This is a genomic window from Geodermatophilus sp. SYSU D00703 (assembly GCF_054050155.1).
In genome coordinates this window covers 115344-172847 of sequence record NZ_JBJGYU010000006.1, presented here as the reverse complement: position 1 = coordinate 172847, position 57504 = coordinate 115344, and the positions used below count along the sequence as shown (strand labels likewise).

Genomic DNA, 57504 nt, shown 5'->3' with positions numbered 1-57504 from the left:
CACGGCGTCATCGTGGCGCTGTCCTCGGTGGCGGGGGAGCGGGCCCGCCGGTCCAACTTCGTCTACGGCTCCACGAAGGCCGGCATGGACGCGTTCTTCTCCGGCCTGGCCGACTCGCTCGTCGGCACGGGGGTCTCGGTCCTCGTGGTCCGTCCCGGCTTCGTCCGCTCGAAGATGACCGAGGGCCTGGCCGACGCGCCGCTGGCCACGACGCCGGACGCGGTGGCGGAGGCGATCGTCGACGGCGTGCGCCGCGGCCGGCACACCGTCTGGGTGCCGGGCGTCATGCGCTGGGTCATGAGCGGGCTGCGCCACACGCCGCGGTCGCTGTTCCGCCGCCTGCCGATCTGACCCGTCCGCCTCCACGACGGACGGCCGGGCGACACCCGACGACGGGTGCCGGGTCGCTGCCACCCGGGCGGGTCCTCCGCGCGAGGAGGGCTGTTCGCCTGCCGGGTGACCGTGCCGGCCGGGACCTCCTCGGCTGCGACGGCGGGACGATGGTGGACGTCGCTCACGACGTCCTCGCCGGACGGGAGTCCTGGTGACCCCGGACGTCGCCCGAGCGGACATCCCGCCAGCGTCGCGGGTCGATCGCGACAGACCTCCTGGCCCCGCCGGTGGTCCTCCCGGTCCCCGGGGGGCTGCTCGACGTGCCCGGCCCTGGACGCGAGGAGGGGGGCCACCCCGACGGGCGGCCCCCTCCTCGCGATCGGCGGGACGGTCAGTTGATGCAGTCGGTGTCCGCGGCCGTCCGAGGAGGCTCGGTCTCGGCGGCGGGCTCCTGCTCCGGCGCGGTGACCGCCTGCCCGATGCCGTTGAAGTCCGAGCCCAGCACGAGCTGGAGGGTCCCCGTGGCGGCGTCCTCGCTCTTCGTCGTCTTGGCCCCCGGGATGACGGCCGCCACGGCTCGGGCCAGGGCCTCGTCACCGGCCGCGTAGCGGATCTCGGTGGTCTCGTAGTCGGAGGAGTCGGCGTTGCCGGTAGCGGCGACGGTGAAGCCCGCACCGCCCAGGGCCGCGGCGGCGCTCGCGGCCAGGCCGGCCGTCCCGGACCCGTTGTAGACGTCGAGGGTGACCTCGGAGGGGTCAGCGGTCGCGGGCGCGGCCTCGCTGGTCGGGGCCGCCTCCTGCTCCTGCGGGTCCGCGGAGAGCTGGGCGAAGAAGTCGTACAGCGTCTCCTGGTCCTCGAGCTGGATGATGGAGCGGTCCTGCTCGTCCCGGGCGGTCCCGACGTAGGGGATGGTCTGGAACTCGATGCTGCCCGCCGTCACCGACTGCATCTGTGCAGCCAGGTCGAACAGGTCCAGGGAGTCGTCGACGGTCAGCGACCCGGCCGCCGCCTCGACGAGCCGACGCTGCTTGCCCGGGTCGAGCAGCACGTTTTCGGACAGCATCTTGCGGACCATGCCGGCGATGAACGTCTGCTGCCGGACGATCCGGTCGAAGTCGCCCCGCGGCAGGCCATGGCGCTGGCGGACGAAGGCCAGGGCCTGCTCGCCGCTGATGGTCTGCTGGCCGGCCGGCAGGTCCACGCCGGAGAACTTGTCCTTCGCCGGCTCGCAGAGGTTGACCTCCACGCCGCCGACCACGTTGGACAGGTTGAAGAAGCCGAGCAGGTCCACCTCGGCGTAGTGGTCGATCTGCAGCCCGCTGAGCTGGCTGATCGTCTGGATGAGCAGGCGGGCGCCTGCGGCCTGGCGGTCGGCCTCGGGCGCGTCGGCCGGGGCCTCGTTGTTGTACCCGTAGGCGTACGCGGCGTTGAGCTTGTCCTTGCCGTAGCCGGGGATGTCCACGTAGGAGTCGCGGGGGAAGGACACGAAGGAGGCGCGCGACCCGTCCGCCGGGATGTGGACCAGGATCATCGTGTCGGTGTTGAGGCCGCTGTCGTCCCCGGTGTTGAGCTGCTCGCGCTGCTCGGCCGACGCGCTGGCCCGGCTGTCGTTGCCGACGAGGAGCACGTTCGTCGCCGACTGACCGGAGGCGCCCTCGTTGCCCTCGGTGGGGATCGCGGCGGTCCGGTTGACGCTGGCGTCGGCGACCTGCCCCAGGTACCAGCCCCAGCCGGAGCCCGCGAGCAGGACGACGGAGAGGACCGCGCCGATCACGCGGAAGGCCGTCGCCGCGCGGCTCCGCCCGCGGCCGGACGGCGGAGCGGCCTCGGCGGTGCGGGAGGAGCGGGGCTCGTGCCCACGGCCCGGACGACCCGCGCGCGGGTCCAGGCGTGCCGGCAGCGGCCGGTTCTCGTCCGCCCGGGCGTCGGGCTTTCTCGGGCTCACGTGGGACGTCCTTCCCTCTGCACTGGTCCGCACGGGCGGCGGCGACGTGCCGCGCGCGGCGGCAGGCCCCCGTCGACTGCCGTCGAGCGGCTGTGGACCGCGCGGGAGGCTGACGGCGATGTTAGGTGCCGGGACGGGCCGGCGGGGTGCACGCGGCGGAGACACGGGACGCCTGGGACGAACGGTGCGAGGTGGCCGGACGGGACGGTCCGGACGGCCCCGTCACGACACGCCTCACCCCGCAGGAGGATGCCCGGCCGGTCTCTCCCCGGGAGGATCGGGCTCATGCGCGTACTGGTCACCGGAGGAGCCGGCTTCATCGGCTCCCACTACGTCCGCACCCTGCTGACCGGTGGGTACCCCGGCTTCGAGGACGCCGAGGTGACCGTCTTCGACGCGCTGACCTACGCCGGAAACCTCGCCAATCTGGCGCCGGTGGCCGAGAGCCCGCGCTACCGGTTCGTGCGGGGGGACATCTGCAGCGCGGCCGACCTCGACGCGGCCCTGCCCGGGCACGACGTCGTGGTCAACTTCGCCGCCGAGTCGCACGTGGACCGCTCCATCTCCGGTGCCTCGCAGTTCGTGCTCACCAACGTGCTCGGCGCCCAGCAGGTCTTCGAGGCCGCGCTGCGGCACGGCGTCGGCCGGGTGGTGCACGTCTCCACCGACGAGGTGTACGGCTCGATCGACGAGGGCTCGTGGACCGAGGACCACGTCCTCGAGCCGAACTCGCCGTACTCCGCGGCCAAGGCCGGCGGCGACCTCATCGCCCGCGCCTACGCCCGGACCTACGGGTTGGACATCTCGATCACCCGGTGCAGCAACAACTACGGCCCGTACCACTTCCCGGAGAAGGTCATCCCGCTGTTCGTCACCAACCTGCTCGACGGGGAGAAGGTGCCGCTCTACGGCGAGGGCGCCAACGTCCGCGACTGGCTGTTCGTCGACGACCACTGCCGCGGCATCCAGCTGGTGCTGGAGAAGGGCCGCCCGGGCGAGTTCTACAACATCGGCGGCGGCCGGGAGCTGTCCAACCGGGAGCTCACCGAGAAGCTGCTGGAGGCCACCGGCCGCGACTGGAGCTCCGTGGAGAACGTCGTCGACCCCCGCGGCGGTGGACACGACCTGCGCTACTCGGTCGACTACTCCAAGACCGCCGCGCTGGGCTACGCCCCGCGGATGTCCTTCGAGGAGGGCCTGGCGCTGACCGTGCAGTGGTACCGCGACAACCGGTCGTGGTGGGAGCCGCTGAAGGCCGCCGCCGCGACCGCACGGGCGTGAGCACCGCCTGGCTGGTCACCGGCGCACACGGCCAGCTCGGCGCCGACCTGGTCGCGCTGCTGGCGGGCCGAGCGGGGGACACGGTCACGGCCGTGGGCCGGGCGGAGATGGACCTCACCGACGAGGAGCAGGTGCGGGGCGTCGTCCGCGGCTGGCTGGCCGGGGCGCGGGCCCGCGGCCGGCGCCCCGTGGTGCTCAACGCTGCCGCGTACACCGCCGTCGACGCGGCGGAGGACGACGAGGCGACCGCGCTGCTGGTCAACGGGCGGGCCCCCGGCTGGCTCGCCGAGGAGCTGGCCGGGCACGGGCGGCTGGTGCACGTCTCCACCGACTACGTCTTCGACGGGGCGGCCACCGAGCCCTATCCGGTGGACGCCGCGGTCGCCCCGCGCAGCGCCTACGGCCGGACGAAGGCGCAGGGGGAGCGCGCCGTGGCCGCGGTCGGGGGCGACGCCACGGTCGTCCGGACGGCGTGGGTGTACGGCGCGCACGGGCCCAACTTCGTGCGCACGATGCTGCGCCTGGCGGCCGAACGCGACACCGTCGACGTCGTCGACGACCAGACCGGCTCGCCCACCTGGTCGGCGGACCTGGCAGCCGGGCTGGTGGCCGTGGGCGCCCGCCCGCAGCCCGCCCCGCCGCTGCTGCACTGCACCAACGCCGGGGCGGTGACCTGGTGCGGCCTGGCGCGGGCGGTCTTCGAGGAGATCGGCGCCGACCCCGCCCGGGTGCGCGCGACGACCACCGACCGGTTTCCCCGGCCGGCCCCGCGGCCGGCCTACTCGGTCCTGGACGGCAGCGCCTGGACCGCGGCCGGGCTCCCCGCCCCCCGCCCCTGGCGGGCGGCCCTGCGGACGGCGCTGCGGGAGGGGTTGCGCGCCTGACCGGAGGACCTCGGCACGGTTCCGGACGGGCAACTGGCCTCAAGGTGTCCGGTCTGCCTTCCGAAGGTGGAGGGAGGGGCGGTCTCCGACCGCCGCGGACCGACGCAACCGGAGGACCCCCACTCGATGCGCCGCCTTCTCGCGGGCTCCACCGCCTTCTTGTCCTTCACCGGGACGATCCTCGTCCTGCCCGTGTACGCCGCACCCGCGCCCGAGCCCGAGCCGGTGGCGACCTCCACCGAGGAGGTGCCCATGGGGTCGGTCGACGACCCGGCCCCCGAGGCCGACGTGCAGGAAGGCACCACCGACCCCGTGTCGGGTGTGTCCGGGAACGCTCCCACGCTCACCGTGAGCGCCACCGACGTCGACGACTTCTCCCTGGTCGGTGTCACCTGGGCGTTCGACCCCGCGGTCACCGACACGGTGGTGCAGGTGCGGGTCAGGGACGCCTCCGGCGCCTGGGGCGAGTGGACGGAGGTCGGCAGCGAGGACGCCGAGCAAGCGCCCGACGCGGACACCGAGGGCAGGGTCCGCGGCGGGACGGCCCCGCTGTGGACCGGTCCGGCGACCGCGGTGGAGGCCGAGCTGGTGACCCGCTCCGGGGCGCAGCCGACCGACGTGCAGCTGGACCTCGTGGACCCCGGCGACAGCGCGGCCGATGCCTCCCTCGGCACCCCGGACATCCAGGACACCGCCGACGCGGCGATGGCCATGCCGCCGGTCTACTCACGGGCCCAGTGGGGGGCCGACGAGTCGATCATGGGCTGGACCCCGCAGTACGCCGGCACGATCAGGGCCGCGACCCTGCACCACACCGCGGACACCAACAACTACACGGCCGATCAGGTGCCGGCCATGATGCGCTCGATCTACCGCTACCACGCGGTCAGCCGTGGCTGGGGCGACATCGGCTACAACGCGATCGTCGACAAGTTCGGCCGGCTCTGGGAGGGCCGCTACGGCGGGCTCTCCCGTCCGGTCGTCGGCGCGCACGCCGGTGGGTTCAACACCGGGACCTTCGGCGTCTCGATGCTCGGCACCTACGAGACGGTCGCCGTGCCGCAGGCGGTGGTCGAGTCGGTCTCCGCGATCACCGCCTGGAAGTTCTCCCTGCACGGCGTCGACCCGCGCGGCACCACCGTGCTCACCTCCGGCGGCGGGGGCACGGCCAGGTACGCCGCGGGCACCCGCGTCACCCTGCCGACCGTCTTCGGGCACCGGGACGTCGGCACCACCTCCTGCCCGGGTGCCCAGGGCTACGCCCGCCTCGGTGACATCCGGAACCGGGTGGCGGCACTGATGGTCGACGATCCGTACGAGAAGATCACCGAGCGGTACGCCGACCCCGCCGTCCGCGCGGCTCTCGGTGCCCCCGTCGGTGGGCGGCAGCAGGCCGCCGGGGTCACCTGGCAGGTCTACGAGCGCGGCCGCCTGTACACCTCGGCGGACACCGGCGCCTTCCTGGTCTACGGCTCGATCCTGGAGCGCTACCTCGCCGCGGGCGGCCCCGCGGTGCTCGGGGCGCCGACCACCGACGAGCTCGGCACCCCCGACGGCGTCGGCCGCTACAACCACTTCACCCGGGGCGCCTCGGTCTACTGGTCGCCGTCCACGGGCGCGCAGGCCGTCTGGGGCGGGATCCGCGAGAGCTGGGCCGCCCGGCGCTGGGAGGCCGGCCCGCTCGGCTACCCCGTCGGACCGGAGAAGCAGGTGGCCGGCGGCGCGCACCAGCAGTTCCAGGGCGGGACCCTGGTGTACTCGGCCGCCGGCGGTGTGCACGCGCTCACGGGGGAGATCCGGAACCGCTGGCGGGCCGCCGGGGCGGCCGCGGCCGGGCTGTTCCCCTCGACGGAGGAGACGACGACCCCCGACGGCGTCGGCAGCTACGTGCACTTCACGATCGGCGCGTCCATCTACCGCTCGAACCGGACCAGCGCCCAGCTCGTGTGGGGCGGGATCCGCCAGTCCTGGGCCGCCCACCGCTGGGAGGCCGGCCCGCTCGGCTACCCCGTCTCGGGGGAGACCGCCGCGAAGGGCGGGGTCGTGCAGGAGTTCGAGAACGGCGTCGTCGCGTGGTCGGCGGCCGGTGGGGGACACCCGATCACCGGGCGGATGCTCACGCGGTGGGAGGCCCTGGGCGGCCCCTCGTCCGGCCTGATGCCGCGCGGCGGCAAGGTCAACGGCCGCGACGGGTCGGGCATGCACCAGGTCTTCACCGGGGAGAGGGCTCTCGTGTGGTCGACGGCCGGGGGGAACCAGCAGGTGGTCGGCGGCAACCTGGCCGAGTGGCTGCGCACCGGGGCCGGCGACGGGCCGCTGGGCTACCCCCTCGGCGGGGAGACCTACGGCCGCACCGCGTCGGTCCAGGAGTTCCAGGACGGCACCATCGTCTGGTCGCCGGCGGGCGGCTCGCACGGGCTGCACGGCCCGATCCGGGAGCGTTGGCTGTCCGCGGGCGGCATCGGCGCCGGGCTGCTGCCGAAGACCAGCGAGCAGGCCACCCCCGGCGCGAGCGGCCGCTACACCACGTTCACCAACGGCTCGGCCATCTACTGGAGCCAGGCGTCCGGCGCCCAGCTCCTGTGGGGCGGCATCCTCGAGAAGTGGAGGGCGCTGGGTGCGCAGCGCAGCGCCCTCGGGTTCCCGACCACCGGCGAGTACCGGCTCGCCGGGGGGCGCGGCAACGGCGTGTCCTTCCAGGGCGGCGTCGTCTACTGGTCGGCCGAGACGGGCGCGCACGAGGTGCGGGGCAGCATCAACGTCGCCTACCAGCAGGCCGGCGGCGCCACGTCGCGGCTCGGGCTGCCGACCAGCGACGAGTACGACGTCCCCGGGGGTCGGCGCAGCGACTTCCAGGGCGGGTACATCAGCTGGACCGCCACCGGAGGCGCGGAGACCCACCTCCGCTGAGCACCGCGGGCGGCCCCGTCAGCCGCCCGCGGTGAGCAGGACCGTGGTCGGGCCCTCGGGGCCCGCCACGGTCCCCAGCTCGCAGGTGCCCGCGGCCACCAGCTGCCCGAGCGCCGGGTCGTCCGGCGCGGCCACCGTCACCACGGCGTCCTCGCCGCCGTCGCTGACGCGGGCCGCGCCGAAGAGGTCGGCCGAGCCGGCGGAGACGGTGACGGTGACGTCCTCGGCGGCCAGGTTCTCGACCAGGCCGGCCGCGACCGGCCAGCGGTCGTGGGTGGCGATGTCCACCCGCACCACGTCGCCCGGCCCGGCGGCCAGCTGGCCGTCGAGGAGGCGCTGCGCGGCCGTGACCGCCTCGGAGGCGGGCAGGGCCGCGAGGCCTCGGCTCAGCGACACCGCGACCAGCGCCGCCAGCGCCGCCAGGACGGCGAGCGCGGCGGGCGCTGCGGCACGGGCCAGGCGGACCGCCCGCGACCGCAGCGCCCCGGGGACCGGCAGGCGGTCGGCCAGCCCGAGCAGGCCCAGCACCGTGACGGCGGGCAGCACGCTCACCCAGGTCAGCAGGTACCAGTAGAGGATCCCCGAGACGGTCTTCGCGGAGGCGATGGCGGCGAGCAGGGCGACCAGCGTGACGACGCCGGACCACCACGCACCCGGACGCCGCCAGAGGCGACCGGCCACGAGCAGGAGCACGGACGCGGCGGCCTGCGCGACCAGCCCGACGAGGACGGCCGCGGGCAGCGTGGAGACGTCCATCTCCCAGGGCCCGGGCCCCCACCCGTAGGGGGTCATGGCCAGCACCCGGCCGACGGCGATGAGCGCCTCGAGCAGCGTCGGGTGGACCGCGTCCGGAGGCGGGTCGAGCAGGAAGAAGTCCAGCAGCAGGCGCAGGTTGCCCTGGCCCGGCGCGGCAGTGACCTGCTGCTGGACCACCGGACACCACAGCGCCACCACCAGGGCTCCCGCGGCCGCGGTCGCGAGCCCGCTGCGCCGGGAGGCAGGGGCCGCCGGCACCCCCTCCGCGGGCGGGCGGCGTCGCCGGCCCACGACGAAGGCCACCAGGCCGGCCAGCCCGACGGCGGCGACCAGGGGAGCGGTGCCGATGTGGGTCTGCACGAGGTAGCTGCCGGCGGCCACGAGCAGCAGCAGCCCGGTCCAGCGGCCCTCCCGGCAGCGCACGGCGAGCACGAGGAACAGGGCGGTGCCCAGCAGCAGCGCGTACGGGTTCCAGACGTCCACGAAGAACGCGCCCGGCATGCGCAGCACGTAGAGCAGCACGACGCCGGCGGCAAGCACGCCGACGACCGCCCGGGCCCGGCGGGGGACCGCCGCCACCAGCAACACGGCGAGCAGGCCGTGCACCACGAGGCTCGCGGCGACCAGGGCGGCGTCGTCGTCGCCGAACAGGCGCATCCACGGGGCCATCAGGTAGAACCACGCGGGCCCCGGGTGCGCCCAGCCGTACCGGGAGTACGGGCCCAGCTGCTGGTCGCCGTCGCCGGCCTCGTGCGTCGCCAGGCCGATGATCGCCTGGTCCCCGGCGAACTGGAAGGACGCGTCGCGGGTCAGGAGCACGCGGACGGCGGCGACCACGAACGGGACCGCGGTGAGCAGCAGCGCCGCCGGGACCAGCCACCGTGGACCCCCGCGAGGGGCGACGGAGGGCTGGTCGGCGAACGGGGGGGCGACGTCCGACGTCGTCCGTGCCAAGGGAGCTCCTCCCCGGGAGCCGCGGGCGCGGCTCACCCGGTGGTCGGTCCGGTCAGCCCTCGGCGGCGGGGGCCGTGGTGGCGACGACGGCGTAGTCCTGGGGGCCGAAGAGCACCTCGTTCAACCGGGCGAAGCCCTCGTCGACGGCGGTCCGGACCTCCGCGGCCCACGGGGGCAGGTCGTCCTGGGACTCGAGCGGGATCCGGGGCAGGTGGTATCCGGTCGCCGGCGAGAAGAACTGGAGCCGGACGTCCCGGAAGCCCGCCTTCTCGCAGAGGAAGGCGAGCAGGCTCGGGTGCAGCGGCCGCACGTGGGTGGGGTCGAGCAGGTAGGAGTTGCCGAGCACGATGAGGGACGCCGGGTTGGGGGTCTCGCTGATGAAGACCCCACCCGGACGCAGCTTCACCGCGGACAGCTCGAGCAGCTCGATGAGGTCGTCCAGCTCGAGGTGCTCCAGCACGTGCGTGGTGATGATCGAGCCGAGCGAGCCGTCCGGCACCGACCGCAGCCAGTCGCCGGCCAGCGCCTCGTGGACGGTGATCCCGCGGGAACGCGCCTCCGCCGCCATCCCGGGATCCGGCTCGATCCCGACGACCTCCACGCCGCGCTCGGCCAGCCGGCCCAGCAGCTCGGCCCGGCCACAGCCGAGGTCCACCACGGGCTGGTGGTCGGCGAGCTGGTCGCCGTAGCGGTCGACCAGCGTGGCCAGGATCTCCTCGGGGTCTCCGCGGAAGCGCCGCTCGAAGCCGACGTAGTCGAACAGCGTGGACGAGAGGACCTCGGGGCGCCGACCGTCCGCCGGGGCCGGCACCGGCGGCGCCCCGCCGTCCGCGCTCCCCGCCGGGGGACCGGACGGGAGGCTGCTGTTGCGCAGCCGCCGCTCGAGGGCGTGGACGGCCTCGCGCAACTCGGCGAACCGGGCTCCCGCGCCGGCCAGCCCGGTCGCCGGCGCGAAGGCCATGCCCAGCTCGTCGAGGACCCCCTGGATGTGCCGCAACTCGCCCTTGAGCAGCTCGAGGTTCACCTGCGTGGCGCGCACCGACTCGTCCTGGTGCCGGATCCGGTGCTCGTCGAGCATGCCGTGGCTGGACAGCTCCCGGAGCTGGCCCACCGTCGGGTCGGCGGCGACCTCCTCGCGCACCATGTCCTTGAGCCTGGTGTTCACCCGCTCGGCCACCCGCCGGTACGCGCGGTCGGCGATGCGGCGGGTGGCCGTCCTGGCCGCCCGCCGCGCCGGGCCGGCGAGCCGGCGGGCCAGCTCCCTCGCCGGCGGCGGGGCGTCCCTCGTCGCGGCCGGCTCGCCCGCCGCGCGCAACTGCTCGACCGCCTCGGCGCTGGTCGGGTCAGGGCTGGACATCGTCGTTCCTCTCGTTCGGTCGCCATCCCTGCGTGACGGCACCGGGAAGGTCGGCTGTGGCCTCGCGAGCGCGGCGTCGCACGAGCGCGTCACGGGGGGTGTCCAGCGCGTCCAGGGCCTCGGTCAGCCCGGACGGCGCGGTGAGGTCACGACGACGGGTGAGACCCAGCCGGGAGCTGAGCAGCGCAGCGACGCCCTCGGGGCGGCGGTCGCGGACCGCCGTCCAGCCGTGCCGGCCCAGGCGGGCGGCCCGGACCGAGTCGCCGGCGAGGGACGCGGCCAGCGACCGGCGCTCGCCCGGGTCGTCCCCGGTGAGGACGTGCTCTCCGGGGACCAGGTCCAGGCGCCGGGCCGTGGCCGGGGCGGTCACTGCCGGTGCCCCCCAGGCCAGCGCCGACCACAGCGCCACCTCGTCCAGGGCCACGACCGCTCCGGCCAGGGCAGCGAGGGTCGGCCAGTCCTCCGGCCGGGCGGGGGCGGGGGTGCCGTCGGCGGCGCCCCACGCAGGGCCGGTCCCCTCGTCGACGGCCACCAGGTCCCCGGGCAGGCCGCGCAGCCGCCGGTAGCACTCCCGCGTGAACGGCAGCAGGAGGCGCGCGCGATCCGGCGGGGGCAGCAGGCAGGCGAGCAGGTGGGCGCCCGCGGCGACGCCGGTGCCCACCTCGCCGACGACCAGCGCGCCCGGGGCCGCGGCCGGCGCGCCGCCGGGCAGCTGCCAGACCGCGAAGGGGGCCGCCGGGCGCCGGGGGAGGACGTCACTGGTGTAGAGGTGCGCGAGGACACCGGGCGGAGCCGGTTCCCGTTCCGCGACGGCGACCGGCTCGCACCACGGCGTGGCGGCGACCAGCACCGGGGCCAGGGCGTTCGGGATCTGCCGTCCCACGTGGACGGCCAGCCGCGGGGGCGGGGTCATGCCGAGGTGAGCCGGGCGACCACGTCGGACCAGGACAGGGCGGCGACCCGCTCGCGGCCGGCCTGACCCATGCGGGCCGCGAGGTCGCGGTCCTCGTGCAGCCGGCGGACCGCGGCCGCCAGCCCGGCGGGCGTCCCGTCGGTCACCAGCCCGGTCACGCCGTCCTCGACCCAGTCGAGCACCCCGCCGGAGTCGGCCGCGCAGATCACCGGCTTGCCGGCGTAGAAGGCCTGCAGCGTCGCGTAGCCGTAGTCCTCGTCCTCGGGGACGTAGACCACGGCGAGCGCTCCGGCGTACAGCTCGACCAGGCGCTCGTCGGCGACGAAGCCGGGCAGGTCCACGCGACCGCCGAGGCCGCGGTCGGTGACCCGCTGCCGCAGGTCGTCGAGCAGCTCCCCGCGGCCGGCCATCACCGCGCGGACCCCGGCGGGGACGTCGGCCATGGCGTCCACGAGGAGGTGCGGCCGCTTGTTGGCCTCCTGGCGTTGCACGGAGAGCACGTAGTCGCCGGAGGGGCCGGGGTGCAGGCGGTCGTGCAGGGGCGGGGGGTGCGCCAGCGGTTCGCTGTCCAACCCGTTGAAGCGGGTCAGTCGGTCGGTCACGACCTGGGAGTTGCTGAAGACCCGCCGGGCCTCGCGCAGGGCGACGACGTCCCACTCGGTCATCAGCCGCTGCTCCTCGAGGCTGACGTCGTCCAGGCCGAAGTCCGACCACGACGCCCCGGCGGCGAACCCGTCGTAGGCGCCGCGGTGCTGGTGGAGCAGCCACACGACCTTGTTCGGGTGCTGCACGAAGTAGGACGGGAAGTTCGTGGCGATCACCAGGTCGGCGTCGACGGGCACCATCCGCCAGGCCAGGGGGGAGTCGAACAGCCGGCCCTTCTCCCACGCCACGGGCAGGCGGACCAGGTCGGCCCGGTGCCCCGCCGCGACGAGCGCGGCCACGAGGTTCTCCTGGTGCTGCTCGGCCCCGCCGCGCACGAAGGGCTTCTGCGCCCCGCAGACGACGATGTCCAGCTCGGCACCTCCTCACAGGGGGACCCGTGCGTCCCTGCTCCGCATCTGCGACCGACCATAGCCGCGGTGCGATGGGCCGGTGAGGCGCGAGGGGGAGATGTGCCGCGGGTGGCCCGCGGGGGCCGACCGAGGGGGACCGTTCCGCTTCCGGACCGGGGGTGGGCGACTCCGCTACGTACGATCGCCTCCATGCCACGACACGAACCGGCGCTGACGGCTGAGCGCCGGGTGGGCCCCGCGGCCGGCGCCCACGAGGCCCCTCCGCTGGCGGACCAGCCGTTCGAGCGCGTCAACGAGGCCACGTCGTTCTGGCGCGGGTTCTGGCCGACCGCCCGCGACGTCTGGGCCTACCGCGAGCTGCTCGGCCAGCTGATCCGCAAGGAACTGAAGGTCAAGTACAAGGACAGCGTCCTCGGGTTCCTCTGGACGCTGCTCCGGCCGCTGCTCTACCTGCTGGTCTACGCGGTGGCGATCGGGGTCTTCCTCGGGTCCGGGCGGGTGATCCCGCAGTTCGGCATCTACCTGTTCACCGGCCTGCTGGCCTGGACGCTGTTCACCGACGTCATCGGTGGGTGCACGGGGTCGATCGTCGGCAACGCCGGGCTGGTCAAGAAGGTCTACTTCCCGCGGGAGCTGTTCCCGTTGGCCGTCGTCGGGGCCAGCGTGGTCAACTTCCTGCTGCAGGCGGTGATCCTCGTCGCGGCCTACGTCGTGACGTGGCAGTTCCCGGCGCCGGGCGACCTGCTGCTGGTGCCGCTGGCGCTCGTCGCACTCGTGCTGTTCGCCACCGGCCTGGGCCTGGTCCTCGCCGCCGGCAACGTGTTCCTCCGCGACATCACCTACCTCGTCGAGGTGGGCCTGCTGCTGTGGTTCTGGATGACGCCGATCGTCTACGACTGGACCAAGGTCCAGACGACGCTCGTCGAGGACAACTCGCTGGACGTCCTCTTCCAGGTGTACATGGCCAACCCCATGGCCAACGTCGTGCTGGCCTTCCAGCGCGCCCTGTGGCCCGGCGGGCTCACCGAGCAGGGGCAGGCCTTCTACTACGACGGCAACCTGTACCTGCGCCTCGGGGTGCTGATCGCCGCCGGCCTCGTCTTTGTGTGGTTCGCCCAGCGGGTCTTCGCCCGCGCGCAGGGCAACTTCGCCCAGGAGCTCTGAGTCCATGACCGACGTCATCCGGGTGCACGACGTCTCCAAGCAGTTCGCCCTCCGCAAGGACAAGTCGCTCAAGGAGCGGCTGGTCAACGCCCGGCGGTCCAAGGAGCACGCCGAGGAGTTCTGGGCGCTGCGGGACATCGACCTGAGCTTCAGCTCCGGCAGCACCACGGGGCTCATCGGGCACAACGGGTCGGGCAAGAGCACCCTGCTCAAGATCATCGGGGGCATCCTCGCGCCCACGACCGGGTACGTGGAGCGCCGCGGCCGGCTCGCCGCGCTCCTCGAGCTCGGGGCGGGGTTCCACGGGGACCTCACCGGCCGGGAGAACGTGTACCTCAACGCCGCGATCCTCGGGCTGTCCCGCAAGCAGACCGACGCGTACTTCGAGGAGATCGTCGACTTCTCCGGCATCGAGGAGTTCATCGACACCCAGGTCAAGTTCTACTCGAGCGGCATGTACGTGCGGCTGGCCTTCGCCGTTGCCGTCCACGTCGACCCGGAGGTCCTCCTCGTCGACGAGGTCCTCTCCGTCGGCGACGAGCCGTTCCAGCGCAAGTGCCTCGACCGCATCCGGCGCTTCCAGCGCGAGGGCCGCACGATCGTCTTCGTCAGCCACGGCCTGGACCAGGTGCGCCAGCTGTGCGACCGGGCGGTGCTGCTCGACCACGGGCGGATGCTGGTCGACGGGACGCCCACCGAGGCGGTGCGCGCCTTCCGTGACCTCAACCAGGAGGCCGAGGAGGGGGACCGGGACCCCGACGACGTCGCCGACCTCGGGACCCGCCGGGTCACCGTCTCCGGCGTCGCGGTGGCCGACGGGACGGGGCAGCCGGTGCGCACGATCGCCTCGGGGGACCCGCTGCAGGTGTCCTTCCGCGTCGAGACGCCGCGCCCGCTGGACGACTGGATCGTCGGCGTGGCGCTGGAGGACTCCGGCGGCCAGGTGGTGTGGGGCGCCAACAGCGACCGGGTCGGGGTGGTCCTGCCGGACCTGCCGGCGGGCGTGCACGACGTGGTGGTGGAGTTCCCGCGGGTGCCGCTGACCGAGGGCGTGTACCAGTGCAGCGTCGCCGTCGCCGACACCGGGAACCGGACGGTGTTCCACCGGGTCAACCGGGTGGCGGCGTTCCGGGTCGTGACCGACGTCGTCGAGGACGGCACGGTGCACCTGCAGCCGGGGTACCGCGTCGCCGGTCAGGGGCTGCTCAGCGGGGCGGGCGCGCCCCGGTCGGTCACGGAACAGGTCTGAGCCAGGTCGCGCGACGGATGACGACGCAGGGAGGATGAGCAGCATCAGCGCCACACGGTCAGAGGAGCGGACGGGCCGCATCGGTCTGGTCCCCGCCCGGTTCGGGAAGGGCATGGTCGGCGGCGCCGAGATCGTCCTGACGCAGATCGCCAAGGGGTTGTCGACCCGCGGTTGGGACGTGGAGATCCTGACGACGTCCGCGCTCGACCACTTCCGGTGGGACAACGTGCTGCCGCCGGGAGAGTCGGTCGAGGACGGTCTGCACGTGCGCCGGTTCCCGGCCGTCTTCGAGGACACCCCGGAGCGGGGTGTGCTCGACGCGGCCGTGGCCACGGGGCAGCCCCTGGGGCTGCAGGCCCAGCAGCGCTGGATCAACGCGGGGATGCGGTCCCCGGAGCTCTACCACCACCTGCTCGACCACGGCGAGGACTACCGCGCGCTGGTCTACGGGCCCTACGTCTTCTGGCCCGCCTACGCCGGCAGCCAGCTGCTGCCCGAACGCAGCCTGCTGTGGACCTGCCTGCACGACGAGCCGGCGGCCTACCTCGACCTGTTCCAGCCGGTCCTCTCCGGGATCGCGGGGCTCTACTTCCAGACCGAGCCCGAGCACGCGCTGGCCCACCGGGTGGCGCCGCGGCTGGCACCGCACGCGGTGGTCGGGTGCGGGGTGGAGGTCCCCGAGGGCTACGACCCGGAGGGCTTCCGGCAGCGCTACGGGCTGCCCGAGCGGTTCGTCCTCTACGCCGGCCGGCGGGAGGGCGCCAAGGGGTGGGAGGACATGCTCGCCGCCTTCGCCCGCGCGGTGGAGACGGGCGGCCTGCCCCTGTCGCTGGTGACCTTCGGCACCGGCGAGGTGCGGCCACCGGCATCGATCGCCGACCGCGTCGTCGACCTCGGGTTCCTGCCGGACGAGGAGCGGGACAACGCCTTCGCGGCGGCCGAGGCCTACCTGCAGCCGAGCCGGTACGAGGCCTTCTCGCGGACGGTGATGGAGGCGTGGCTGGCGGGGACGCCGGTCATCGCCAACGGCGGCAGCGACGTCGTCCGGTGGCACTGCGAGCGGTCCGGTGCCGGCCTGGTCTACGACGACGAGGCCGAGTTCGCCGAGTGTCTGCGCTTCGTCGCCGAGGCGCCGGACCTGGCCCGGCGGCTGGCCGAGCCGGGCCGCGACTACGTCCTCTCGCACTACACGTGGGACCAGGTGCTCGACGGGGTCGAGGAGGGCCTCAGGACATGGACGACGCCGTGACCAGCGCTGCCCCGGAGCGGATCCTCATGGTCTCGCCCTACCCACCGGTGCGGGACGGGATCGCCGCTTACGCGCTGCAGACGGTCCGCGCGCTGCGCCGCCAGGGCCACGACGTCGAGGTCCTGTCGCCCGGGCCGTCGGCCGCCCACCACCACCTGGACCTCGTCGGGCCCCGCGGGGCACTGGCGCTGGCCAAGCGGGTGCGCGACTACGACCGCGTGATCGTCCAGTTCCACCCCGACTTCTTCTATCCCGACCCGGGGCGGGCCGGCGCGCGGATGGCAGAGAGCACGGCGCTGGCCGTTCCGTTCGGCCTGGCTCGCCGGCTCGAGGTCGTCGTCCACGAGATCGACGGCCGGCACGGGGATCCGCGCCGCCCCGACGGCCAGGTCGCCCGCCGGCTGTGGCGCCTGCCCGATGAGATCAAGGTGCACACCAACTCCGAGCGCGAGGCGTTCATCGCCGACTTCGGCGTGGACCCGAGCCGGGTGTCGCTCGTGGCACACGGCGCGGACTTCCAGCGGCACACGCACCTCGACCGGGCGGCGGCCCGCGAGTCCCTCGACATCGACCCGGACGTCTTCGTGTTCCTGGCGATCGGCTTCATCCAGCCGTCCAAGGGCTTCGACCGCGCGGTCGAGGCGTTCGACGGGCTCGCCGCCTGGAACGCCCGACTGGACGTCGTCGGCTCGGTGCGGGTCGACGACCCGGACATGGTGCGCTACGAGGCCGACCTCGCCGACCTCTGCGGCTCGGTGGACGGCGCCACGCTGCACCGCGGGTACGTCAGCGACGAGCTGTTCGACCGGTGGATCGTGGCCGCGGACGTCGTCGTCCTGCCCTACCGCAACATCTGGTCGTCGGGGGTCATGGAGCGGGCGGCGCTGTTCGAGCGCCCGGTCATCGCCACCCGGGTGGGCGGCCTCTCCGAGCAGGCCGCCGCCCGCAGCGACGTCCGGCTGGTGTCCGACGACGACGAGTTGCGCACGGCGATGATCGAGGCGCTCCCGCGCCCGTCGCAGCCGGCCGACTCGCTGGGCTGGGCCGAGGGCCTGACCGACAGCGGCGACCTGCACGCGGAGGTCCAGGCGCGGGTCCGCGCCCGAGCCGGGTCGGTGCGCCCGACCGGGACCGCCCGGCGGCACCGCTCGACCGCGTCCGCGGCGGTCGTCTCCAGCTCCGCGCCGCTGCGCCGCCTGCCGCGCATGGGCCCTCCGGACACCAACCACCCGCGGCGGTCGGTCCGATTCGTCAAGCGGCTGATCCGGCGGGCCACGGCCTGGGAGGTCGACCCGCTGGTGCAGCGCGTCAACGAGCTGCAGGCGGCCACCGTCGTCGCCCTCGAGTCCAGCCGCCGGGCCGAGGCCGCGACGTCGGCCACGCCGCCCCGCCCGGGCTCGGCGGACGACGTGCGCCCGGACACCGACCGGCCCACCGGCTGAGCGTTCCCGCGGCGGCGGGGGCGCGGCAGCCCCGGCCGCTCACTCCCGGGTCGGGGAGGCCTCCTGGCCGACCCGGGTGACCGCGGGCACCGGAGCCGCCGTCTCCAGGCGGCGGCGCCGGGCCGCGGCGACCTGCCGGCCGAGCGTGATCGACGGTTTCTCCACCAGGTGGTAGGTCAGGACCGACCCCAGCAGCGTGGCGGCGAGCATGGCCGCGAAGCCGGCCCAGGGCCCGCCGGGGACCGGCGGGAACACGATGAGCACCAGGGCGTGCAGCAGGTAGACCGAGTAGCTGATCGTGCCCAGGTAGGTCAGCGCGCGCGGCCAGCTGCGGTGTCGCAGGAGCAGCGCGGCGCCGAACACCGCGTAGGCGGCGAGGAACGTGGCCACCTCGGTCCACCACTGCGGGGTCTCCCCGGTGATCGGCTCGGCGTAGCCGACGTGCCAGGCCCGCTGGGCGACGACGATGACGACCAGCGCGAGCGCGAGGACGCCGGCCGCGGTCCGGCCGGAGGTCTCCCCGGCGGTCCACCGGTACAGCACCGTCCCGACGAACATGCTGCCGAGCAGCAGCAACGAGAAGTACAGGTCGTGCGGGCGGTTGGAGAGGGCGAGCACGACGACCACGCCCATGCCCAGGACGGCGAGCCGGGGCGAGGTGCCGCGCACCCGGCCGGCCGCCACGACGAGCAGCAGCAGGCCGGCGAGCGGGAAGGTCCACCAGTCGTCGGGGCGCCGCTGCGCCATGAACAGCGTGGTGGCCCCGCCGAGCCCGAGGGCGGCGACCAGCAGCGCGGTCGCGGTCGTGGCCGACCGCCGGTGCAGCCCGAGGACGAAGAGCACCGAGACCAGGAGGTAGAAGACCAGCTCGTACCCGAGGGTCCACGAGGCGCCGATCACCAGCGGCCGGGTCGTGAAGACCTGCAGCATCGTCGTGTTGAGCAGCGAGTCCGCCACCGAGCGGTAGCCCTCCGGTGGACCGATGCGGTCGCTGAGGCCGTACGCGGCGAGGACGAGTGTGAGGACCACCAGGTACAGCGGCCACAGCCGGAAGAACCGGCCGATCCAGAACTCGGTGAGGTCCCCGCGGCGCTCCATGGAGGCGGGGATGATGAAGCCGCTGCACAGGAAGAAGACGAGGACGCCGAACTCCCCGGCGCGGAACCAGTGGTGCGACCAGCCCAGCACCTCGGTCCAGTGGGTCTCCCCGATGTGCTGGACGGCGACGGTCAGTGCCGCGATCCCGCGCAGCGCGTCGAGGAACTCCAGCCGGCCGCGCCGGGTGCGTGCGGCGTCGCTGCGCTCGGCGGTCGCCGTCCTGGGCGCCGCGGCCGTCAGCGGGTCGTGGGGCGCAGCTCGCTCTGCCGCCCGCTGGTCCACCATGCTGTCGGGTCCTCCTGACGTCCTCGTGTCCCCCCATGGTGACAGGAGGGACCGGTCCGTCTACGGAGCCGGAGTGGAGGAGGCGGCCCGCCGGTACACCTCCCGTGTCTCCTGGACACACCTGTCCCACGTGTATCCCGCAGCGTGCGCCCGGGCCGCGGCCGCGGCGCCGGCCGGCCGGTCGCCGAGGGACGCGACTGCGGCGGCGAGGGCGGTCCGGTCGTCCACCGGGACGTACGTCGCGTGCGGCCCGAGGACCTCGCGCATGACCGGCAGGTCGCTGACGACGACCGGTCGACCGCACGCCAGCGCCTCCAGCGGAGGCAGCCCGAACCCCTCGTACCGGGAGGGGAAGGCCAGCCCGCGGCTGCCGGCGACCACCTGGCGCAGCTCGGCGTCGTCCAGGTAGCCGGTGAGGTGCACCCGGCCCGGCGGCAGCCGGTCCGTCTCGAGGGCCGCACCCCATCCCGGAGGACCGACGAGGACGAGGTCGGGGCCCGCCGGGTCATCGGCGAGGAGCAGGCCGAAGGCGTCGACCAGGACCTGCAGGTTCTTGCGGGGCTCCAGGGTGCCGACCGCCACCACGTAGTCGCCGGGCAGCCCCCGCCCCCGCAGCCACGCGGCGTCGGGGGGCGGGGTCGCCGACCAGCTCGGGTCCACGCCGAGGGGGGTCACGCGGATCCGCTCCGGGTCGATCGCGTACTCGGCCGCCACCTCCTCGGCGACGGCGTGGGTGGGCGTGACCACCGTGGTGGCGCGCGCGATGCTGCGCGGCACGAGCTCGCGGTAGGCGAGCGACGCCCGGTCGACCGCCCCGCGCGTGTGCAGGTAGGACAGGTCGTGGACGGTCACCACGCCGGCGGCGCGCCCCGGTGGCGGCAGGACGAAGTTGGTCGCGTGGAAGACGTCGAGCCCGCCGGCGGACCACGCGACCGTCGGGACCTCCGCGCGCGACCACGCCGCTCGCAGCAGCCGCGCCGGCAACCGTCGGGCACGTACCCGCACGTCTGGGGGAACCGTGGCCCGCAGCCGCTCGCTGCCGCGCACGGTGAACGCCGTGGCCACGAGGTCGTCCTGCCCGGCGTCGGCCGCCAGGCCGCGGAGCAGTTCGGCCGTGTAGCGGCCGATGCCCGTGCGGGGCCCGAGCAGTGGCGTGGCGTCCAGTCCGATCCGCACGCGCGCATCCTCCCCCGGGGCGGCGGGTAGGGCCCCGGCGGCTCACTAGGCTCCGGCCGTGCGCGTCGGGGTCCTGCTGGAACAGCTCCTGGCTCCCGTCCCGGGTGGGACGGGACGCTACTCGGCGGAGCTCGCGGCCGCGCTCGTCCCGACCGCCCCGGCGGGCTGCTCGGTGTCCGGCTGGACGGCCTGGCACCGGGACGTCTCCGCGGCCCGGGTGCCCGGCGTCCGCGGCCCCCGCCGGCTCCCGGCGCCGCGGCGTGTGCTGGCCGAGGCGTGGCGCCGCGGGCGGGGTCCCCGGCCGCGCGGAGCCGACGTCGTCCACGCCCCGACGCTGCTCGTCCCCCCTCGGTCCCGCGTGCCGCTGGTCGTGACCGTCCACGACACCGTCCCGTGGACGCATCCGGAGACCATGACCCCGCGCGGGGTGCAGTGGCACCGCGACATGGCCGCGCGGGCGGCGGCCGGGGCCGCCGCCGTCGTCGTGCCCACCGCTGCCGTGGCCGAGTCCCTGCGCCGCCACCTCGACGTCCGGGGACGGGTCGTCGTGGGCGGCGCCGGCGTCACCGTCCGGGTCGCCGCGCCGCCCGACGTGGATCGGCGGGCCGCCGCGCTGGACCTGCCGCCGTCGCCGTTCCTGGTCAGCCTGGCCACGCTCGAGCCGCGCAAGGGGCTCGACGTGCTCCTCCGGGCGCTGGCCGAGCCTGCCGCGCCGGACGTCCCGTTGGTCGTGGTGGGGCAGCCGGGGTGGGGCGGCACCGACCCCGTGGCCCTCGCCGGGTCGGTCGGTCTGCCGGAGGCCCGGGTGCGCGTCCTGGGCCGGCTGCCCGACGAGGACGTCGGTGCGGTCCTGTCGCGGGCCGCGGCGCTCGTGGCGCCCAGCCGGGCCGAGGGGTTCGGGCTGCCCGTCCTGGAGGCGATGGCCGCCGGCGTGCCCGTCGTCAGCTCCGACGACCCGGCCCTCGTCGAGGTCGGTGGCGGCGCGACGGTGACCACGCCGGTCGGTGACCCCGCCGCGCTGGCCGAGGCGCTGGCGCAGGTCGTGGGGGACGCCGACCTGCGGCAACGGCTGCGCACCGCGGGGCTGCGGCGGGCGGCGGACTTCTCCTGGGAGGACGTCGCCCGGCGGACGTGGGAGCTCTACGGCTCCCTCTGAGCCCGCGACGGCACCGCGCGACGACGGACGTATCGTGGGCGGCCGGTGACCGGCCGACCGGAGGGGGACTGTCCGTGCGGCAGGGACCGCGGGTGCTGGTCGACGCGACCGCGGTGCCCGAGAACCGGGGTGGCGTGGGCCGGTACGTCGACCAGTTGCTGCCCGCGCTGGCCGAGCTCGGCACCCGTGTCGCCGTCGTCAGCCAGGCCCGGGACGTGCCGCACTACGCCGCGCTCGTCCCGTCCGCCGAGGTCGTGGCCGCGCCCGCGCGGATCTCCCGGCGGCCGGCACGGCTGGTCTGGGAGCAGACCGGCCTGCCGCTGCTGGCCCGGCGGCTGCGCGTCGACGTCCTGCACTCGCCTCACTACACGATGCCCCTGCGCAGCCCCGTGCCGGTCGTCACGACGCTGCACGACGCCACGTTCTTCACCCACCCGGAGGTCCACCTCCCGGTGAAGCGGCGCTTCTTCCGGGGGTGGACGGCCACCGCCCTGCGGCGGGCCGCCCGGTGCGTCGTGCCCTCGCGGGCGACCCTCGACGAGCTGTCCCGCGTCACGAGGAGCGTGCGGGGGCAGGTGGACGTCGCCCACCACGGCGTCGATCCGGTGACCTTCCACGTCCCGGCGGCGGAGGCGGGCGAGTCCGCGCGGGCGCACCTCGGCCTCCGGGGGGGCCGGTACGTGGCCTTCCTCGGCACGATCGAGCCGCGCAAGAACGTGCCGGCCCTCATCGGAGGCTGGCGGCGACTCGCGGCGGAGCTCCCGGACCCACCGTCCCTGGTCGTGGCGGGCGGTCGCGGGTGGGACCAGCGCGTCGACGAGGTGCTGGCCGGGGTACCCGGGCACCTCGAGGTGCTCCTGCCCGGGTACCTGCCCCTCGAGACCCTCGCGGGTTTCCTCGGGAACGCCGAGGTCGTGGCATACCCCAGCTCCGTGGAGGGGTTCGGCCTGCCGGTGCTGGAAGCGATGGCCTGCGGGGCTCCCGTGCTGACCACCCGGGCGCCCGCCCTCGTCGAGGTGGGGGCTGACGCGGTGGCGTACACCGAGCCGACCGAGGAGGGGATCGCCACCGCCCTGCGGTCCCTGCTCGACGACGCGGCGCGCCGTGAGCGGCTGCGGGCCGCCGCGGTCGCCCGTGCGGCGTCCTTCACGTGGACCGCGTGCGCCGAGCAGCACGTCCGCAGCTACGCGCGGGCGGCCGCGGACTGATCCCGACCAGCGGCGGGGACCTGCGTCGAGCGGCGGGAGCGGGCGCATCGCGGGCCTCCGACCGGTGCGCCGGTCTGCACCGCGGTGTCGTTAGGGTCGTGGGGTGGCATGGCAACCGGCTCGGACGCCGCTGCGGGTCGTCGCCGTCACGTACTCGCCAGGCGAGGCCCTCGAGGGCTTCATCGACTCCCTGGCGGAGGCGACCACGCGCCCGGTCGAGGTGGTGCTCGCCGACAACGGCTCCACCGACGGGGCCCCGGAGCGGGCGGTGGCGCACCACCCGGAGGTCAGGCTGCTGCGCACCGGGGGGAACGTCGGCTACGGCGCGGCGGTGAACGCGGCCCTCGCCGGTCTGACCGAGGGCCACGCGATCGTGGCCAACCCCGATGTCCGGTTCGGCCGGGGGGCGATCGACGAACTGCTCGCGGTCGCCGCCCGCTGGCCGCGGGCCGGCACGGTCGGCCCGGCGATCCTCACCCCGGCCGGCGACCTCTACCCGTCGGCGCGGGACCTGCCGCGGCTGTCGACCGGCGCCGGGCACGCGCTGCTCGGCTGGGTCTGGCCGGGCAACCCCTGGACGGCGAGCTACCGCCGCGAGCGGGAGGCGCCGGCGGAGCGCCCGGCGGGGTGGCTGTCCGGCTCGTGCCTGCTCGTCGACCTCGAGGCGTTCTGGTCGGTGGGGGGCTTCGACCCGGGCTACTTCATGTACTTCGAGGACGTCGACCTGGCCGAGCGGATGGGACGGCGCGGGTGGTTGCACGTCTACGCGCCGTCCGCCGTCGTCGTCCACGAAGGCGGCCACAGCACCCGGCGCGAACCCGGACGGATGCTGCGAGTGCACCACGAGAGCGCGCTGCGCTACCTCTCGCGGCAGTACCCGGGCCGGCGGTACGCGCCGCTGCGGCTCCTGCTGCGGGCCGGCCTGTCGGCCCGGCTGCTCCTCTCCCACCTGAACGGACGGATTGCCAGCGGCGCCACCTTCGTGCGCCGCCTCGACCCGCCGGAGATGTCCGGCCGAGGGGAGCGCCCGTGAGGCACGCGGTGGTCATGGCCGGCGGCTCGGGGACCCGGCTGTGGCCGCTGTCCCGCGGCAGCCGGCCCAAGCAGCTGCTCGACGTCGTCGCCGGCGACGGTGGGGCGGCGCACAGCCTGCTGGCCGAGGCGTTCGGCCGGCTGGAGTCGGTGCTGCCCGCTGAGCGCATCTGGGTCTGCACCGCCGCCCGCTACGGGGAGCAGGTGCGCGCCGCGCTCCCGCGGCTGCGCCCGGACCGGCTGGTGCTCGAGCCGGTCGCCCGCGACACCGCCAACGCCGTCGGGCTGGCCGCGGCGCTGGTCGCCGACGTCGACCCCGACGCCGAGCTCGCCGTGGTCAGCGCCGACCACGTCATCCGGCCGCTCGAGCGGTTCGCCGCCGCGCTGGAGACCGCCTACGAGGCCCTGGCGGCCCGGCCCCGCGCGCTGGTCACCCTCGGCATCCGGCCCACCGCGCCGGCGACCGGGTTCGGGTACGTCCAGCGGGGCGCGCCCACCGAGGTGCCCGGGGTCGCCGAGGCCGCCGCGTTCCGCGAGAAGCCCGACCGCGCCACCGCGGAGGAGTACCTCGCCTCGGGGCGGTACCTGTGGAACTCGGGCATGTTCGTCTGGCGGGCGCGGACGGTGCTCGACGCCCTGGCCGACCACCTGCCCGAGACCGCCGAGGGGCTCGCCCGCGTCGTCGCCGCTCCGGCCGGGCCCGCGCGGGACGCCGTCCTGGCCGAGGTGTTCCCCACGCTGCCCAAGATCAGCGTCGACTACGCCGTCCTCGAGCCCGCGGCGACCGAGCCCGGCCGGGTGCTCGTGGCCGACCTCGACGTCGACTGGCTCGACGTCGGCTCCTGGCCCGCGCTGGCCGCCACCCTGGAGACGGTGGGGGAGAACGCGGTGCGCGGGCCCGCCGTGACCCTCGACAGCGCCGGCAACATCGTCTTCAGCGACGACCCCGAGCACCTGGTCGCCCTCGTCGGGGTGCGCGACAGCGTCGTCGTCCACACCGCCGACGTCACGATGGTCTGCCCGGTGGCCGACGCCGAGCGGGTCAAGCAGCTGCTCACCGCCGTGGAGGAGCGGTACGGGTCCCGCTTCAGCTGAGGGAGGACCCCCGACCCCCCGCCACTCAGTGGAGACCCCGGCCCCCTTGCAGGGTCCCGCCGCGAACGGGCGAGCGGTGGGGGCACGGAGGTCCTCCAGCCTGCCGGGAGGCCGCTCCGGGATAGCTTGCTGGGCATGAAGGACTTCGATGTCGCCGCTGTCGTCTCCGGTGGGGCCTCCGGGCTCGGGGAGGCCACGGTGCGCGCGCTGACCGCGCGGGGCGCGGCCGTGACCATCCTCGACCTGCAGGAGGAGAGGGGCGCGAAGCTCGCCGCCGAGCTGGGCGGGCACACCACCTTCGTCCGCACCGACGTCACCGATCCCGCGTCGGTCGAGGCGGCGGTCGCCGAGGCCACCGGGACGGACCGGCCGCTGCGGATCGCGGTCAACTGCGCCGGCATCGGCTGGGCGCAGCGCACGGTGGGCAAGGGCAACGTGCCGCACGACTTCGACCCGTTCGTGCGCACCGTGATGGTGAACCTGGTCGGGACCTTCAACGTGCTCCGGCTGGCCGCGGCCGCGATGGCCGCCACCGAGCCGGGGGAGGACGGCGAGCGCGGCGTCGTCGTCAACACCGCCTCCATCGCCGCCTACGACGGGCAGATCGGCCAGATCGCCTACTCCGCGTCCAAGGGCGGCATCGTCGGGATGACGCTGCCCGCGGCGCGCGACCTCGCCGGCGTCGGCGTCCGCGTGTGCACCATCGCCCCCGGGCTGGTCGACACCCCGCTGCTGGGCAGCCTGCCCGAGGAGGCCCGCCAGAGCCTGTCGGCGGGCATACCCTTCCCCAAGCGCCTGGGTCGCCCGTCGGACTTCGCCGAGCTGGCCCTGGACATCGTCGAGCACGGCTACCTGAACGGCGAGGTCATCCGGATGGACGGCGCGCTCCGGATGGCGCCCCGCTGAGTCCCTCTTCCCCGGGGAGCACCACCTGAGCACCACCACTCTCGAGGCGCCGGCCTTCGAGGACGTCTGGCGGCCCGACTGGCCGCTGGACGTCCACCGGACCCTCTACCCGCACCAGCGCAGCGCGAGCGACCCGACGCTGCGGCACACCGACGGCGCGACCTGGCGCACCGTGAGCGCCCCCGACGGTGCCGCCACCGTGCGCATCGCCGTGTGCTCCGGCGAGGTCCGGGTCACCGCCTGGGGGCCGGGGGCGGAGCGAGCCGGGGCGGCGGTCCCGCACTGGCTGGGCGCGGCCGACCGGCCCGAGGAGTTCGACCCGGGCGGCCACCCGCTGCTCACCCGGCTGCACCGGACCACGCCGTGGCTCCGGCTGGGCAGCACCGGCCGCACCTGGGACGCGCTCGTGCCCGCCGTGCTGGAGCAGAAGGTCACGGTCGTCGAGGCGCACCGGGTGTGGCGGGCGCTGCTGCGGCTGGCCGGCGAGCCCGCGCCCGGCCCGGCGCCGGAGGGGATGCGGGTCATCCCCTCACCGCGGCGGGTGCTGGACGTCACCGACTGGGAGTGGCACCGGTGCGGCCTCGACGGCGCCCGCCGCCGCGCGCTGCGCGCGGTCGCCGGCGTGGCCTCGCGGCTGGAGCCGGACCACGTCGGCGACTCACCCACCCTGCAGCGCCGGATGCGCACGGTGCCGGGCATCGGCGTGTGGACGGCCGCCGAGGTGGTGCAGCGGGTGTTCGGCTGCCCGGACACGGTCAGCTATGGCGACTACCACCTGAAGAACCAGGTCGGCTTCGCGCTGAGCGGCGCCGCGCGGACCGACGACGACGGGATGATGGCGTTGCTCGAGCCCTGGCGCGGGCAGCGGCAGCGGGTGGTGCGGCTGCTGCTGGCCGGCGGGGTCGCGCGCGCACCGCGGTTCGGGCCGCGCAACGCCCCGACCGACCACCGCCGCATCTGAGACCCCGGCGCGGGTCCCTCAGACGATCGGGTCCTCGAGCAGGCGCAGCAGGTAGTCGCCGTAGCCGCTCTTGTTCAGCGGCTCCGCGGCGCGGCGCAGGCCGTCGTCGTCCAGCCAGCCCTGCCGCCAGGCGACCTCCTCGATGCAGCCGATCTTCAGCCCCTGCCGCTCCTCGACCACGGAGACGAACTCGGTGGCCTGGCGCAGCGAGGCGAACGTCCCGGTGTCGAGCCAGGCGGTGCCGCGGTCGAGGGCGGTGACGGTCAGCCGCCCCTCGCGCAGGTAGTGCTCGTTGACGGCGGTGATCTCCAGCTCGCCACGGGCGCTGGGCGTGATGCCCTTCGCGACGTCGACGACGTCGCCGGCGTAGAAGTACAGGCCCGGGACGGCGTAGGAGCTCTTCGGCCGGGCCGGCTTCTCCTCGATCGACAGCACCCGGCCGGCGGCGTCGAACTCGACCACGCCGTAGTCCTGCGGGTTGGCGACGTGGTAGGCGAAGACGTGCCCGCCCTCGGGCTCGGGCAGCCGGGAGAGGGCGGTGCCCAGCCCGGCGCCGTAGAAGATGTTGTCGCCGAGCACCAGCGCGGCGGCCTCGCCGTCGAGGAAGTCCGCCCCGATGAGGAAGGCCTGCGCCAGGCCCTCCGGCCGGGGCTGGACGGCGTACTCGATCCGCATCCCCAGCCGGTCGCCGTCGCCGAGCAGGTGGCGGAAGGCCTCCTGGTCGCCGGGTGTGGTGATCACCAGCACCTCGCGGACGCCGGCCATCATCAGCGTCGAGAGCGGGTAGTAGACCATCGGCTTGTCGTAGACCGGCATCAGCTGCTTGCTGACCGCCTGGGTGATCGGGAACAGGCGGCTGCCGGTGCCCCCGGCCAGGATGATCCCGCGCATGATCGGCGACGCTACCGACGCGGGTCCGGTCAGGGAGCCGGGGAACCGAGCCACAACCTCCCGACGAGTGAGGTCCCGCCGGCGGTCGCGGCCGGCTCCCAGCGGGTGGTCCAGCCCTCGGCGTGCAGCTGCACGATCACCGCGCCGACGAGCGCGCCGAGGTTGAGCGCGTGCGTCGTCGTCGCCCGGTCGGGCAGGTGGACGTCGACCACGCCGTCCCCCTCCCCGCCGTAGCGCAGGACGACGGGGAACTCCGGGAGCGCGGCGACCGCGACCCGGAACGCCTCCGCGACCGCGTCCAGCTCGCCGGGACGCGGCACCAGGTCCTCGGCGGGGGCGCGGCTGGGCACGAGGTCCCGGCTGCCGTACGGGAAGAGGTCGCCGGGCCCGAGGCGGACGAGCGGCCGGGTGCCGTTGTCGTCGTCCGGTGGGCGGAACCGCCGCCCGCGGACGACGGCGACCGGGATCCCGCCGAGCTTGCCCTTGACCAGGTCGGCCGCGGCGGCCAGCTCGTCGACGACGGCGACCTGCGTGGTCTCCAGCCGGTTGCCGTGCGCGTCGACGTCCCCGCGGTGGTCGACGAGCGCGGGGATGCCGGCCGATCCCACGGCGACGTCGGTCAGCCCCTCCCGCCAGGTGCGGCCGAAGGTGTCACTGACGACCACCGCCACCTGCACGCCGAGCAGCTCGCGCAGCCGGGCGCGGAGGGCCCGGGCCGAGGAGTCGGCGTCCTCCGGCAGCAGGACCAGCGCGTCGCCGGGCACGTTGGAGGCGTCGATGCCGGCCGCGGCCACCACCCAGCCCTGCGGCGTCTCCACGATCTTCAGCGGACCGCGCCGGGCCACCACGCGCACCGTCTCCGCGTCGATGGCCCGCTGCCGAGCGGCCTCCCGGTCGGCGCCGGGCTCGACGTGCACCAGGCGGCCCTCCACCTTGGAGACGACCTTGGAGGTCACGACGACGACGTCGCCGTCGACCAGCCACGGCGCCGCGCCGGCGATCGCCCCGGCCAGGTCGTCGCCGGGGGAGAACTCCGGCAGCCCGACGACCGGCAGGACCGAGAGCCCCTCTGCAGGCCCGCCTGCAGGGGCCCGCCGCGAGCTCGCGAGGGGCGGGGGGCAGGGGCGTCCTTCCTCAGACACCGGCGGCGTCCAGGGCGGCACGGGCCAGCGCGGCGGTGGCCGGCGGATCGGTCATGAGCAGCGGCAGGGCCCGGACGTCGACGCCGGGCACCTCCGCGCCGTCGCCGCTGTGGACCAGCCACGCGTCGAGCAGCCCGCCGTCGGCGCGGGCCCCGTAGTGCCGGCCGACACCCTCGGCGCTGACCTCCACGCCGACCACCGGCAGGCACCGGTCGGCCATCCCACGGACCGCCGCCCCGGCCACGATCGGCGAGACCCCGACGACCCGGCCCGGGGTGGCCAGGAGCGCCTCGCGCAGCCCGGGGACGCCCAGGATGGTGCCGATCGACACCACCGGGTTGGACGGCGCCAGCAGCACCGCGTCGGCCGCGGCGAACGCGTCGGCCACCCCCGGCGCCGGCTCGGCGGTGTCCGCGCCGACCTGGACGAAGGCCGAGGCGTCGAGCGCGGCCCGGTGGCGGACCCACCACTCCTGGAAGTGGATCGCCTGCTGCCGGCCGCTGTCCGGGTCGGTCACGACGACGTGGGTCTCCACCCGCTGGTCGCTCATCGGCAGCAGCTCCACGCCGGGCTGCCAGCGGTCGCACAGCGCCGCGGTCACCTGGGACAGCGGGTAGCCCGCGTCGAGCATCCGGGTGCGGACCAGGTGCGTGGCGAGGTCCCGGTCACCGAGCCCGAACCAGGTCGGCTCGGCGCCGTACGCGGCCAGCTCCGCCTTGACCGTCCAGGTCTCGCCGGCGCGGCCCCAGCCCCGCTCGGGGTCGATGCCGCCGCCGAGGGTGTACATCACCGTGTCGAGGTCCGGGCAGATCCGCAGACCGTGCATCGTCACGTCGTCCCCCGTGTTGACGACGGCGGTGAGGCGGGCCTCGGGCACGGCGGTCCGGACCCCGGACAGGAACCGGGCCCCGCCGACCCCTCCGGCGAGCACGACGATCTGCACGAAAGTCATCGTGCCCGATGGGCAGTTGTCGACTGTTTGGCGGGCGTGTCGAGGGGTGGGACGAGAAGTGACGAACAGGGCGTGACAGGTGGGGCAGGTGTGGCGAGTCGCTTACACCGAGCGAAGTTGACGGCTACGCAACGACACGCGTGTAATTCCGGCGGTGTCATCGAGTGCTGAGCGGCCCGGGAACGTCCCGCGGAGCGCACTTCGGGACGAGAGCGAGAGGGGACGCATCGTCATGGCAGAGGTCTCGTGGTTGCGCGACTACGTCAGCGCGTCTGAGCGGAACGCCGACCGCGGGACGGGTGCCGCGGGCCAGGCGTTCGCCGGCATGTGGAGCGCGGGCCTCGAGGCCGACGCCCAGTCGTGGCAGGAGCGCGCGCTGTGCGCCGAGACCGACCCGGAGGCGTTCTTCCCCGAGAAGGGCGGCTCCACTCGCGAGGCCAAGAAGATCTGCACCGGCTGCGAGGTCAAGGCCGAGTGCCTCGAGTACGCGCTGGCCAACGACGAGCGCTTCGGGATCTGGGGCGGGCTCTCCGAGCGGGAGCGCCGCCGCCTGCGCCGCCGCGCGGTCTGAGGGAGGACTCCCGGCCCCTGGAGGGCGTCCTCCACCGACACCAGCACCGAGCTGTCCCACAGCCGCCGACGGACCGCCGTCGGCGGCTGTGGTGCTATTCGGGGTGTGACGGGGACGCGGGTGGCCGCCGGGCGGGCCGAGGTCGTCCGGGAGCTGCGCGCCGCCGGGCCCCTGCTCGCCCGGGTCCGCGCGCCCGTCCCGGCCCGCCCGCCCTGGCTCACCGCCGTGCTCAACGCGCAGGCCCCCCGCCGCGGAGCCGGCGTCCGGCCGGTGGCGGTCGTCGTGGAGCGGCCTGGCCCCGGCGCGACGGCGGAGACGACCGCCCTGGCCGCGCTCGTCCTGCGCGGCCGCGGCCCGCGCGTGCTCGCCACGCTGCTCGGCGACGGCGTCGGCCCGGTGCCCCCGGGGGCGGCCACGGCCCGGCTGCCGGTGCGGGACGACGCGGCCGCGGCGCGGCTGGCCGCCGGCGTCCTGGACCTCGTGGAGAGCCTGCGCCGGCCCTGGACCCTGCGGCTCACCGGCCTGCCGCTCGGCGACCCGACCACCCGGGAGCTCGGCCGGCTGCGGCCGGAGACCGGCTTCGCCAACGCCCGCAGTGCCGCGCTCGTCGACGACCTCGACGAGGTCGGTCCCGTCTGCCGCAGCCGCGACCCGCGCGAGCTGGAGCGGTGGCTGCCGCAGCTGCTGGCCCGCGAGCCCGACCCGCCGGCCCGGTCCTTCCTGCGGGCGGCCGCGCGGCTGCACGCCGCGATCGGGCAGCTGGAGGTCGCGGTGCTCCCCGACGGCGGCCGGCTCCGTGCGGGGCTGCTGGTCCTCGACGACGGCCTCGAGCGTCGTCCGTGGTGGGGCTTCTCCGACGTCGGCGGGCTCCGGCGGGAGATGGGCGCGCCGCTGGTGACGGTGACCCTCGACGGTGGCCCGCTCAGCCGCCGTACCGCACGACGTTGACCCCCGGGGCGTCGACCGTCGCCGCCCGGTCGCTGCCCAGGAAGAGGGTCCCCTCGGCGGCCGCGCGGCCGCCGTGCACCGCCTCGGTGGGCGCGATGGTCACGGTCAGCTCGTAGACCCGGCCCGTGTAGGTGGGGGCGGCGGCGATCGGCCGCGTGTAGCTGGGGAACCGGCCGGTCAGCCGGACGTCGTCGCCCTCCCGGGTCACGGTCAGCGCGGGGGAGGGCAGGTCGGCGTACTCGGTCCGCGACCGCACGCAGCCGGCGGCCTCCGGGTCGGCCGGTGCTCCGTCGGTCATGCAGTTCCAGGTCGGCAGCCGGACGTGGGCCAGCGCCGCGGCGGCCCCGCGGGCCGCGGCGTCGGCTGCCGTGACGCTGACGACGGGGTAGCCGACGGTGATGCCGACGGCGTGCTCCTCGACGACGACGCCGCCGAAGCCGAGGGTCGCGGTCACGCCGTCGTCGCCGAGGGGGATCGAGCGGCTGGCCAGCGCGCCCGCACCGGACTCGCCGGGCAGCGGGTCCGACGGGACGCCGGGCAGTTCCGGCAGCGGGGCGTCCGTCGTCGGCGCCGCCGGGGCCGCGGTCGGCGGCCCGGGCGGGGTCGACGGTGCGGGCGGCGTCGCCGGGCCGCGGCCCCCGCCCACGACGGCGGCTAGCAGCGCGAGGGCGGCCACGAGCACCAGCGCCCCCGCGGCCATGCCCGCCACCGCCCGGCCGGCGCGGGGAGCGCCGGCTGCCGCGGGAGGCGGGCCCGGCGCGGCGGCCGGGGCGCTTCCCACCGCGGCGGCCGGGGTGCCCGGGGGCGCCTCGAGGAAGCCGGGCAGGTCGTCGTCGGGGAAGCGGCTCCGCGGCCGCTCGAGGGACGGGGGCGGCTGCGGCGCCGGGCCGGCCGGCCTCCGCGCCCCGCCCCGTCGGGCGCGCAGCTCCGCCGCGACCAGCCCGGCCAGCGCGAGCAGGGCTCCGCCGAGGACGACCCACGGCACGGCGGCCGGCGCGGAGGAGTCCATCCCGGTAAGCATCGCAGGGGCCGGCCGGGACCCCCGGCAGGCCGACCGGCGGGGGGTGCGTGCCCTCCGTGCGGGTCCGGGAGCGGGCTGGGACGATGCCTCCGGTGAGCGCCAGCAACGGGGGGACGGCGGCTGGGGACGCGGTGCGGGAGCGGGTGAGCGCGCTGCTCACCGAGCTCGGCGTCGACCAGCCGCTCACCGCTGCCACGAACCTGTCCGCTTCGCTGGGCCTGGTCCGGGGCGTGCTGGCCGACCGGGTCGTCGACCTCGCGGTCACCGAGAGCGGACGCCGGCGGCTGCGGGCGGAGCTGCGGGGCCGGCGCTGGGCGGAGGACCGGCAGATCGGCGTCCCCGAGGTCCTGGCCGCCGCGGACGACGGCCGGTGGCTGCTCTCGCGGCGGGTCCACCCGGTGCCGACCGGCGGCCAGCGGTGGACCGAGGCGGCGGTCGACGCCGCCGTCCGCATCGCCCCGCTGCCCGCGCCGCCCGGCAGCCCCTGGCAGCCGCCGACCCGCCCGGCGATGCGGCGGGCGCGGGCCACGGTGGGCGAGGCGAGCCGGCTGCTGCGGGGCGGGATCCGGCTCGGCGAGCTGCGCGCCGTGCGGACCGCCGCCGCCCAGTTGCCCCTGTCGGAGGTCACCCACGGGGACTTCCGGGCGGCCAACGCCGTCCTCGACGTCGAGGGGCGGATGGTCGTGCTCGAGTGGACCGGGGTGCGTCCCGGTCCGCGGCACCGCGACCTGCTGACCCTGTGGGCGAGCACCGTCGGCGACGAGGACCGGGCGCGGATCGCCCGGGTGGTCCTCGACCGGACCGCCGGGTGGGAGGAGCCCGACGTGGGCCTGCTCTGGCACGCGGTCGCCCTCGAGCAGTTGGTCGCGCGGATCACGCGGGCCGACCGCGGCGACGGGCTCGACCCCGCCTTCTGCCGGGCGCGGCTGGCCGACGCGCGGGGCATCGCTGCCGAGCTGGGCAGCCCCGTGCGCTAGAGGCCCCGTCCCGGGTCCCGCCCCGAGCCTGCGAGGTAGGGGGAGGACGGGGTCCTTCAACCGGTCGGGTCGATCTCCTCGGGGTCCCGGCCGAGCAGCACCGCGACCTGGTCGACGACGACGTCGCGCACCAGGTCGGCGAGGTCGTCGCGGTCGTGCGCGCGCAGCTCCAACGGCCGCCGGTAGACCACGATCCGCGGGGCGACCTCGCGGCCGTTCTCGCGGTGGGCCGGCAGCACGCGGGCCAGCGGGACGCTGCCGTCGTCGAGCACGTCGGCGTCCAGGACGACCTCGTCGGGGCTGGTGTGCTCGACCCACGGGACGTCCTCGACGGCGAACTCCACGCCGGCCAGTTCCTTCTCCCACCGGCGCTCGAGGTCCTCGACCGCGTCGAGCACGAGGTCGTCGAACTGCTCGGCGCGGCTGCGGGCCAGCGGCACGCCGTCGGGGACGAGGCGCCCACGCAGGCCGCGGCCGTGCCGGTCGCGGCGGGAACGGGCGGGTCGGCTCATGGCGAGTGCGAGCGTACGGCCGCCGGGAGGTGCGCGCGCCGGGAGCAGCGCCGCAGGTCCGCGCGGCGAGGGCCCGGGCCGGTGCCTGGCGTGACCGTCGTGGAGGATGTGGCTCCTGCTCCGCCGGCGCCGCGAAACCCGGTGTGCCTGATGCCAACCAGCCGGGTACGCGTCTACTGTGCCCAGCGTGAGGAACCGGTGGTGAGGCAGTCACGTCGCTGCTCGCGCAGCGGCTGCGCGCAACCGGCGGCAGCGACCTTGACCTACGTGTACGCGGAGTCGACCGCTGTCGTCGGCCCGTTGGCGACGTTCTCGGAGCCGCACAGCTACGACCTGTGCGAGTTCCACGCCGAGCGGCTGACCGTGCCCCGCGGCTGGGAGGTCGTGCGGCACGAGATCGACCTCGAGGACTCCGGTCCGACCGGGGACGACCTGCTGGCCCTGGCCGACGCCGTCCGTGAGGCGGCCCGGCCCGAGCCCCCGCGCAACCCGGCCGACGACGGCAGCGGTACCCGCCGCGGCCACCTGCGGGTGCTCCCCGACATCCCCTGACGGGTGCGCCCCGGGCGCCGCTGCGCCGTCCCACACGGGCGCCGCTAGGGTCGATGCGCACCGTCGGCCGGGGAGCCGGAGGTGGCGGACGAGCCCGAGGGTGAACACGTGTCGGATCTGTCGTCGATCGTCAAGGCCTATGACGTCCGGGGGGTCGTGCCGGACGAGTGGGACGAGGACGTGGCCCGGCGGTTGGGCGCGGCCTTCGCGGAGTTCGTGACCCTGGAGAGCGGCGCGACGGCGATCGTCACCGCCCACGACATGCGCGACTCCTCGGTACCCCTGTCGCGGGCCTTCGCCCAGGGCGCGCTGAGCCGCGGCGTGGACGTGGTGGAGGCCGGGCTCGGGTCCACCGACATGCTGTACTTCGCCGCCGGCTCGCTCGGGGTCCCCGGCGCCATGTTCACCGCCAGCCACAACCCGGCGCAGTACAACGGCATCAAGCTCTGCCGGGCCGGCGCCGCCCCCGTGGGGCAGGAGTCGGGGCTGGCCACGATCCGGGAGTGGGCCGAGCGGGACGACTACGACCGCGTCCCCGACCGGACGGCGTCGGTCGCCCGGCGCGACGTCCTCGCCGAGTACGCCGCGCACCTCCGGTCGCTCGTGGACCTCTCGGTCATCCGGCCGCTGCGGGTCGTCGTGGACGCCGGCAACGGGATGGGCGGGCACACGGTGCCCGTGGTCCTCGACGACCTGCCGGTGGAGGTGCTGCCGCTGTACTTCGAGCTCGACGGGTCCTTCCCCAACCACGAGGCCAACCCGCTCGACCCGGCCAACCTCGTGGACCTCCAGGCCGAGGTCTGCCGCACCGGAGCCGACATCGGGCTGGCCTTCGACGGCGACGCCGACCGCGTGTTCGTCGTCGACGAACGGGGGGAGCCGGTCAGCCCCTCGGCGATCACCGCGCTGGTCGCGGTCCGGGAGCTGGCCAAGGGCCACGGGACGACGATCATCCACAATCTGATCACCTCCCGCGCGGTGCCCGAGATCGTCCGCGAGCACGGCGGCCAGCCGGTGCGGACCCGCGTCGGGCACTCGTTCATCAAGGCCGAGATGGCCCGTACCGACGCCGTCTTCGGTGGCGAGCACTCCGCGCACTACTACTTCCGCGACTTCTGGCGGGCCGACACCGGCATGCTGGCCGCCATGCACGTGCTCGCCGCGCTCGGCGAGCAGGGGCGCCCGCTGTCGGAGCTGACCGCGGCCTACAGCCGGTATGCGGCGTCGGGTGAGATCAACTCCACGGTCGTCGACGCGGCCGAGCGGTCGAAGGCCGTCCGCGACGCGTTCGAGGGCGAGGAGGGCGTCACCGTCGACGAGCTCGACGGACTGACCGTGGACCTGCCCGACGGGTCCTGGTTCAACCTGCGGGCGAGCAACACCGAGCCGCTGCTGCGGCTCAACGTGGAGGCGCCGGACGAGGCGCGGATGGCCGAGCTCCGCGACCGGGTCCTCGAGATGGTGCGCGCATGACCGGTTCGAGCGGACCGCTGGGGCTGGACCCCGTGCTGCTGGAGATCCTCGCCTGCCCCGACACCCACCACACGCCGCTGACGGTCGACGAGGCCGCCGGCGAGCTGGTGTGCCCGACGTGCGACCGGGCCTTCCCGGTGCGCGACGGCATCCCCGTGCTGCTGCTCGACGAGGCGCGGGTCCGTGGCGCCGGAGAGCGCGGCACCCCGTGACCTCGCCCGAGCTGGCCGAGGAGGTCCTCGACGACCTCGACGTGCTGCGCGCGCGCGACCCGCGCGGCCTGCTCCCGGCGGTCGCCGGCGCCGGGGCGCAGGTCCGCGAGACCGCCCGGCTGACCGAGGAGGCGGGCCTGGAGCGGGTCACCGCCGGCGGCCGGCCGCGGGGCCTGGTGATCGTGGCCCGCCGCGAGGGTGCGGTCGCCGCGCAGGTGCTGCGGGCGCTGCTCGGGCCCTCCAGCCCGGTCACCGTGGACGTCGTCCCCGGCCCCGACCTGCCGGTGTGGACCGGCCCCAGCGACGTCGCCGTCGTCGCCACCCGGACCGGCGCCGGCCAGTACGCCGTCACCCCCGCATACGAGGCCGCCCGCCGCGGGGTGACGCTGCTGGGCATCGGGGGGGAGGACGCGCCGCTGCGCGCGGCCTGCTCCACCGCCCGGGCCCCGTACGTCCCGCTGCCGCGCTCGCGCGTCCGGCACACGACGCTGTGGTCGCTGCTCACGCCGCTGCTCGAGCTGGCCACCGACCTGGGCCTGCTTTCACCCGGTGTGGCCGACCTCGACGCGGTCGCCGACGCGCTCGACGAGGTCGCCGGCGAGTGCGGGCCGGCACAGGAGTCGTTCGTCAACCCGGCCAAGACCCTCGCACTGGAGCTGCTCGACGCCCTGCCGGTGATCGCGGCCGAGGGCCCGCTGGCCGGGACGGCGGCCGCCCGGATCGCCGACCAGCTGGCCACCCTCGCCGGGCTGCCGGTCACCACCTTCCGCATGCCCGACCAGCGGGTCGCCGCGTGCGCGGTGCTCGGCGGTCCGCTGGCGCCGCAGGGCGGCGAGGACGACTTCTTCCGCGACCGGGCCGAGGACACCGGCCGCCGGCTGCGGCTGCTCACCGTCCGCGACACCCACGCCGGCGAGCACGACGGCGCGGGGGAGCGGGAGCCGCGCTCGGCGCGGGAGGCGCTGCAGGAGGCGCTGCGCACGGCGGCGTCGTCCAACGTCCCGGTGAGCGGGCTGGCCGAGCACGGGGACCCGGAGCGGTACGGCCGGCTGCCCCGCCTCGCCCGGCAGCTGGCCGTCGCCGACTTCACCGCCGTCTACCTGGCGCTCGCCCTGGACACCGAGCGGTCCTCCCGCCCGTGAGGGCGGCCACCGCGCCCGCTCCGGTGCGCGGGCGTTCGACGCGCCCGGCCGGGTACCACCACCGGGGACGTCGAGCGGTGACCGCGCACGGAACGGTCCGACGGGTCACCATCACGCAAGACAGCACGCGCGTGCTGACCGATCGGAAGGACTTCCCTTGGCGGGTGGACTCGTAGCCCTGTTCGACGACGTGGCGACGCTGGCGCGCGCCGCCGCCGCCTCGGTCGACGACATCGGCGCCGCTGCCGGACGGGCCAGCGCCAAGGCGGCCGGCGTCGTCGTGGACGACACCGCCGTCACGCCGCAGTACGTGCACGGCCTGGCCGCCGAGCGCGAGATCCCGATCATCAAGCGCATCGCCAAGGGCTCGCTGCGCAACAAGCTGCTCGTCCTGCTGCCCGCGGTCCTGCTGCTCAGCCAGTTCCTCCCGTGGCTGCTCACCCCGATCCTCATGATCGGCGGGGCCTACCTCAGCTACGAGGGCGCGGAGAAGGTGTGGCACAAGCTCCGCGGCGGCCACGACGACCATGCCCCGGGGGAGGGGGCTGCCCGGGACGAGGACTCCATCGTGTCGGGAGCCGTGCGCACGGACTTCATCCTGTCCGCGGAGATCATGGTCATCGCGCTCAACGAGGTGGTCGACGAGCCGTTCGTGTCCCGGGCGGTGATCCTCGCGGTCGTCGCGATCGGCATCACCGTCCTCGTGTACGGCGTCGTCGGCCTCATCGTGAAGATGGACGACGCCGGGCTGAGCCTGTCCCAGCGGCCCGGCAAGGCCGTGTCCCGGTTCGGCCACGGGCTGGTGAAGGCGATGCCGCGGGTGCTCGCCGTCATCACCGTGGTCGGCACCGCCGCCATGCTGTGGGTCGGCGGTCACATCCTGCTGGTGGGCTCCGACGAGTTGGGGCTGCACGCCGTCTACGGCGTCGTCCACCACCTGGAGGAGGCGGCGCACGAGGCCACCGGGGCCCTCGGCGGGGTCGTCGGCTGGCTGGTCAACACGCTGGGCAGCGCGATCCTCGGGTTCGTCGTCGGCTCGCTGATCGTGGCCGTGATGAACCTGACGGTGCACCGGCTCAGGGCCCGGCGCGAGGGCGCGGCCGAGTCCCACTGAGGGAGGACCGCGTCCGGAGGGGCCGGCGCCGGCGCCTCCCTCGAACCGTCCCCGCGGCGGGGGAGAGTGGAGCCATGGACCGCACGCGCCTGTCACCGGAGCGCCGGCGGGCCGACCGCGCCCGGCTGGCCGACGAGGTCGTCGACGTGCTCGTGGTCGGCGGCGGGGTGACCGGTGCGGGCACCGCGCTGGACGCGGCCAGCCGGGGCCTGTCGGTCGGGCTGCTCGAGGCCCGGGACTGGGCGGCCGGGACCTCCAGCCGGTCGAGCAAGCTCGTCCACGGCGGGCTGCGCTACCTCGAGCAACTGGCGTTCCCGCTGGTCCGTGAGGCGCTGCACGAGCGGACCCGGTTGCTGCAGACGATCGCGCCGCACCTGGTGCGCCCGCTGTCCTTCCTGTTGCCGCTCCCCGCGCGCTGGCAGCGGGCCTACTACGGCGCCGGTGTGGCGCTCTACGACGTGCTCGGCGCCGCACTGGACGCCGACCGGGCGCTGCCCGCGCACCGGCACCTGTCCCGCCGGGCCACCCTCGCCGCGTTCCCGGCGCTGCGCCCCGACGCCGTCGCCGGGGCCATCCGCTACTGGGACGCCCAGGTCGACGACGCCCGGCACACCCTCGCCGTCGTCCGGACGGCGGCCGGCTACGGGGCCCGGGTGCTCTCCAGCGCCCGCGTGACCGGCCTGCTCCGGGACGGGGAGGGCAGCGGGGCACCGGTGGTCGGCGTCCGCGTCTCCGACCTCACCGACGGCTCCACCCTCATCGTCCGGGCGCGCAGTGTCGTGGCCGCCACCGGGGTGTGGAGCGACGACGTCGGCGCGATGCTCGGCACCCCCGCGCCGAGCCTGCGCGTGCGCGCCTCCAAGGGGGTGCACCTGGTGGTGCCGCGCTCGGCGATCGACGCCGGCGACCTCCCGGACGGCGAGCGGTCGGGGCTGGTCCTGCGGACGCCGACCAGCGTGCTGTTCGTCATCCCCTGGGGCGACCAGTGGATCATCGGCACCACCGACACCCCGTGGAAGCTCGACCGCGACCACCCCGCGGCCAGCAGCGCCGACATCCACTACCTGCTCGACCAGGTCAACCGGGTGCTGGCCAAGCCGGTCACCACCGACCAGATCGTCGGCGTCTACGCCGGCCTGCGCCCGCTGCTCGCGGGGGAGGCCGACCAGACCAGCCGGCTCTCCCGCGAGCACGCGGTCGTCACCCCGGCCCCGGGGCTGGTGCTCGTGGCCGGCGGCAAGTACACGACCTACCGGGTGATGGCCGCCGACGCGGTCGACGCCGCCACCGCCGCGCTCCCGGGTGTGCCGCGCTCGCGCACCGCGCACCTGCCGCTGGTCGGCGCGCACCGCTGGGACGCCGTGCGCGACCGCGCGCCCGAGCTGGCCGCGGCCGCCGGCCTGCCCGCCGACGCCGTCGACCGCCTGCTGCACCGGCACGGCGACCGGGTGGGCGAGGTGCTCGACCTGGTGCGTGCCGACCCCTCGCTGGGCCGGCCGCTGCCCGGGGCGCCGGCCCACCTGGCCGCCGAGGTGGTGCACGCGGTCGAGGTGGAGGGTGCGCTGCACCTCGACGACGTCCTCACCCGGCGCACGCGGATCTCGATCACGACGCCGCACCGGGGGACGGAGTCCGCGGCCGCGGTCGCCGAGCTGGTGGCCGGGCCGCTGGGCTGGGACCGGGAGCGGACGGAGCGGGAGGTGGCGCACTACGCGGCCCGGGTGGCCGCCGAGCGGGAGTCCCAGCGGATGCCCGACGACCGCACCGCGGACGCCGCGCGGCTGGGCGCCCCGGACGTGCGCTCCGCCGTGTGACCCCGGACCGGTTCGTCACACCCGTCCCGTGGGCCCCCGAGAGCGCCGCCGGATCCCCGCCCGCCCGCCCCGACGTGGGTAGCCTTCGTGCCGATGTGGCAGATGACGAACACCGTGCGCCACTACCCCTGGGGCTCGCGCACGGTCATCCCGGAGCTGTTGGGTGACCCCACCCCGGCACCCGAGCCGTGCGCCGAGCTCTGGATGGGCGGGCACCCGGACGACCCGAGCCTCCTGTCCGACGGCACGCCGCTGGACAAGGCGATCGTCGGTGACCCGGAGCGCCTGCTCGGTGCGCCGGTCGTCGAGCGGTTCGGGGCTCGCCTGCCCTTCCTCGTGAAGGTCCTGGCCGCCGACCGGCCGCTGTCGCTGCAGGCCCACCCCACGATGGAACAGGCCGCGGCCGGGTTCGCCGCCGAGGAGGCCGCCGGGGTCCCGCAGGACGACCCCACGCGGACCTTCAAGGACCCGTGGCACAAGCCCGAGCTGCTGCTGGCGCTGAGCACGTTCGAGGCGCTGTGCGGCTTCCGGCCGGTCGAGGAGTCCCTGCACTGCCTGGCCAAGCTGCAGCTGCCCGAGCTCAAGCCGACCATCGCCGCACTCGCCCGTGGGGGCCTGCGCGTGGCGATCCCGCAGCTGCTGGCCCTGTCCGGGCGGCGCCGCACCTCCCTGGTCCAGGCCGTCGCCGAGGCCGGGGCGCGCTTCGTCGCCGCCCACGACCCGGAGTTCATCAACACCTACCGGTGGGCCGCGGCACTCGCGGAGGCCTACCCCGGCGACCCCGGCGTGGTCATCTCGCTGATGTGCAACCACCTGAAGCTGGAGCCCGGTGAGGCGGTCTTCCTGCCGGCCGGCAACCTGCACGCCTACCTCTCCGGGGCCGGCGTCGAGGTCATGGCCAGCTCCGACAACGTGTTGCGCGGTGGCCTGACCAGCAAGCACGTGGACCTCGCGGCGCTGATCGAGGTGCTCGACTTCACCGACGGCAAGGTGCCGGTCATCCACCCGGTCCTCGGGCCCGGCGGCCTGCGCTACCCCGTGCCGGTCGAGGACTTCGACCTCACCCGGGTCCAGCTCGGCGTCGACCCGGGCATCCTGACCACGTCGGGTCCGCAGGTCCTCCTGTGCACCGAGGGGCGGGCCGTGCTCAGCGGCCGCGACCGCGAGCTCGTCCTGGAACAGGGGCAGTCGGCGTTCGTCCCCGCGGGGGAGCCGGTGACCGCCCGCGGCCCCGCGCTGCTGTTCCGGACGACCACCAACCTGGACTGAGCACCGGGCAGGGCGTGTCAGCCCCCTGACCACTCGTCCGCGGCCTAGCGTCGAGGGGTCGTGTCCGTCGCCTCCCGCTCGCCGCTGTGCCGGCTCGCCGCCGGTGCGGTCGCGCTCGCCCTCGCGGGCGGCCTGACCGGCTGTGAGCTGCTCACGGGCACCGGCGGGGCCGACAGCGGTCCGCTCACCGGCGTCCTCTCCGACGACGCCGCCGACGAGGCCATCGCGAACGCGGCGGCGGGGACCGCGCTGGCCGCGCTCGGCGGGATCGACGTCAAGGGCCGGGCGCCGCGGACCGGCTACGACCGGGCGCGGTTCGGCGACGGCTGGGTGGACACCGACCACAACGGGTGCGACACCCGCAACGACGTCCTCGCGCGGGACCTCGAGGACGAGACCTTCCGGCGGGGCACGAACGACTGCATCGTGCTCACCGGCACGCTGGCCGACCCCTACTCGGGGGACACCATCGCCTTCCGGCGCGGGGAGGACACCAGCGACGACGTGCAGATCGACCACGTCGTCGCGCTGTCGGACGCCTGGCAGAAGGGCGCCCAGGGCTGGGACACCGCCCGGCGCACCGAGTTCGCCAACGACCCGCGGAACCTGCTCGCCGTCGACGGCCCGCTCAACCAGCAGAAGGGGGACGGCGACGCGGCCACCTGGCTGCCGCCGAACACCTCCTACCGGTGCGCCTACGTCGCCCGGCAGGTCGCGGTGAAGGCCGAGTACGGGCTGTGGATGACCCGCGCCGAGCGCAACGCCGCCGCGACCGTGCTGACCACCTGCCCGGACCAGCCGCTGCCGGGGGCGGCGCCGGCCGCGCCGCGCTCCGCCGAGGCCAGCTACGCCGACTGCGCGGCGGTCCGGGCGGCCGGGGCCGCCCCGATCCGCCGTGGCGAGCCGGGCTGGCGGGACACCTTCGACGGCGACGGGGACGGCGTCGGCTGCGAGTGATCCCCGCCCGCGTCCGCGTATCCTGGACGACGGCACGAGCCCCGCCGAAGCCTCGGCATGCTCGCTCTCCCCGCCCTGCGCGGGGATCGCAGCGAACACGCATGGCCCGGCCGGGTGGCCGGGCCGGAACCTGGAGCGACATGACTGCCTCGACCGGCACCCGCGTCCTGACCGACGGCGACTTCAAGGTCGCCGACCTCTCCCTCGCCGGCTTCGGCCGCAAGGAGATCAGCCTCGCCGAGCACGAGATGCCCGGCCTCATGGCGCTGCGCGCCGAGTACGGCGACCAGCAGCCCCTCGCCGGCGCGCGCATCGCCGGCTCGCTGCACATGACCGTGCAGACCGCCGTCCTCATCGAGACGCTGCGCGCGCTCGGCGCCGACGTCCGCTGGGTGAGCTGCAACATCTTCTCCACCCAGGACCACGCCGCCGCGGCGATCGTCGTCGGCGACGGCACCCCGGAGGAGCCCACCGGCGTCCCGGTGTTCGCCTGGAAGGGCGAGACGCTGGAGGAGTACTGGTGGTGCACCCAGCGGCTGTTCGAGTTCCGCGACGAGAACGGCGACGTCGTCGGCCCCAACATGCTCCTGGACGACGGCGGCGACGCGACGCTGCTGGTGCACCTGGGCACCCGGTTCGAGGCAGACGGCGTCGTCCCCGACGACATCGACGCCTACTCCGACGAGTACAAGGTTATCCTCGCCGCGCTCCGCGAGAGCCTGGCCGAGGACCCGCAGCGCTGGACCCGGATCGGGCAGGCCATCAAGGGCGTCACCGAGGAGACGACCACCGGCGTCATGCGCCTCTACGAGCTGGCCCGCGAGGGACGGCTGCTGTTCCCGGCGATCAACGTCAACGACTCGGTCACCAAGAGCAAGTTCGACAACCTCTACGGCTGCCGGCACTCGCTCATCGACGGCATCAACCGCGCCACCGACGTGATGATCGGCGGCAAGGTCGCCGTGGTCTGCGGCTACGGCGACGTCGGCAAGGGCTGCGCGGAGTCGCTGCGCGGCCAGGGCGCACGGGTGATCGTCACCGAGATCGACCCGATCTGCGCGCTGCAGGCGGCGATGCACGGCTACGAGGTGACCACCCTCGACGAGGTCATCGGCCGGGCCGACATCATCATCACGGCCACCGGCAACAAGGACATCATCACCGCCGAGCTGCTGGCCCGGACCAAGCACCAGGCGATCGTGGGCAACATCGGCCACTTCGACAACGAGATCGACATGGCCGGCCTGGCCCGCACCCCGGGCATCGAGCGGACGACCATCAAGCCGCAGGTCGACGAGTGGCGGTTCGCCGACGGCCACACGGTCATCGTGCTCTCCGAGGGCCGGCTGCTGAACCTGGGCAACGCCACGGGCCACCCCAGCTTCGTGATGAGCGCGTCGTTCTCCAACCAGGTGCTGGCGCAGATCGAGCTGTGGACCAACCGCGCCGCCTACGAGGGGCAGGACCCGACGGTGACCGTGCTGCCGAAGAAGCTCGACGAGCACGTGGCGCGGCTGCACCTCGACGCGCTCGGCGTGAAGCTCACCGAGCTGACCAAGGTACAGGCCGACTACATCGGCGTGCCGGTCGAGGGCCCGTTCAAGAGCGACCACTACCGCTACTGAGAGGACCCCCTCCCTCCCCACCCTTGGCACGCTCGAGGTGGGGCCCTGGAAGGGGCCGCTCCCGAGCTCGCAGCGGCGTACTCCTGCGACAGGGGACACACGTGGGGCACCCGTCCGGTCGACGGACCGGGCGGGTGCCCTCGTTCTGTCCCGCGGCAGCGCAGAATGGGCCACGTGCCACCCACCGCTCCCCAGAACGGGTCCAGCCGCGGCCGAGTCCTGGTCGTCGACGACGACGCCGCCCTCGCCGAGATGCTCGGCATCGTGCTCCGGCGCGAGGGCTACGAACCGGCGTTCGTCTCCGACGGCAACCGCGCGGTGGGCGTGTTCCAGCAGACCCGCCCCGACATCGTGCTGCTCGACCTGATGCTGCCCGGCCGCAACGGCCTGCAGATCTGCCAGGACATCCGGCAGCAGTCGACCGTCCCGATCGTCATGCTCACCGCGAAGGGCGACACGATCGACGTCGTCCAGGGCCTCGAGGCCGGCGCCGACGACTACGTCACCAAACCGTTCAAGCCCGTCGAGCTGGTGGCGCGGGTGCGCGCCCAGCTGCGCCGCGGCGAGACCGGGCAGGCGGAGAACCTCAGCATCGGCGACGTGCAGATCGACGTCCCGGCCCACCAGGTCACCCGGGACGGCGTCCCGATCGCGCTGACCCCGCTGGAGTTCGACCTCCTGGTCGCGCTGGCCCGCAAGCCGCGACAGGTGTTCACCCGCGAGCTGCTGCTCGAGCAGGTGTGGGGCTACCGCCACGCGGCCGACACCCGGCTGGTCAACGTCCACGTCCAGCGGCTGCGCGCCAAGATCGAGCGCGACCCGGAGAAGCCGGAGATCGTGCTGACCGTGCGCGGGGTCGGCTACAAGGCGGGGCCCCCGTGACGGAGGTCGTGGGCCGCCCGGGTCGACCGTGAGCACCACCCGGCCGGCGGTCCCGGAGGCCGACGCCCCGCCGGAGCCCGACCCGGCGCCGCCATCGACCTCGGCCGGGGTGGTCGCCCCGGCGAGCGCACGGCTGTCGACCGACCTGGAGTCGCTGCGCCGTCAGCTGCGCCGCCGGGCGGGCCGGGCGCGCCGGGTCACCCGCCGGCTGGCCGCGCAGGCGCTGCACGCGTGGCGGTCGTCGCTGCACGTGCGCGTCGGCGCGATCACGATGGTCGTCGCCGGCACGGTGGTCGTGATCGTCAGCATGGTGCTGTTCAGCCAGATCCGCGACCAGCTGCTGTCGGTGAAGCGGCAGGCCGCCGTCGACCAGGCGCAGGCCGGGGTGCTGTACGCGCAGACCGAGGTGGCCGGCATCGCCACCGGGGACGCCGCGAGCGTGCGCTCCACCCTCGACCGGACGGTCAAGAGCCTCCTGGAGCGCGGCAGCCCGGCCGGTGACTTCGACGTCGTCATGGTCCACCGCAGCGGCGACACCGAGCGCACCGCCACCAGCCGCCGCTACGTCTACCCGGCCATCCCGGACCAGCTGCGGGCCGACGTCGCCTCCGGGGGCCAGTTCTCCCAGTACGCGATGGTCCCGGACGCCGGCGGCGAGCCGCGGCCGACGCTGCTCATCGGCGCCCCCGTGCCCACGGACGCGTCGTCGGCCGAGCGGATCGAGCTGTACTACGCCTTCCCCCTCGACCAGGAGGAGGAGAGCCTGTCGCTGATCCGCAGCACCGTGGTGATCAGCGGCATCGCGCTCACCCTGTTCGTCGTCGGGATCGGCGTGCTGGTGACCCGGCTGGTCGTCGACCCGGTGCGCCGGGCGGCCGGCACCGCCCAGCGGCTGGCCGAGGGCCAGCTCGAGGAACGGATGACGGTGCGCGGCGAGGACGACCTCGCCCGGCTGGCCACCAGCTTCAACGCCATGGCCGACAGCTTGCAGCGGCAGATCACCCAGCTGGAGGGGCTCTCCCAGCTGCAGCAGCGGTTCACCTCCGACGTGTCGCACGAGCTGCGCACGCCGCTGACCACGGTGCAGATGGCCGCGGAGATCCTCTACGAGTCGCGCGGCGACTTCCCGGCGTCGGTGGCCCGCTCGGCGGAGCTGCTGCACACCGAGCTGGACCGGTTCGAGGCGCTGCTGACCGACCTGCTGGAGATCAGCCGCTACGACGCCGGCGCCGCCGTCCTCGACGCGGCGCCGTCCGACCTCGGCGCCCTGGTGGGGCGGGTGGCCGCCGGGATGTCCGCGCTGGCCGAGCGGCACGGCTGCGAGCTGTCGGTCACCGGTCCCGACCAGGAGGTCATCGCCGAGGTCGACGCCCGGCGGGTCGAGCGGATCCTGCGCAACCTGGTGGGCAACGCCATCGAGCACGGCGCGGGTCGGCCGGTGGAGATCACCTGGGCGGCCAACCGGTCGGCGGCCGCGGTGACCGTCCGCGACCACGGGGTGGGGCTCTCGTCGGCGGAGGCCCAGCACGTCTTCGACCGCTTCTGGCGGGCCGACCCGTCCCGGGTGCGCACGGTCGGCGGCAGCGGCCTCGGGCTGTCGATCAGCCTGGAGGACGCCCGGCTGCACGGCGGCTGGCTGCAGGTCTGGGGCCAGCCCGGCGCCGGCGCGCAGTTCCGGCTCACGCTGCCGCTGGCCGCGGGCGCCGAGCTCACCAGCTCGCCGCTCCCGCTGCGGCCGGCGGTCGTGCCCCGCCCGGGAGGTGTGCGGTGAGGTGCCGCGCGGGCGTGCTGGTCGCCGTCCTCCTCGCCCTGCTCAGCGCCTGCTCCACGGTGCCGACGAGCTCGCCGACGGTGCAGATCACCCAGGCGCCGTCCCGCCCCGACGGGGACGTCGGCATCGAGCCGCTGTCGCCGGAGCCGGGGGCGACCCCGGAGGAGATCGTGCGGGGGTTCATCGAGGCCGCCGCCAGCGCCGTCCGCGGCCACCCGGTGGCCCGCGAGCACCTCGTCCGGGAGTCGGCGGGCGCGTGGTCGGACGAGGCGGGCATCACCGTCCTCGGGCAGGACTACACGACCGTGACCAGTGACGCCGGCACCGTCGTGGTCACGGCCGACCAGCTCGGCACGATCGACGAGCGCGGCGTGTTCACCGTGGCGCCCCAGGAGGTGTACACGCGGGAGTTCACGCTGCAGCAGGTCGACGGCGAGTGGCGGATCACCGACCCGCCGGACGGGCTGCTGATGCTCGAGCCGGACTTCGAGCGCCTCTACGAGCGGCGGGACCTCTACTTCCTCGACCCGACGGGGCAGCGGGTGGTCCCCGACCCCCGGTACCTCATCAGCGGCGAGGCCCAGCCGACCGTGCTGGTCGAGCGGCTGCTCGACGGGCCGTCGTCGGCACTGTCGGCCGGCGTGAAGAACGCGCTGGCCGGAGCCCGGCTGCGGAGCACGGTCACCGCGTCGACCCAGACGCTCACCGTCGACCTCACCGGACTGGCCGACGCGGAACCGTCGCAGCTGGCCGAGCTGTGCGCCCAGCTGGTCTGGACGCTCGAGCCGCTCACCGTGCAGTCGGTCGAGATCCTCCTCGACGGCGATCCCATCAGGCTGGAGGGCGTGTCGCGCGAGCAGACGGTGGACACCTGGGCGGCGTTCGACCCCGACGCGGTCCCCGTCGACGCCGTCGGCCACTACGTCGACAACGGCACCCTGCGCACGGTGGACGCCGCCCCGGCGCCCGGCCCGGCCGGAACGGGTGCCTACGGGCTCACCAGCGCGGCGGTCTCCAGCGGCCGCACCGGCGAGCTCGACCAGATGGTCGGCGTCACCGTGGCCGACGGGCAGGCGACCCTGCTCGCCGGGGCCTACGGCGGCGACCTGGTGCCGGTCCTCTCCGGAGGCGCCCTGAGCGTGCCGACGGTCGCCGCCACCCGGTCGGAGTTCTGGGTGGTCCGGGACGGCGGTGCGGTGGTGCGCGTGCCCGCGGGCGGCACCGCGCAGCCGGTCAACGCGCCGACGCTCCCCGGCCTGGGGCGGGCCACGGTGCTGCAGCTGTCCCCGGACGGTGTGCGCGCCGCCGTGGTCGTGGAGAACGGGCAGCGGGAGAGCCTCTACGTCGGGACGGTGGTGCGCTCCGACGAGGGTCCGGTGGCGCTGCGCGACCTGCGGGAGGTGGCCCCGACCCTGTCGTCGGTCGTCGACGTGGCGTGGCGGACGGCGGGCAGCCTGCTCGTGCTGGCCGGCGACGCCGGCGAGGACCGCATCGACCCCTACGTGGTCGGCGTCGACGGCTGGGGGCTCGACCAGGTGCCCACGGCCGGTCTGCCCAGCCAGCCGACCCGCGTGGCGGCCGCGCCGGGCCGGGTGCCGCTGGTCAGCGCCGGCGGCACCGTCTGGCAGTGGCAGCCGGCGGGCGGGACGTGGGTGACCCTCGTCCGCGGCGCCCAGCCGCAGCCCGGCGACGAGCCGTTCTACCCCCTGTAGCAGAAGGACCCCCTGCCCCCACCACTCGCAGGCTCGCGGCGGGGCCCTGCAGGGGCCGCACCCGGCGGGACCATCCACAGATCGCCGGAGCCCCTGGGCGGCCGGTGGTCCGGCGGCGAGGCTGGGGGAGTGGACGGCGGGCTGCTCTCGGCGCTGGCCGACCTGCTCCTGCCCCGCACCTGCGCCGGCTGCGAGCTGCCCGGGGCGGTGCTCTGCCGCCGCTGCGCGGCGCCGCTCGCCGTCCCGCACCTGGCGCAGCCGCGCCGCTTCCCGGCTGGTTTCCCCCCGACGGTGGCCGCCGGCGCGTACACCGGCCCGGTCCGCCCGGCGGTCAACGCCTTCAAGGAGCGCGGCCGCGCCGAGCTGGCCCGCCCGCTGGGCGCCGCCCTGGCGATGGCGGTCGCCGGGGTGCTGGCGGGCCTGCCCACGGCCCCTGCGGCGGTGCGCCTGGTCCCCGTGCCCAGCTCCCGGGCGGCGCTGCGCACCCGCGGCCGCGACCACGTGCGGGAGCTGACCGGCCGCGCGGTCGCCGAGCTGCGCACCGCCGGGCTTCCCGCGGCCGAGGCGCGGCTGCTGCGCCGCGCCGGCCGAGCCCGGGACTCCGCGGGCCTGTCGGCGGCGCAACGGCGGGCCAACCTCGCGGGCACCTTCGCGCTGCGCGCCGGCGTCCCCCCGGTTCCGGCGGGCACGGTCCTGGTGGTCGTCGACGACGTCGTGACCAGTGGCGCGACGCTGACCGAGGCCGCCGCCGTGCTGGGGCCGGCGGTCCCTCCGGACGGCCCGCCGGTGCTCGCGGCGGTGGTGGCGGCGACGCCGCGACGGGCCTCCGCAGGGCGGACCGGCGGGGGCGCGAAAGCGGACCGAGAGGGGCCCCAAGGTCGACTGTCGGGAGCTGCGAACGGCGACTAGCGTGGAGCCGATCACAGCCCGAACAACCGGGAGGTCTCATGGAGATCGTGGTCCGTGGCCGGAACGTCGAAGTCCCCGAGCACTACCGAACACACGTCGAGGACAAGGTCGGCCAGCTCGAACGGTTCGACGGCAAGCTGAAGATCCTCCGCGTCGACGTGGAGCTCTTCCACGAGAAGAACCCCCGCCAGTCCGCACAGTGCCAGCGTGTGGAGATCACCCTCAGGGGCAAGGGCCCCGTCATCCGGGCCGAGGCCAGCGCACCGGACTTCTACGCCGCGCTCGACCTCGCCTGCGGGAAGCTCGACCACCGGCTGCGGAAGGCAGCCGACCGCCGCCGCGTGCACCACGGCCGGCGCACCCCGGCTTCCGTCCGCGTGGGCGGGAGCACCGACACCGACGTCCTGGAGGCCCTCGACCGCGAGAAACAGCTCGCGGAGGGACCGCACGTCACCGACCTCGACGAGCACCTGCCCGGGCGGGTCGTCCGGGAGAAGCACCACCCCGCGACTCCCATGACCGTCGACCAGGCCCTCCACGAGATGGAACTGGTCGGCCACGACTTCTACCTGTTCATGTGCGCCGACACCGGCCAGCCGACGGTCGTCTACCGGCGCCACGCCTACGACTACGGCCTGATCCGGCTCGTCGACGCACCCCTGGACGGCCAGGCCGTCCGGCAACCCGCCCAGCCAGCGGCGGCTCCCCTGTAGACCCTCCTGGAGGCGGGGCGCCCGGCGCCCCGCCTCCGTGCGCGCTCAGTCGCCGGCCACCCGGCCGAAGAGGACCGCGTCCGCCCGGGTGCCGTCCCGGCGGTCGAGGCAGGAGCGCACCACGCCCTCCCGCGTGAAGCCCGCGCGCAGCGCCACCGCCTGCGAGGCCGCGTTGTCGACGTCCGCGACCAGGTGCACCCGCGGCGCCCCCCGCCCCAGCGCCCACTCGGCCAGGGCGTGCGCCGCCTCGGCGGCGTACCCCCGCCCGCGGGCCCACGGCGCGATCCAGTAGCCCACCTCGGGGCCGAACCGGCCCTCGCGCAGGTGCAGCCCCGCCGACCCGACGAACTCCCCGCCCGCCTCCACCGCGACCGGCAGCCCCCGGCGCTCGGCCCGCTCGCGCGGCGCCACGTCGGTCACCCAGCCGTGCGCGGCGGCCCGCGTGTACGGCAGGGCGATCGCGGTGATCCAGCGCTGGATGCCGGCGTCCTGACAGGCGCGGAAGACGGCGTCCTCGTCGTCGGGCCGGTGCGGACGCAGCAGCAGTCGCTCGGTGCGCACCACCTCGGTGGTCAGGTCGATGCCGGAGAGGTCCACCACGTCATCGTCAGACGTTGCCCAGCACCCGGTCGACCGAGATCTCCAGCACCACGCGCGCGGGGTTCTCCCGCGGGGTGCGGTAGCGGCGGGCGTAGCGCTGCTCGGCGTCGGCCACCGAGGCGGGGTCGTCGCGCACCACCGCCGTCCCCTCGAGGGTCACCCACCGGCGACCGGCGACCTGGCAGACCGCCACCCGCGACCGGCCGGCGCGCACGTGCCGGGCCTTGGCGGAGGTGCCGGAGGTGATCACCCGGGCGGTGCGGGTGGCGGGCTCGTAGGTCACCCCGACCGGGACGACGTGCGGCGTCCCGTCCGGCCGCAGCGTGGTCAGCGTGGCGAGGTGCCGCTCGGTGAGGAAGGTGAGGAGGGCGGGGTCCAGGTCGTCGAGGTCGTGCGCCACCCCGGGGATTGTGGGTGATGGGACGAGGTCTCGTGCACGGGCCGCCTACGCTGGTGTCCGTGGTGTTCTCGAAGATCCTCCGAGCCGGTGAGGGCAAGATCCTCCGGCGACTGAACAAGATCGCTGATGCGGTCGAGTCGCTGGCGGACGACGTCGCCGACCTCACCGACGCGGAGCTGCGGGCCAAGACCGACGAGTTCAAGGAGCGCCTGGAGGAGGGGGAGACCCTCGACGAGCTCCTGCCGGAGGCCTTCGCCGTCGTCCGGGAGGCCGCCACGCGCACCCTCGGCCAGCGGCACTTCCGCGTGCAGATCATGGGCGGCGCGGCCCTGCACCTGGGCAACATCGCCGAGATGAAGACCGGTGAGGGCAAGACCCTGACCGGCGTCCTCCCGGCCTACCTCAACGCGCTGACCGGCAGGGGCGTGCACGTCGTCACGGTCAACGACTACCTGGCCAAGCGCGACGCCGAGTGGATGGGCCGGGTGCACCGGTTCCTCGGCCTGAGCGTGGGCACGATCCTCTCCGGCGAGCGGCCGGCGCACCGCCGCGAGCAGTACGCCTGCGACATCACCTACGGCACGAACAACGAGTTCGGCTTCGACTACCTGCGCGACAACATGGCCTGGAACAAGGCCGACCTGGTGCAGCGCGGGCACCACTACGCGATCGTCGACGAGGTCGACTCGATCCTCATCGACGAGGCCCGCACCCCGCTGATCATCAGCGGCCCGGCCGAGTCGGCGGGCAAGTGGTACGTCGAGTTCGCGCGGATCGTGCCGCTGATGAAGCGCGACGTCCACTACGAGGTGGAGGAGGCCAAGCGCACGGTCGCCGTCACCGAGGAGGGCGTCGAGTTCGTCGAGGACCAGCTCGGCATCGAGAACCTCTACGAGGCGGTCAACTCCCCGCTGATCAGCTACCTGAACAACGCGCTGAAGGCCAAGGAGCTCTACCACCGCGACCAGCAGTACATCGTCAGCAACGGCGAGGTCCTCATCGTCGACGAGTTCACCGGCCGCGTGCTGGCCGGACGGCGCTACAACGAGGGCATGCACCAGGCCATCGAGGCCAAGGAGAGGGTGCAGATCAAGGACGAGAACCAGACCCTCGCCACGATCACGCTGCAGAACTACTTCCGGCTCTACGAGAAGCTCTCCGGGATGACCGGTACCGCCCAGACGGAGGCGGCCGAGCTCTCCCAGACCTACAAGCTGGGCGTCGTCCCGATCCCGACGAACCGGCCGATGGTCCGCGAGGACCGCTCCGACGTCATCTACAAGACGGAGAAGGCCAAGTTCGACGCCGTCATCGACGACATCGCCGAGCGGCACGAGGCCGGCCAGCCGGTGCTGGTGGGCACGGCGAGCGTGGAGAAGTCCGAGGTCCTCTCGAAGCTGCTGGTGCGCCGCGGCATCCCGCACGAGGTGCTCAACGCGAAGAACCACGCGCGGGAGGCGCACATCGTCGCCCAGGCCGGGCGGCTCGGCGCGGTCACCGTGGCCACCAACATGGCCGGCCGCGGCACCGACATCCAGCTCGGCGGCAACACCGAGTTCATCGCCGACGAGGAGCTGCGCGCCCGCGGGCTGTCGCCGGCGGAGACCCCGGAGGAGTACGAGGCCGCCTGGGACGACGCGCTGGCCAAGGCCAAGGAGCAGGTCGAGGCCGAGCACGACCAGGTCACCGAGGTCGGCGGCCTCTACGTGCTGGGCACCGAGCGGCACGAGAGCCGGCGGATCGACAACCAGCTGCGCGGCCGGTCGGGCCGGCAGGGGGACCCGGGGGAGTCGCGGTTCTACCTGTCCCTCGGCGACGACCTGATGCGCCGGTTCAACGGCCCGATGCTCGAGTCGATGATGACCACGCTGCGGGTGCCCGACGACCAGCCGATCGAGTCGAAGATGGTCACCCGGGCGATACGCTCGGCGCAGACGCAGGTCGAGCAGCAGAACTTCGAGGTCCGCAAGGACGTGCTCAAGTACGACGAGGTGCTCAACCGCCAGCGCACCGTCATCTACGACGAGCGGCGCAAGATCCTCGACGGCGAGGACCTCGCCGACCAGGTCCAGGCCATGGTGGACGACGTCATCAGCGCCTACGTCGACGGCGCGACCGAGACCGGCTACGCCGAGGACTGGGACCTCGACCAGCTGTGGAGCGGCCTCAAGGCGCTCTACCCGGTCGGCTTCTCGGTGGACGAGCTCGTCGACCGCGTCGCCGACGGGGAGCAGGCCGCTCTCTCGGCCGACGTCCTGAAGAAGGAACTGCTGGCCGACGTCCACCGCGCCTACGAGGAGCGGGAGACCGCCCTGGGCTCGGAGGTCATGCGGGAGCTGGAGCGGCGGGTGCTGCTGTCCGTGCTCGACCGCAAGTGGCGCGAGCACCTCTACGAGATGGACTACCTGCGGGCCGGCATCCACCTGCGCGCGATGGCCAACCGCGACCCGGTCGTGGAGTACCAGCGCGAGGGCTACGACATGTTCAACGTGATGCTCGACGGCATCAAGGAGGAGTCGGTCGGCTTCCTGTTCAACCTCGAGGTCAAGACCAAGGAGCAGCAGCAGGCCGAGGCCCAGGCCAAGCAGGCCGAGGCGGAGGCCGCCGCGCTCGCCGCCGCCCAGGAGGGCACCCGGCGGGTGCTGGCCCGACAGGCGGCGGCCCAGACCGCCGCTGCGGCCGGTGTGGACGGCGACGGGGCCGGCGCTCCCGCCGCGGCTCCTGTTCCCGAGCCTGCTCCTCCGGCCGCGGCTGCCCCGGCAGCTGCCCCGGCGCCCGCTGCAGCCCCGGCGCCCGCTCCGGCTCCGTCTCCGGCCGCGGCGTCCGCTCCGGCTCCGTCTCCGGCTCCGGCGAAGGCGCCGACGGCCCGCCGGTCCGGCGCGGGCCAGAAGGCCCAGCCGGCGGCGGCGCAGGCCGCTCCGGAGGTCGCGGAGACGGCGCCGTCGGGGACGGGTCCGGAGCTGGCGGTCAAGGGGCTCGACGAACCGCGGCGCAGCGCCGAGAACCTGACCTACTCCGCGCCCAGCCTGGACGCGTCGGCCAAGGACGGCGGCCGGACCAAGGCCGCCAAGTCGGCCACGGTGACCGGCACCAAGGAGCCGGCCCGCAACGCGCCCTGCCCCTGCGGCTCGGGCAAGAAGTACAAGGTCTGCCACGGAGCGCCGTCCCGCTCCTGAGGACATGCACGACGACGCCCCCGCCGGTCCGCCGGCGGGGGCGTCGTCGTCTCGGGTGGCCCCGTCCCGAGGCTCGCCGCGAGCTCGCGAGTGGGTGAGGAGGACGGGGTCCTTATCACCCGATCTGCAGGGCGGTGCACCGCCACCGGCCGTCGATGCCCTCCAGCCGGGCGGCGACCGCGTGCGCCCGGCCCGAGCGACGCGCCACCGCGCTCACCTCGGCGACACCGTCGACCGGCTCGCACACGTGCACCCGTCCGAGCAGCAGCGGCGCCGTGCCGCCGGAGCACCAGCGGGGACGGCGCCCGCTGCTCAGCGCGGCGTAGACGCCGACCGTCGTCAGCGGCTGCACCTGGCTGAGCGGTCGCCGTCCGGCCAGTGCCTCCAGGGTCAGGGTGAGCAGCCGTCGTCCGGCCAGGTGCGGGTCGGGGAGGTCGGCGCGCCCTGACCAGGTCGGCTCGAACCCCGCGGGGTAGGAACGCGGCGGGCCCTCGGGGCGCGGCCGCGGGCCGGGTCGGTGCACCGGCCGCGGCACCGGCACGCCCGGGAGGACGAGCCGGAGAGCCGGCCCCTCGACGAGCGGCGGCTGCGGCGTCGGGACGACGGTCAGCCGCAGGGTGGCGGCGCTGAGGACCTGCCGCTCGGCGTCGGCGGGGGAGGGTGCGGTCATCGGGTGCTCCAGTGCTGGGGACTCGGTGGGGGGTCAGCGCGCGGGCGGGCGCAGGACCTGTCCGGGGAGGAGCAGGTCGGGGTCGGAGCCGATCACCGCGGCGTTGGCCTGCCACCAGGCGTGCACGGAGGCGGCGATCTCGGCGTCTGCCGGCTCGCGCGTCAGGGAGGCGCGCAGGTCGGCGGCAACGATCTCCCACAGGCACTCGCCGCGGAGGACGACGTGGTCACCGCGGGCCGGCAGCGGCCAGTCGGGAGCGGCGTCGGCCGCGGAGTCGGGCACGCCAGGGGCAGGCGCCGGCGGGGCCGGCGTGGACGAAGCCGGTGCCGAGGGGGCGGGTGTCGTCGGGGTCGGCGTGGACGGAGCCGGGGCCGCGGAGGGCGCGGGCGGGCCCGGCGTCGGGGAGGCGTCCGGCCAGTCGGACACCGCCCCCGGGGACTCCGTCGCCGGCGCTGTCCCGGCGACCGGCCAGTCCGGTATCGCGTCCACGGTGGCCGCGGCCAGGGCCACACCGGGCTGAGCCGGTCCGGCCGTGCAACCGGCGAGCAGCGGACCCCCGGTCACCAACCCGACGCCCAGCGCGACGGCGGCTGCCCGGCGCATCCCGGCCGGGAGCAGTCCGCGGGTCATCGCCCGCGCGACGGCGCCGGCCATCCCCGGGAGACCGGAGAGCGCGGTGAGCAGCAGGCCGAGCACGCCCCAGGCCCAGATCGCCCAGGCCAGCGCCGCGATCCCGGACAGCAGCAGGGACTCCGGGCCGTGGACGTCCACGAACCGCTGCACGTCCAGGCCGCCAGCGAGCAGCCCGGAGAGGTCCGGGGTGAGCGCGCGCAGAGCCGCGGCCGCCACCGCCATGCCCGCGGCGGTCGCCGTCAGGCGCCGGATCGACATGTCTCCTCCTCGGTCGGTCGAGCGGAGACTAAATCAACCAAACGCAAGCAAACGCAAGAGCCAGCAAGGATCTACGCTGTGGACGGGAGGATGACGATGCGCTGGCAGCGACTGTTCGCCGATCTGCAGGCGGAGTTCGACGCGGCCGAGGTGGCGGCCGAGCGCGCCGAGGACGGCTCGCGCCGGCGCGCGGAGACGGGCGCGGTCCGGCTGGCCGATCGGCTGGCGGGTGCCCGGGGGAGGTCGGTGGTGCTGCGCTGCCGCGGCGCGGGGGACGTCGCCGGCGTGCTCACCGAGGTCGGCAGCGACTGGGTCCTGCTGGTGGACGACCTGCGCCGTGACGTCCTCGTCGCGCTGCCCGTGGTGCGGACGGTGGCCGGCCTGGTGCGGACGACGGCGCCGACGGACGCCGCAGGCGTGGTGCGCGCCCGGCTCGACCTGCGCCGGGCCCTGCGCGGGCTGGCCCGCGACCGCAGCGTCGTCCAGGTCGTCCTCGACGACGGGACGGCCCACGTCGGGACGGTGGACGCCGTGGGCGCGGACTTCGTCGAACTGGCCGAGTACGCGGCCGACGAGCCGCGGCGGGCGGCGGCGGTCCGGGGCGTGCGGGCGATCGCGCTGCCCGCGGTCGCGGTGGTGCGGACCCTCGTCCAGGGTCTGGACTGAGCCGGCTCAGCGCCGGCGGCGGCCTCCAGCGGCGGGGGCGGTGCTCTCGGCGTCCGAGATCGCCTCGTCGTGCTCCGCGGGCGCCGGTTCCTCCGGGACGCTGGTTCCCCGGGCCTCGGCGTACTTCTGCTGGATGAACCGCTCGAGTTCGTCGACCTCGACCCGCCACTGGCCGCGGCCACCGATCTGGATGGCGATGAGCTCCTTGCGGCGGACCAGCGCGTAGGCCTGTGACCACGAGACGTTGAGGATCTCGGCGACGTCGTCGAGGGTCAGGAAGCGCGGTGTGGGCATCGGGTCTCCGTCCGGTCGCGCACAGTCTGGCAGCCCCATCCGGGTGGCGTGTGCGCCGTCCACACCCGAACGTGTGGACGGCGACTGCGCGGATCAGCGGCCATATCGCATCATCTGCGTCCGACCGTGGTCCACCGAGCTCGCCCACGGCTCGTCGCAGATCGGAGGAACCGCTGGCCGTGACCGCCGTGCGCCCCACCCCACCCGCGCCGTCGGCAGCCGAGTCCGTGCCCGGTCCGGTGCCGCGACGGGTCCGGCCGCCGCGCTGGCTGGACCTGCGGCTCGTCCTGGGCGTGCTCCTCGTGCTCGGGTCGGTGCTGCTCGGTGCACGCGTGGTCACCGCGGCGGACGCCACGGTGCCGGTCTGGTCCGCCGCGGGCGACCTGGCCGCGGGCACGGTGCTCGCCGAGGCCGACCTCGTCCCCGTCGACGTCCGGCTCGACGACGCCGCCGGCGCCTACCTCGCGACCACCACCCGTCCCGAGGGGCGCACCCTCGCCCGGACGGTGCGCCGTGGAGAGCTGCTCCCGCGGTCGGCCCTGGAGGAACCGGCGGAGCTCGTGCAGCTCGCCCTCCCGGTGCAGGCCGGCCACGTACCTCCGGCTCTGGTCCGTGGTCAGGTGGTCGACGTCTACGCCGTGAGCGACCCGGTCGCCACCGGACGGGACGACGACGCCGGGGTGGCGCCCGTCGTCGAGGCAGCTCCGGTGCAGGCCGTCTCCGGGCGCAGCGAGGGCGTGTTGTCCACCGCGACCACCACGGTCCAGGTCGTGGTGTCGGTGCCCACGGACGAGGCCCCGGAGGTCCTCGAGGCGATCGGCGGGCGCCCGCTCGTGGTCGTGGTCCACGAGTCCGTGGACGACGTCCCGGCAGCCGCGCCGAGCGCTGCGGACGCTCGGTCGGCCGACGAGGAGTCGGCCGACGACGCCGACTCGGCGGGGGCCTCCCGGACGTCGGCCTCCTCGAGGAGCGGGAACGGGAGCGGTCGGACCCCCGAGCAGGGCGAGGCCGCCGCCACGACGGGTTCGGACCGCTCGTCGGAGTCGTCGGACTGATGGCCCTGCAGGTCTTCACGGCGGTCACCGGTGCCGGGTGGGAGTCGGCGCTGGTCGGCGCGCTGGACCAGACCGACCACGGCGTCACCGTCGTCCGGCGGTGCGTCGACGTGTCGGAGTTGCTGGCCGCGGCGGCGACCGGAACGGGCCAGGCCGCGCTGCTGTCGGCAGACCTGCGGAGGCTGGACGCCGACGCGGTCGCCCGGCTGGCCGCGGCCGGTGT

52 protein-coding genes (2 of these 52 running past the window's edge) are annotated in these 57504 nt (G+C 75.2%); 35 read left to right on the top strand and 17 right to left on the bottom strand.

All coding sequences use genetic code 11. The annotated features are described in order from the left end of the window. Positions 1–351, top strand: partial view of a decaprenylphospho-beta-D-erythro-pentofuranosid-2-ulose 2-reductase gene (locus ACI782_RS09590; protein ID WP_456908472.1) — the end only. Its footprint begins 405 nt before the window's first position; only the last 351 of its 756 coding nucleotides appear in the window; its start codon lies beyond the left edge, outside the window; the stop codon is at positions 349–351. Positions 352–724: 373 nt separating this feature from the next. Here ACI782_RS09590 and ACI782_RS09585 read toward each other — a convergent pair whose 3' ends face one another. Next, complete coding sequence (locus tag ACI782_RS09585) at positions 725–2278, bottom strand: LCP family protein (RefSeq protein ID WP_456908470.1); 1554 nt, start codon at positions 2276–2278, stop codon at positions 725–727. Positions 2279–2563: 285 nt separating this feature from the next. Between ACI782_RS09585 and rfbB the strand changes: the two genes are divergently transcribed. The 3 genes from rfbB to ACI782_RS09570 all read left to right on the top strand — a co-directional run bounded on the left by rfbB (position 2564) and on the right by ACI782_RS09570 (position 7353). Continuing rightward, positions 2564–3559, top strand: a complete 996-nt coding sequence (gene rfbB / locus ACI782_RS09580; protein ID WP_456908468.1) for a dTDP-glucose 4,6-dehydratase — start codon at positions 2564–2566, stop codon at positions 3557–3559. Beyond that, complete coding sequence (gene rfbD, locus ACI782_RS09575) at positions 3556–4443, top strand: dTDP-4-dehydrorhamnose reductase (RefSeq protein WP_456908466.1); 888 nt, start codon at positions 3556–3558, stop codon at positions 4441–4443. The genes rfbB and rfbD overlap by 4 nt, the downstream gene beginning before the upstream one ends. A 126-nt stretch (positions 4444–4569) precedes the next feature. After that, complete coding sequence (locus ACI782_RS09570; protein ID WP_456908464.1) at positions 4570–7353, top strand: N-acetylmuramoyl-L-alanine amidase; 2784 nt, start codon at positions 4570–4572, stop codon at positions 7351–7353. A gap of 18 nt (positions 7354–7371) precedes the next feature. On the opposite strand, the gene ACI782_RS09565 is transcribed toward ACI782_RS09570, so the two are convergent. From ACI782_RS09565 to ACI782_RS09550, 4 genes are read right to left on the bottom strand one after another with little or no spacing between them, the layout of a single operon-like run. Continuing rightward, positions 7372–9063: a hypothetical protein gene (locus ACI782_RS09565; protein ID WP_456908462.1), complete on the bottom strand. Its 1692-nt coding sequence runs from the start codon at positions 9061–9063 to the stop codon at positions 7372–7374. A gap of 52 nt (positions 9064–9115) precedes the next feature. After that, positions 9116–10420 carry a class I SAM-dependent methyltransferase gene (locus tag ACI782_RS09560; protein WP_456908460.1) on the bottom strand — a complete coding sequence of 435 codons (1305 nt, stop codon included), beginning with the start codon at positions 10418–10420 and terminating at the stop codon, positions 9116–9118. Then, on the bottom strand, positions 10407–11333 hold the full coding sequence (locus tag ACI782_RS09555; RefSeq protein ID WP_456908458.1) for a hypothetical protein: 927 nt from the start codon (positions 11331–11333) through the stop codon (positions 10407–10409). The genes ACI782_RS09560 and ACI782_RS09555 overlap by 14 nt, the downstream gene beginning before the upstream one ends. Continuing rightward, a complete protein-coding gene (locus ACI782_RS09550) occupies positions 11330–12313 on the bottom strand; it encodes a glycosyltransferase family 4 protein (protein ID WP_456908456.1) in 984 nt (327 codons plus the stop codon). The genes ACI782_RS09555 and ACI782_RS09550 overlap by 4 nt, the downstream gene beginning before the upstream one ends. 225 nt (positions 12314–12538) lie before the next feature. Here ACI782_RS09550 and ACI782_RS09545 point away from each other — a divergent pair, with 225 nt between their 5' ends. The 4 genes from ACI782_RS09545 to ACI782_RS09530 are packed head-to-tail and all read left to right on the top strand — an operon-like array spanning position 12539 to position 17453. Beyond that, positions 12539–13513, top strand: a complete 975-nt coding sequence (locus ACI782_RS09545) for an ABC transporter permease (protein WP_456908454.1) — start codon at positions 12539–12541, stop codon at positions 13511–13513. Positions 13514–13517: 4 nt separating this feature from the next. Next, on the top strand, positions 13518–14762 hold the full coding sequence (locus ACI782_RS09540) for an ABC transporter ATP-binding protein (protein WP_456908452.1): 1245 nt from the start codon (positions 13518–13520) through the stop codon (positions 14760–14762). Between the two features lie 34 nt (positions 14763–14796). Beyond that, a complete protein-coding gene (locus tag ACI782_RS09535) occupies positions 14797–16011 on the top strand; it encodes a glycosyltransferase family 4 protein (RefSeq protein ID WP_456908450.1) in 1215 nt (404 codons plus the stop codon). Next, the gene (locus tag ACI782_RS09530) at positions 15996–17453 is read left to right on the top strand and encodes a glycosyltransferase family 4 protein (protein ID WP_456908448.1); all 1458 of its coding nucleotides are present in this window, start codon (positions 15996–15998) and stop codon (positions 17451–17453) included. The genes ACI782_RS09535 and ACI782_RS09530 overlap by 16 nt, the downstream gene beginning before the upstream one ends. Before the next feature lie 39 nt (positions 17454–17492). Here the strand turns inward: ACI782_RS09530 and ACI782_RS09525 are convergent, their stop codons facing one another. Beyond that, complete coding sequence (locus tag ACI782_RS09525) at positions 17493–18836, bottom strand: acyltransferase family protein (RefSeq protein ID WP_456908446.1); 1344 nt, start codon at positions 18834–18836, stop codon at positions 17493–17495. Between the two features lie 60 nt (positions 18837–18896). Beyond that, a complete protein-coding gene (locus ACI782_RS09520; RefSeq protein ID WP_456908444.1) occupies positions 18897–20012 on the bottom strand; it encodes a glycosyltransferase family 4 protein in 1116 nt (371 codons plus the stop codon). A 58-nt stretch (positions 20013–20070) separates the two neighbouring features. Between ACI782_RS09520 and ACI782_RS09515 the strand changes: the two genes are divergently transcribed. The 6 genes from ACI782_RS09515 (at position 20071) to ACI782_RS09490 (ending at position 26370) form a co-directional block, all read left to right on the top strand. Continuing rightward, positions 20071–21168 (top strand): glycosyltransferase family 4 protein, encoded by a 1098-nt coding sequence (locus ACI782_RS09515; RefSeq protein ID WP_456908442.1) that lies wholly within the window; start codon positions 20071–20073, stop codon positions 21166–21168. A 74-nt stretch (positions 21169–21242) separates the two neighbouring features. Next, positions 21243–22376: a glycosyltransferase family 4 protein gene (locus ACI782_RS09510; protein ID WP_456908440.1), complete on the top strand. Its 1134-nt coding sequence runs from the start codon at positions 21243–21245 to the stop codon at positions 22374–22376. 103 nt (positions 22377–22479) lie between these two features. Further along, complete coding sequence (locus ACI782_RS09505; protein WP_456908438.1) at positions 22480–23409, top strand: glycosyltransferase family 2 protein; 930 nt, start codon at positions 22480–22482, stop codon at positions 23407–23409. Further along, positions 23406–24503 carry a mannose-1-phosphate guanylyltransferase gene (locus ACI782_RS09500; RefSeq protein WP_456908436.1) on the top strand — a complete coding sequence of 366 codons (1098 nt, stop codon included), beginning with the start codon at positions 23406–23408 and terminating at the stop codon, positions 24501–24503. Before ACI782_RS09505 ends, ACI782_RS09500 begins: the two co-directional genes overlap by 4 nt. A gap of 135 nt (positions 24504–24638) precedes the next feature. After that, a complete protein-coding gene (locus ACI782_RS09495; protein WP_456908434.1) occupies positions 24639–25409 on the top strand; it encodes an SDR family NAD(P)-dependent oxidoreductase in 771 nt (256 codons plus the stop codon). 172 nt (positions 25410–25581) lie between these two features. Then, positions 25582–26370, top strand: coding sequence for a DNA-3-methyladenine glycosylase family protein (locus ACI782_RS09490; protein ID WP_456908432.1), 789 nt, complete (start codon positions 25582–25584; stop codon positions 26368–26370). Between the two features lie 18 nt (positions 26371–26388). On the opposite strand, the gene rfbA is transcribed toward ACI782_RS09490, so the two are convergent. The 3 genes from rfbA to cofD are packed head-to-tail and all read right to left on the bottom strand — an operon-like array spanning position 26389 to position 29355. Then, entirely contained in the window at positions 26389–27261 is an 873-nt protein-coding gene (gene rfbA, locus ACI782_RS09485; protein ID WP_456908430.1) for a glucose-1-phosphate thymidylyltransferase RfbA, read from the bottom strand. Between the two features lie 29 nt (positions 27262–27290). Next, positions 27291–28403 carry a coenzyme F420-0:L-glutamate ligase gene (locus ACI782_RS09480; protein ID WP_456908428.1) on the bottom strand — a complete coding sequence of 371 codons (1113 nt, stop codon included), beginning with the start codon at positions 28401–28403 and terminating at the stop codon, positions 27291–27293. Continuing rightward, a complete protein-coding gene (gene cofD, locus ACI782_RS09475) occupies positions 28396–29355 on the bottom strand; it encodes a 2-phospho-L-lactate transferase (RefSeq protein ID WP_456908426.1) in 960 nt (319 codons plus the stop codon). Before cofD ends, ACI782_RS09480 begins: the two co-directional genes overlap by 8 nt. Positions 29356–29680: 325 nt before the next feature. On the opposite strand from cofD, the gene ACI782_RS09470 reads away from it, so the two are divergent. Beyond that, entirely contained in the window at positions 29681–29926 is a 246-nt protein-coding gene (locus ACI782_RS09470) for a WhiB family transcriptional regulator (RefSeq protein WP_456908487.1), read from the top strand. 105 nt (positions 29927–30031) lie between these two features. Continuing rightward, entirely contained in the window at positions 30032–30874 is an 843-nt protein-coding gene (locus ACI782_RS09465; protein ID WP_456908424.1) for a hypothetical protein, read from the top strand. Here ACI782_RS09465 and ACI782_RS09460 read toward each other — a convergent pair. Further along, positions 30849–31883 carry a hypothetical protein gene (locus ACI782_RS09460; RefSeq protein WP_456908422.1) on the bottom strand — a complete coding sequence of 345 codons (1035 nt, stop codon included), beginning with the start codon at positions 31881–31883 and terminating at the stop codon, positions 30849–30851. The two genes, ACI782_RS09465 and ACI782_RS09460, sit on opposite strands and share 26 nt — an antisense overlap. A gap of 104 nt (positions 31884–31987) precedes the next feature. Here ACI782_RS09460 and ACI782_RS09455 point away from each other — a divergent pair, with 104 nt between their 5' ends. Next, a complete protein-coding gene (locus tag ACI782_RS09455) occupies positions 31988–32872 on the top strand; it encodes a phosphotransferase (RefSeq protein ID WP_456908420.1) in 885 nt (294 codons plus the stop codon). A gap of 56 nt (positions 32873–32928) precedes the next feature. On the opposite strand, the gene ACI782_RS09450 is transcribed toward ACI782_RS09455, so the two are convergent. Then, positions 32929–33384: a metallopeptidase family protein gene (locus ACI782_RS09450; protein WP_456908418.1), complete on the bottom strand. Its 456-nt coding sequence runs from the start codon at positions 33382–33384 to the stop codon at positions 32929–32931. 201 nt (positions 33385–33585) lie between these two features. On the opposite strand from ACI782_RS09450, the gene ACI782_RS09445 reads away from it, so the two are divergent. The 14 genes from ACI782_RS09445 to hpf all read left to right on the top strand — a co-directional run bounded on the left by ACI782_RS09445 (position 33586) and on the right by hpf (position 49529). Next, positions 33586–33936 (top strand): DUF3499 domain-containing protein, encoded by a 351-nt coding sequence (locus ACI782_RS09445; RefSeq protein WP_456908416.1) that lies wholly within the window; start codon positions 33586–33588, stop codon positions 33934–33936. A gap of 108 nt (positions 33937–34044) precedes the next feature. Continuing rightward, positions 34045–35409: a phosphomannomutase/phosphoglucomutase gene (locus tag ACI782_RS09440; protein WP_456908414.1), complete on the top strand. Its 1365-nt coding sequence runs from the start codon at positions 34045–34047 to the stop codon at positions 35407–35409. After that, the gene (locus ACI782_RS09435; RefSeq protein ID WP_456908413.1) at positions 35406–35621 is read left to right on the top strand and encodes a Trm112 family protein; all 216 of its coding nucleotides are present in this window, start codon (positions 35406–35408) and stop codon (positions 35619–35621) included. Before ACI782_RS09440 ends, ACI782_RS09435 begins: the two co-directional genes overlap by 4 nt. Continuing rightward, on the top strand, positions 35618–36763 hold the full coding sequence (locus ACI782_RS09430; RefSeq protein WP_456908411.1) for an SIS domain-containing protein: 1146 nt from the start codon (positions 35618–35620) through the stop codon (positions 36761–36763). Before ACI782_RS09435 ends, ACI782_RS09430 begins: the two co-directional genes overlap by 4 nt. 157 nt (positions 36764–36920) lie before the next feature. Further along, on the top strand, positions 36921–37877 hold the full coding sequence (locus tag ACI782_RS09425; protein ID WP_456908409.1) for a DUF808 domain-containing protein: 957 nt from the start codon (positions 36921–36923) through the stop codon (positions 37875–37877). A gap of 74 nt (positions 37878–37951) precedes the next feature. Then, positions 37952–39691: a glycerol-3-phosphate dehydrogenase/oxidase gene (locus tag ACI782_RS09420; protein WP_456908407.1), complete on the top strand. Its 1740-nt coding sequence runs from the start codon at positions 37952–37954 to the stop codon at positions 39689–39691. A 93-nt stretch (positions 39692–39784) separates the two neighbouring features. Beyond that, positions 39785–40960 carry a mannose-6-phosphate isomerase, class I gene (manA, locus tag ACI782_RS09415; protein WP_456908405.1) on the top strand — a complete coding sequence of 392 codons (1176 nt, stop codon included), beginning with the start codon at positions 39785–39787 and terminating at the stop codon, positions 40958–40960. 60 nt (positions 40961–41020) lie between these two features. Beyond that, a complete protein-coding gene (locus ACI782_RS09410; RefSeq protein WP_456908403.1) occupies positions 41021–41917 on the top strand; it encodes a GmrSD restriction endonuclease domain-containing protein in 897 nt (298 codons plus the stop codon). A gap of 140 nt (positions 41918–42057) precedes the next feature. Beyond that, complete coding sequence (gene ahcY, locus ACI782_RS09405) at positions 42058–43542, top strand: adenosylhomocysteinase (RefSeq protein ID WP_456908401.1); 1485 nt, start codon at positions 42058–42060, stop codon at positions 43540–43542. Between the two features lie 174 nt (positions 43543–43716). After that, positions 43717–44424, top strand: coding sequence for an MtrAB system response regulator MtrA (gene mtrA / locus ACI782_RS09400; protein ID WP_456908399.1), 708 nt, complete (start codon positions 43717–43719; stop codon positions 44422–44424). Positions 44425–44452: 28 nt separating this feature from the next. Continuing rightward, complete coding sequence (gene mtrB / locus ACI782_RS09395) at positions 44453–46195, top strand: MtrAB system histidine kinase MtrB (RefSeq protein WP_456908398.1); 1743 nt, start codon at positions 44453–44455, stop codon at positions 46193–46195. Further along, the gene (locus ACI782_RS09390; RefSeq protein WP_456908396.1) at positions 46192–47907 is read left to right on the top strand and encodes an LpqB family beta-propeller domain-containing protein; all 1716 of its coding nucleotides are present in this window, start codon (positions 46192–46194) and stop codon (positions 47905–47907) included. The genes mtrB and ACI782_RS09390 overlap by 4 nt, the downstream gene beginning before the upstream one ends. A 129-nt stretch (positions 47908–48036) precedes the next feature. Then, positions 48037–48816 (top strand): ComF family protein, encoded by a 780-nt coding sequence (locus ACI782_RS09385; protein ID WP_456908394.1) that lies wholly within the window; start codon positions 48037–48039, stop codon positions 48814–48816. Positions 48817–48854: 38 nt separating this feature from the next. Continuing rightward, positions 48855–49529: a ribosome hibernation-promoting factor, HPF/YfiA family gene (hpf, locus tag ACI782_RS09380; protein ID WP_456908392.1), complete on the top strand. Its 675-nt coding sequence runs from the start codon at positions 48855–48857 to the stop codon at positions 49527–49529. A 45-nt stretch (positions 49530–49574) separates the two neighbouring features. On the opposite strand, the gene ACI782_RS09375 is transcribed toward hpf, so the two are convergent. After that, positions 49575–50126, bottom strand: a complete 552-nt coding sequence (locus ACI782_RS09375) for a GNAT family N-acetyltransferase (protein ID WP_456908390.1) — start codon at positions 50124–50126, stop codon at positions 49575–49577. A 10-nt stretch (positions 50127–50136) separates the two neighbouring features. After that, on the bottom strand, positions 50137–50529 hold the full coding sequence (locus ACI782_RS09370) for a pyridoxamine 5'-phosphate oxidase family protein (RefSeq protein ID WP_456908388.1): 393 nt from the start codon (positions 50527–50529) through the stop codon (positions 50137–50139). Positions 50530–50588: 59 nt separating this feature from the next. Between ACI782_RS09370 and secA the strand changes: the two genes are divergently transcribed. Continuing rightward, positions 50589–53705, top strand: a complete 3117-nt coding sequence (gene secA, locus ACI782_RS09365) for a preprotein translocase subunit SecA (RefSeq protein ID WP_456908386.1) — start codon at positions 50589–50591, stop codon at positions 53703–53705. Between the two features lie 115 nt (positions 53706–53820). On the opposite strand, the gene ACI782_RS09360 is transcribed toward secA, so the two are convergent. Both ACI782_RS09360 and ACI782_RS09355 read right to left on the bottom strand, forming a co-directional pair. After that, positions 53821–54375: an Rv3235 family protein gene (locus ACI782_RS09360; RefSeq protein WP_456908385.1), complete on the bottom strand. Its 555-nt coding sequence runs from the start codon at positions 54373–54375 to the stop codon at positions 53821–53823. Between the two features lie 33 nt (positions 54376–54408). Then, the gene (locus ACI782_RS09355; protein WP_456908383.1) at positions 54409–55266 is read right to left on the bottom strand and encodes a hypothetical protein; all 858 of its coding nucleotides are present in this window, start codon (positions 55264–55266) and stop codon (positions 54409–54411) included. A 96-nt stretch (positions 55267–55362) separates the two neighbouring features. On the opposite strand from ACI782_RS09355, the gene ACI782_RS09350 reads away from it, so the two are divergent. Next, positions 55363–55932 carry a hypothetical protein gene (locus tag ACI782_RS09350; protein WP_456908381.1) on the top strand — a complete coding sequence of 190 codons (570 nt, stop codon included), beginning with the start codon at positions 55363–55365 and terminating at the stop codon, positions 55930–55932. A 6-nt stretch (positions 55933–55938) separates the two neighbouring features. Here the strand turns inward: ACI782_RS09350 and ACI782_RS09345 are convergent, their stop codons facing one another. Next, complete coding sequence (locus ACI782_RS09345) at positions 55939–56226, bottom strand: helix-turn-helix domain-containing protein (protein WP_456908380.1); 288 nt, start codon at positions 56224–56226, stop codon at positions 55939–55941. A 179-nt stretch (positions 56227–56405) separates the two neighbouring features. Here ACI782_RS09345 and ACI782_RS09340 point away from each other — a divergent pair, with 179 nt between their 5' ends. Then, complete coding sequence (locus ACI782_RS09340) at positions 56406–57281, top strand: SAF domain-containing protein (protein ID WP_456908378.1); 876 nt, start codon at positions 56406–56408, stop codon at positions 57279–57281. Beyond that, positions 57281–57504: the beginning of an AAA family ATPase gene (locus ACI782_RS09335; RefSeq protein WP_456908376.1), read on the top strand. Its footprint extends 667 nt past the window's final position; 224 of the gene's 891 nt are visible here — the first part of the coding sequence; the start codon lies at positions 57281–57283; the stop codon falls past the right edge of the window. The genes ACI782_RS09340 and ACI782_RS09335 overlap by 1 nt, the downstream gene beginning before the upstream one ends.

Coding starts and splice junctions, on each gene's coding strand:
- rfbB (WP_456908468.1), top strand. CDS start 2,564: ATGCGCGTACTGGTCACCGGAGGAGCCGGCTTCATCGGCTCCCACTAC.
- ACI782_RS09570 (WP_456908464.1), top strand. CDS start 4,570: ATGCGCCGCCTTCTCGCGGGCTCCACCGCCTTCTTGTCCTTCACCGGG.
- ACI782_RS09560 (WP_456908460.1), bottom strand. CDS start 10,420: ATGTCCAGCCCTGACCCGACCAGCGCCGAGGCGGTCGAGCAGTTGCGC.
- ACI782_RS09555 (WP_456908458.1), bottom strand. CDS start 11,333: ATGACCCCGCCCCCGCGGCTGGCCGTCCACGTGGGACGGCAGATCCCG.
- ACI782_RS09545 (WP_456908454.1), top strand. CDS start 12,539: ATGCCACGACACGAACCGGCGCTGACGGCTGAGCGCCGGGTGGGCCCC.
- ACI782_RS09540 (WP_456908452.1), top strand. CDS start 13,518: ATGACCGACGTCATCCGGGTGCACGACGTCTCCAAGCAGTTCGCCCTC.
- ACI782_RS09535 (WP_456908450.1), top strand. CDS start 14,797: ATGAGCAGCATCAGCGCCACACGGTCAGAGGAGCGGACGGGCCGCATC.
- ACI782_RS09530 (WP_456908448.1), top strand. CDS start 15,996: ATGGACGACGCCGTGACCAGCGCTGCCCCGGAGCGGATCCTCATGGTC.
- ACI782_RS09525 (WP_456908446.1), bottom strand. CDS start 18,836: ATGGTGGACCAGCGGGCGGCAGAGCGAGCTGCGCCCCACGACCCGCTG.
- ACI782_RS09495 (WP_456908434.1), top strand. CDS start 24,639: ATGAAGGACTTCGATGTCGCCGCTGTCGTCTCCGGTGGGGCCTCCGGG.
- rfbA (WP_456908430.1), bottom strand. CDS start 27,261: ATGCGCGGGATCATCCTGGCCGGGGGCACCGGCAGCCGCCTGTTCCCG.
- cofD (WP_456908426.1), bottom strand. CDS start 29,355: ATGACTTTCGTGCAGATCGTCGTGCTCGCCGGAGGGGTCGGCGGGGCC.
- ACI782_RS09470 (WP_456908487.1), top strand. CDS start 29,681: ATGTGGAGCGCGGGCCTCGAGGCCGACGCCCAGTCGTGGCAGGAGCGC.
- ACI782_RS09460 (WP_456908422.1), bottom strand. CDS start 31,883: ATGGACTCCTCCGCGCCGGCCGCCGTGCCGTGGGTCGTCCTCGGCGGA.
- ACI782_RS09450 (WP_456908418.1), bottom strand. CDS start 33,384: ATGAGCCGACCCGCCCGTTCCCGCCGCGACCGGCACGGCCGCGGCCTG.
- ACI782_RS09435 (WP_456908413.1), top strand. CDS start 35,406: ATGACCGGTTCGAGCGGACCGCTGGGGCTGGACCCCGTGCTGCTGGAG.
- ACI782_RS09420 (WP_456908407.1), top strand. CDS start 37,952: ATGGACCGCACGCGCCTGTCACCGGAGCGCCGGCGGGCCGACCGCGCC.
- manA (WP_456908405.1), top strand. CDS start 39,785: ATGTGGCAGATGACGAACACCGTGCGCCACTACCCCTGGGGCTCGCGC.
- ahcY (WP_456908401.1), top strand. CDS start 42,058: ATGACTGCCTCGACCGGCACCCGCGTCCTGACCGACGGCGACTTCAAG.
- hpf (WP_456908392.1), top strand. CDS start 48,855: ATGGAGATCGTGGTCCGTGGCCGGAACGTCGAAGTCCCCGAGCACTAC.
- ACI782_RS09360 (WP_456908385.1), bottom strand. CDS start 54,375: ATGACCGCACCCTCCCCCGCCGACGCCGAGCGGCAGGTCCTCAGCGCC.
- ACI782_RS09355 (WP_456908383.1), bottom strand. CDS start 55,266: ATGTCGATCCGGCGCCTGACGGCGACCGCCGCGGGCATGGCGGTGGCG.
- ACI782_RS09350 (WP_456908381.1), top strand. CDS start 55,363: ATGCGCTGGCAGCGACTGTTCGCCGATCTGCAGGCGGAGTTCGACGCG.
- ACI782_RS09345 (WP_456908380.1), bottom strand. CDS start 56,226: ATGCCCACACCGCGCTTCCTGACCCTCGACGACGTCGCCGAGATCCTC.